Source organism: Microbacterium sp. MMO-113 (genome assembly GCF_037148555.1).
Classification (GTDB): domain Bacteria; phylum Actinomycetota; class Actinomycetes; order Actinomycetales; family Microbacteriaceae; genus Microbacterium.
Genome location: NZ_JBBCTD010000001.1, coordinates 55,621 through 111,936, shown reverse-complemented (window position 1 = coordinate 111,936; position 56,316 = coordinate 55,621). Strand labels below are relative to the sequence as shown.

General features: G+C 71.3%; 50 protein-coding genes and 1 riboswitch (2 of these 51 cut by a window edge). Of the genes, 23 read left to right on the top strand and 27 right to left on the bottom strand.

Features of this window, described 5'->3' with window-relative positions; genetic code table 11:
- Window positions 1-826 carry the 5' portion of a bifunctional methylenetetrahydrofolate dehydrogenase/methenyltetrahydrofolate cyclohydrolase gene (locus tag WFJ36_RS00525; protein WP_336642426.1) on the bottom strand. 53 nt of this gene lie to the left of the window's left edge, so the window shows 826 of its 879 coding nt (coding positions 1-826); its start codon is at window positions 824-826; the stop codon falls past the left edge of the window.
- Window positions 823-2,097 carry a serine hydroxymethyltransferase gene (gene glyA / locus WFJ36_RS00520; RefSeq protein WP_062635962.1) on the bottom strand — a complete coding sequence of 425 codons (1,275 nt, stop codon included), beginning with the start codon at window positions 2,095-2,097 and terminating at the stop codon, window positions 823-825. The genes WFJ36_RS00525 and glyA overlap by 4 nt, the downstream gene beginning before the upstream one ends.
- A gap of 38 nt (window positions 2,098-2,135) precedes the next feature.
- Window positions 2,136-2,220, bottom strand: a riboswitch (ZMP/ZTP riboswitch).
- Between the two features lie 117 nt (window positions 2,221-2,337).
- On the opposite strand from glyA, the gene WFJ36_RS00515 reads away from it, so the two are divergent.
- The 6 genes from WFJ36_RS00515 (at window position 2,338) to WFJ36_RS00490 (ending at window position 9,682) form a co-directional block, all read left to right on the top strand.
- Window positions 2,338-3,849 carry a family 20 glycosylhydrolase gene (locus WFJ36_RS00515; protein WP_083391596.1) on the top strand — a complete coding sequence of 504 codons (1,512 nt, stop codon included), beginning with the start codon at window positions 2,338-2,340 and terminating at the stop codon, window positions 3,847-3,849.
- Window positions 3,846-5,018, top strand: coding sequence for an N-acetylglucosamine-6-phosphate deacetylase (locus WFJ36_RS00510; protein ID WP_071327429.1), 1,173 nt, complete (start codon window positions 3,846-3,848; stop codon window positions 5,016-5,018). The genes WFJ36_RS00515 and WFJ36_RS00510 overlap by 4 nt, the downstream gene beginning before the upstream one ends.
- Before the next feature lie 507 nt (window positions 5,019-5,525).
- Window positions 5,526-7,526, top strand: a complete 2,001-nt coding sequence (locus WFJ36_RS00505) for a sigma-70 family RNA polymerase sigma factor (RefSeq protein WP_336642425.1) — start codon at window positions 5,526-5,528, stop codon at window positions 7,524-7,526.
- Window positions 7,527-7,535: 9 nt separating this feature from the next.
- The gene (locus WFJ36_RS00500; RefSeq protein WP_071327431.1) at window positions 7,536-7,907 is read left to right on the top strand and encodes a YrdB family protein; all 372 of its coding nucleotides are present in this window, start codon (window positions 7,536-7,538) and stop codon (window positions 7,905-7,907) included.
- Window positions 7,908-7,917: 10 nt separating this feature from the next.
- Window positions 7,918-9,282 carry an FAD-binding oxidoreductase gene (locus WFJ36_RS00495; RefSeq protein ID WP_336642424.1) on the top strand — a complete coding sequence of 455 codons (1,365 nt, stop codon included), beginning with the start codon at window positions 7,918-7,920 and terminating at the stop codon, window positions 9,280-9,282.
- Window positions 9,275-9,682 (top strand): NUDIX hydrolase, encoded by a 408-nt coding sequence (locus WFJ36_RS00490; RefSeq protein ID WP_071327432.1) that lies wholly within the window; start codon window positions 9,275-9,277, stop codon window positions 9,680-9,682. Before WFJ36_RS00495 ends, WFJ36_RS00490 begins: the two co-directional genes overlap by 8 nt.
- A gap of 9 nt (window positions 9,683-9,691) precedes the next feature.
- Here the strand turns inward: WFJ36_RS00490 and nagB are convergent, their stop codons facing one another.
- From nagB to WFJ36_RS00465, 5 genes are all read right to left on the bottom strand, one after another.
- Window positions 9,692-10,471: a glucosamine-6-phosphate deaminase gene (nagB, locus tag WFJ36_RS00485; RefSeq protein WP_336642423.1), complete on the bottom strand. Its 780-nt coding sequence runs from the start codon at window positions 10,469-10,471 to the stop codon at window positions 9,692-9,694.
- Window positions 10,464-11,429, bottom strand: a complete 966-nt coding sequence (locus WFJ36_RS00480; protein WP_292787015.1) for an ROK family protein — start codon at window positions 11,427-11,429, stop codon at window positions 10,464-10,466. Before WFJ36_RS00480 ends, nagB begins: the two co-directional genes overlap by 8 nt.
- Window positions 11,430-11,460: 31 nt before the next feature.
- A complete protein-coding gene (locus WFJ36_RS00475; RefSeq protein WP_060922844.1) occupies window positions 11,461-12,648 on the bottom strand; it encodes an ROK family transcriptional regulator in 1,188 nt (395 codons plus the stop codon).
- Between the two features lie 79 nt (window positions 12,649-12,727).
- The gene (locus tag WFJ36_RS00470) at window positions 12,728-15,997 is read right to left on the bottom strand and encodes a family 20 glycosylhydrolase (protein WP_336642422.1); all 3,270 of its coding nucleotides are present in this window, start codon (window positions 15,995-15,997) and stop codon (window positions 12,728-12,730) included.
- The gene (locus WFJ36_RS00465; protein WP_336642421.1) at window positions 15,988-17,205 is read right to left on the bottom strand and encodes an alanine racemase; all 1,218 of its coding nucleotides are present in this window, start codon (window positions 17,203-17,205) and stop codon (window positions 15,988-15,990) included. The genes WFJ36_RS00470 and WFJ36_RS00465 overlap by 10 nt, the downstream gene beginning before the upstream one ends.
- A 25-nt stretch (window positions 17,206-17,230) precedes the next feature.
- Between WFJ36_RS00465 and WFJ36_RS00460 the strand changes: the two genes are divergently transcribed.
- Complete coding sequence (locus WFJ36_RS00460; RefSeq protein ID WP_025103791.1) at window positions 17,231-17,635, top strand: RidA family protein; 405 nt, start codon at window positions 17,231-17,233, stop codon at window positions 17,633-17,635.
- Window positions 17,636-17,750: 115 nt separating this feature from the next.
- Window positions 17,751-19,238, top strand: a complete 1,488-nt coding sequence (locus WFJ36_RS00455; protein WP_336642420.1) for a L,D-transpeptidase family protein — start codon at window positions 17,751-17,753, stop codon at window positions 19,236-19,238.
- Between the two features lie 88 nt (window positions 19,239-19,326).
- Here the strand turns inward: WFJ36_RS00455 and WFJ36_RS00450 are convergent, their stop codons facing one another.
- On the bottom strand, window positions 19,327-21,546 hold the full coding sequence (locus tag WFJ36_RS00450) for an NADP-dependent isocitrate dehydrogenase (protein WP_292787033.1): 2,220 nt from the start codon (window positions 21,544-21,546) through the stop codon (window positions 19,327-19,329).
- Window positions 21,547-21,711: 165 nt separating this feature from the next.
- Here WFJ36_RS00450 and WFJ36_RS00445 point away from each other — a divergent pair, with 165 nt between their 5' ends.
- Complete coding sequence (locus WFJ36_RS00445; protein WP_071327437.1) at window positions 21,712-22,170, top strand: GNAT family N-acetyltransferase; 459 nt, start codon at window positions 21,712-21,714, stop codon at window positions 22,168-22,170.
- A gap of 85 nt (window positions 22,171-22,255) precedes the next feature.
- On the opposite strand, the gene WFJ36_RS00440 is transcribed toward WFJ36_RS00445, so the two are convergent.
- From WFJ36_RS00440 to WFJ36_RS00405, 8 genes are all read right to left on the bottom strand, one after another.
- Window positions 22,256-23,077 carry a hypothetical protein gene (locus WFJ36_RS00440; RefSeq protein ID WP_336642419.1) on the bottom strand — a complete coding sequence of 274 codons (822 nt, stop codon included), beginning with the start codon at window positions 23,075-23,077 and terminating at the stop codon, window positions 22,256-22,258.
- A gap of 91 nt (window positions 23,078-23,168) precedes the next feature.
- Window positions 23,169-24,980 (bottom strand): ABC transporter ATP-binding protein, encoded by a 1,812-nt coding sequence (locus tag WFJ36_RS00435; RefSeq protein WP_336642418.1) that lies wholly within the window; start codon window positions 24,978-24,980, stop codon window positions 23,169-23,171.
- Window positions 24,977-26,923, bottom strand: coding sequence for an ABC transporter ATP-binding protein (locus WFJ36_RS00430; protein WP_071327440.1), 1,947 nt, complete (start codon window positions 26,921-26,923; stop codon window positions 24,977-24,979). Before WFJ36_RS00430 ends, WFJ36_RS00435 begins: the two co-directional genes overlap by 4 nt.
- Before the next feature lie 307 nt (window positions 26,924-27,230).
- Window positions 27,231-27,728 (bottom strand): methylated-DNA--[protein]-cysteine S-methyltransferase, encoded by a 498-nt coding sequence (locus tag WFJ36_RS00425; RefSeq protein ID WP_336642417.1) that lies wholly within the window; start codon window positions 27,726-27,728, stop codon window positions 27,231-27,233.
- Window positions 27,725-29,242, bottom strand: a complete 1,518-nt coding sequence (locus tag WFJ36_RS00420; protein ID WP_336642416.1) for a DNA-3-methyladenine glycosylase 2 family protein — start codon at window positions 29,240-29,242, stop codon at window positions 27,725-27,727. The genes WFJ36_RS00425 and WFJ36_RS00420 overlap by 4 nt, the downstream gene beginning before the upstream one ends.
- Window positions 29,243-29,377: 135 nt before the next feature.
- Entirely contained in the window at window positions 29,378-30,985 is a 1,608-nt protein-coding gene (purH, locus tag WFJ36_RS00415) for a bifunctional phosphoribosylaminoimidazolecarboxamide formyltransferase/IMP cyclohydrolase (protein ID WP_060923212.1), read from the bottom strand.
- A gap of 31 nt (window positions 30,986-31,016) precedes the next feature.
- Window positions 31,017-31,604, bottom strand: coding sequence for a phosphoribosylglycinamide formyltransferase (gene purN, locus WFJ36_RS00410; protein WP_071327443.1), 588 nt, complete (start codon window positions 31,602-31,604; stop codon window positions 31,017-31,019).
- A gap of 61 nt (window positions 31,605-31,665) precedes the next feature.
- Window positions 31,666-32,952: a cell division protein PerM gene (locus WFJ36_RS00405; protein WP_256209332.1), complete on the bottom strand. Its 1,287-nt coding sequence runs from the start codon at window positions 32,950-32,952 to the stop codon at window positions 31,666-31,668.
- A 91-nt stretch (window positions 32,953-33,043) separates the two neighbouring features.
- On the opposite strand from WFJ36_RS00405, the gene WFJ36_RS00400 reads away from it, so the two are divergent.
- A complete protein-coding gene (locus WFJ36_RS00400) occupies window positions 33,044-34,519 on the top strand; it encodes an NCS2 family permease (RefSeq protein WP_336642415.1) in 1,476 nt (491 codons plus the stop codon).
- Between the two features lie 254 nt (window positions 34,520-34,773).
- Here WFJ36_RS00400 and sucD read toward each other — a convergent pair whose 3' ends face one another.
- Complete coding sequence (gene sucD, locus WFJ36_RS00395) at window positions 34,774-35,676, bottom strand: succinate--CoA ligase subunit alpha (RefSeq protein WP_025103778.1); 903 nt, start codon at window positions 35,674-35,676, stop codon at window positions 34,774-34,776.
- 27 nt (window positions 35,677-35,703) lie between these two features.
- Window positions 35,704-36,870 (bottom strand): ADP-forming succinate--CoA ligase subunit beta, encoded by a 1,167-nt coding sequence (gene sucC, locus WFJ36_RS00390; protein WP_071327445.1) that lies wholly within the window; start codon window positions 36,868-36,870, stop codon window positions 35,704-35,706.
- Window positions 36,871-37,040: 170 nt separating this feature from the next.
- On the opposite strand from sucC, the gene WFJ36_RS00385 reads away from it, so the two are divergent.
- The 8 genes from WFJ36_RS00385 (at window position 37,041) to WFJ36_RS00350 (ending at window position 42,226) form a co-directional block, all read left to right on the top strand.
- The gene (locus tag WFJ36_RS00385; RefSeq protein WP_062635924.1) at window positions 37,041-37,454 is read left to right on the top strand and encodes a YbaB/EbfC family nucleoid-associated protein; all 414 of its coding nucleotides are present in this window, start codon (window positions 37,041-37,043) and stop codon (window positions 37,452-37,454) included.
- The gene (locus WFJ36_RS00380; RefSeq protein ID WP_336642414.1) at window positions 37,454-37,783 is read left to right on the top strand and encodes a type VII secretion target; all 330 of its coding nucleotides are present in this window, start codon (window positions 37,454-37,456) and stop codon (window positions 37,781-37,783) included. The genes WFJ36_RS00385 and WFJ36_RS00380 overlap by 1 nt, the downstream gene beginning before the upstream one ends.
- Window positions 37,780-39,243, top strand: a complete 1,464-nt coding sequence (locus WFJ36_RS00375; protein WP_336642413.1) for a TNT domain-containing protein — start codon at window positions 37,780-37,782, stop codon at window positions 39,241-39,243. Before WFJ36_RS00380 ends, WFJ36_RS00375 begins: the two co-directional genes overlap by 4 nt.
- The gene (locus WFJ36_RS00370; RefSeq protein ID WP_071327448.1) at window positions 39,240-39,524 is read left to right on the top strand and encodes a hypothetical protein; all 285 of its coding nucleotides are present in this window, start codon (window positions 39,240-39,242) and stop codon (window positions 39,522-39,524) included. The genes WFJ36_RS00375 and WFJ36_RS00370 overlap by 4 nt, the downstream gene beginning before the upstream one ends.
- Window positions 39,521-39,964, top strand: coding sequence for a glycohydrolase toxin TNT-related protein (locus tag WFJ36_RS00365; protein WP_071327449.1), 444 nt, complete (start codon window positions 39,521-39,523; stop codon window positions 39,962-39,964). The genes WFJ36_RS00370 and WFJ36_RS00365 overlap by 4 nt, the downstream gene beginning before the upstream one ends.
- The gene (locus WFJ36_RS00360) at window positions 39,961-40,248 is read left to right on the top strand and encodes a hypothetical protein (RefSeq protein ID WP_071327450.1); all 288 of its coding nucleotides are present in this window, start codon (window positions 39,961-39,963) and stop codon (window positions 40,246-40,248) included. Before WFJ36_RS00365 ends, WFJ36_RS00360 begins: the two co-directional genes overlap by 4 nt.
- Before the next feature lie 9 nt (window positions 40,249-40,257).
- The gene (locus WFJ36_RS00355; protein ID WP_071327451.1) at window positions 40,258-40,923 is read left to right on the top strand and encodes a TetR/AcrR family transcriptional regulator; all 666 of its coding nucleotides are present in this window, start codon (window positions 40,258-40,260) and stop codon (window positions 40,921-40,923) included.
- Between the two features lie 67 nt (window positions 40,924-40,990).
- Complete coding sequence (locus WFJ36_RS00350) at window positions 40,991-42,226, top strand: acyl-CoA dehydrogenase family protein (protein ID WP_292787069.1); 1,236 nt, start codon at window positions 40,991-40,993, stop codon at window positions 42,224-42,226.
- A gap of 79 nt (window positions 42,227-42,305) precedes the next feature.
- Here WFJ36_RS00350 and WFJ36_RS00345 read toward each other — a convergent pair whose 3' ends face one another.
- Window positions 42,306-42,788, bottom strand: coding sequence for a hypothetical protein (locus tag WFJ36_RS00345; RefSeq protein ID WP_025103767.1), 483 nt, complete (start codon window positions 42,786-42,788; stop codon window positions 42,306-42,308).
- A gap of 65 nt (window positions 42,789-42,853) precedes the next feature.
- Here WFJ36_RS00345 and WFJ36_RS00340 point away from each other — a divergent pair, with 65 nt between their 5' ends.
- Both WFJ36_RS00340 and WFJ36_RS00335 read left to right on the top strand, forming a co-directional pair.
- Window positions 42,854-44,305: a phytoene desaturase family protein gene (locus WFJ36_RS00340; protein WP_336642412.1), complete on the top strand. Its 1,452-nt coding sequence runs from the start codon at window positions 42,854-42,856 to the stop codon at window positions 44,303-44,305.
- Between the two features lie 43 nt (window positions 44,306-44,348).
- Window positions 44,349-45,392: an ATP-dependent DNA ligase gene (locus WFJ36_RS00335; RefSeq protein WP_336642411.1), complete on the top strand. Its 1,044-nt coding sequence runs from the start codon at window positions 44,349-44,351 to the stop codon at window positions 45,390-45,392.
- A gap of 6 nt (window positions 45,393-45,398) precedes the next feature.
- On the opposite strand, the gene ligD is transcribed toward WFJ36_RS00335, so the two are convergent.
- From ligD to WFJ36_RS00305, 6 genes are all read right to left on the bottom strand, one after another.
- A complete protein-coding gene (gene ligD / locus WFJ36_RS00330) occupies window positions 45,399-46,469 on the bottom strand; it encodes a non-homologous end-joining DNA ligase (RefSeq protein WP_336642410.1) in 1,071 nt (356 codons plus the stop codon).
- 63 nt (window positions 46,470-46,532) lie between these two features.
- Window positions 46,533-47,672 (bottom strand): SseB family protein, encoded by a 1,140-nt coding sequence (locus WFJ36_RS00325; protein ID WP_071327455.1) that lies wholly within the window; start codon window positions 47,670-47,672, stop codon window positions 46,533-46,535.
- A gap of 44 nt (window positions 47,673-47,716) precedes the next feature.
- Window positions 47,717-50,170 (bottom strand): ATP-dependent helicase, encoded by a 2,454-nt coding sequence (locus WFJ36_RS00320; protein WP_292787085.1) that lies wholly within the window; start codon window positions 50,168-50,170, stop codon window positions 47,717-47,719.
- 44 nt (window positions 50,171-50,214) lie between these two features.
- Window positions 50,215-50,826, bottom strand: a complete 612-nt coding sequence (locus tag WFJ36_RS00315; protein ID WP_292787088.1) for a LysE family translocator — start codon at window positions 50,824-50,826, stop codon at window positions 50,215-50,217.
- 79 nt (window positions 50,827-50,905) lie between these two features.
- Complete coding sequence (locus WFJ36_RS00310; RefSeq protein ID WP_071327458.1) at window positions 50,906-51,922, bottom strand: ABC transporter permease; 1,017 nt, start codon at window positions 51,920-51,922, stop codon at window positions 50,906-50,908.
- A complete protein-coding gene (locus WFJ36_RS00305) occupies window positions 51,919-52,908 on the bottom strand; it encodes an ABC transporter ATP-binding protein (RefSeq protein WP_071327459.1) in 990 nt (329 codons plus the stop codon). The genes WFJ36_RS00310 and WFJ36_RS00305 overlap by 4 nt, the downstream gene beginning before the upstream one ends.
- Window positions 52,909-52,997: 89 nt before the next feature.
- Here WFJ36_RS00305 and WFJ36_RS00300 point away from each other — a divergent pair, with 89 nt between their 5' ends.
- Window positions 52,998-53,396 (top strand): YccF domain-containing protein, encoded by a 399-nt coding sequence (locus tag WFJ36_RS00300; protein ID WP_060922036.1) that lies wholly within the window; start codon window positions 52,998-53,000, stop codon window positions 53,394-53,396.
- A gap of 10 nt (window positions 53,397-53,406) precedes the next feature.
- Here WFJ36_RS00300 and WFJ36_RS00295 read toward each other — a convergent pair whose 3' ends face one another.
- Window positions 53,407-54,393, bottom strand: coding sequence for a glycerophosphodiester phosphodiesterase family protein (locus WFJ36_RS00295; protein ID WP_336642409.1), 987 nt, complete (start codon window positions 54,391-54,393; stop codon window positions 53,407-53,409).
- Window positions 54,394-54,485: 92 nt separating this feature from the next.
- On the opposite strand from WFJ36_RS00295, the gene WFJ36_RS00290 reads away from it, so the two are divergent.
- Complete coding sequence (locus WFJ36_RS00290; RefSeq protein WP_071327462.1) at window positions 54,486-55,406, top strand: Bax inhibitor-1/YccA family protein; 921 nt, start codon at window positions 54,486-54,488, stop codon at window positions 55,404-55,406.
- A 161-nt stretch (window positions 55,407-55,567) separates the two neighbouring features.
- Entirely contained in the window at window positions 55,568-55,840 is a 273-nt protein-coding gene (locus WFJ36_RS00285) for a GlsB/YeaQ/YmgE family stress response membrane protein (RefSeq protein ID WP_025103755.1), read from the top strand.
- A gap of 96 nt (window positions 55,841-55,936) precedes the next feature.
- Here the strand turns inward: WFJ36_RS00285 and WFJ36_RS00280 are convergent, their stop codons facing one another.
- On the bottom strand, window positions 55,937-56,316 hold the final stretch of the coding sequence (locus WFJ36_RS00280; protein WP_336642408.1) for an RNA polymerase sigma factor. 916 nt of this gene lie beyond the right edge of the window; 380 of the gene's 1,296 nt are visible here — the last part of the coding sequence; its start codon lies beyond the right edge, outside the window; the stop codon is at window positions 55,937-55,939.

Below are 56,316 nucleotides of genomic sequence, written 5' to 3'. Positions count from 1 at the left end.
TCATCGGCCCCACCCCTCCCGGATTCGGCGACAGGTACCCGGCGACCTCGGCGACCTCGGGAGCGACGTCGCCGAAGACGAGGTTCTTCCCGGTCTCCGGATCGGTCTCGCGGGTGACCCCCACGTCCAGCACCGCGGCTCCGGGCTTGACGTCCTCGGCGCGGATGAGGTGCTTCACGCCGGCCGCCGCCACGATCACGTCGGCCTCGCGGAGGTAACGCGGCATGTCGACCGTGCCGGTGTGCGTCAGCGTGACCGTGGCGTTGAGGTCGCGACGGGTCAGCAGCAGCCCGATCGAACGCCCGATCGTGACACCGCGACCGACGACCACGACGTGCTTGCCCTGGAGGTCGTAGCCGCCTCGCAGCAGCAGCTCGATGACCCCGCGCGGGGTGCACGGCAGCGGCGTGTGGATCGGCGCGTTGACGTTGAGGACGAGGCGCCCGAGGTTGGTCGGGTGCAGCCCGTCCGCGTCCTTCGCCGGATCGATCCGCTCCAGGATCGCGTCGGTGTCGAGGTGCTTCGGCAGCGGCAGCTGCACGATGTACCCGTGGCAGGCGGGATCGGCGTTGAGCTCGTCGATCAGCGCCTCGACGTCGGCCTGGGTGGCGTCAGCCGGCAGCTCGCGCTGGATCGAGTTCATCCCGATCGCCTCGGACTGCCGGTGCTTCATGCCCACGTAGAGCTGCGAGGCGGGGTCGGCTCCCACCAGCACCGTGGCGATGCCGGGGGTGACGCCCTTCTCCTTCAGCGCAGCGACCCGCTCCGTCAGCTCGGCGCGGATCTCGGCCGCCGCCGCCTTGCCGTCGAGGACGACCGCGGTCACTGCTGCAGGTCCGGGTAGAGCGGGAAGGCCGCGGCGAGCGCGTCCACGCGGGCGCGGAGCGCCTCGATGTCGGCACCGGGGAGCAGCGCGAGGGCGATGATGTCGGCCACCTCCGTGAACTCGGCGTCGCCGAAGCCGCGGGTCGCGAGCGCGGGCGTGCCGATGCGCAGGCCCGAGGTCACCATCGGCGGACGCGGGTCGTTCGGCACGGCGTTGCGGTTCACGGTGATGTGGATGTCGTGGAGGAGGTCCTCCGCCTGCTTGCCGTCGATCTCGGCGTCGCGGAGGTCGACGAGCACGAGGTGCACGTCCGTGCCGCCCGAGCGCACGGCGATGCCCGCGTCCTTCACGTCCTGCTGCGACAGGCGCTCGGCGATGAGCTTCGCCCCGCGCAGCACGCGCTCCTGGCGCTCCTTGAACTCCGGCGTGCCGGCGAGCTTGAAGGCGGTCGCCTTCGCCGCGATCACGTGCATGAGCGGACCGCCCTGCTGACCGGGGAAGACCGCGGTGTTGATCTTCTTGGCGAGGTCGGCGTCGTTGGTGAGGATGAAGCCCGAGCGCGGGCCGCCGATGGTCTTGTGCACGGTCGAGGACACGACGTGCGCGTGCGGCACCGGGTTGGGGTGCAGGCCGGCGGCGACGAGGCCGGCGAAGTGCGCCATGTCGACCCAGAGGATCGCGCCCACCTCGTCGGCGATGGCACGGAACGCGGCGAAGTCCATCGTCCGGGGGTAGGCGGACCACCCGGCGATGATGACGGTGGGCTTGTGCTCGATGGCGAGGCGGCGGACCTCGTCCATGTCGATCGTCGAGGTCTCGGCGTCGACCCCGTAGGCCACGATGTCGTACAGGCGGCCGGAGAAGTTAATCTTCATGCCGTGCGTGAGGTGGCCGCCCTGGTCGAGCGAGAGGCCGAGCAGGGTGTCGCCGGGGCGGGCGATCGCGTGCAGGACCGCGGCGTTCGCGGACGCACCGGAGTGCGGCTGGACGTTCGCGAACTCGGCGCCGAACAGGCTCTTGGCGCGGGAGATGGCGAGCTCCTCCGCGACGTCGACCTCCTCGCAGCCGCCGTAGTAGCGGCGGCCGGGGTAGCCCTCGGCGTACTTGTTGGTGAGCACCGAGCCCTGCGACTGCAGGACCGAGACGGGGACGAAGTTCTCCGAGGCGATCATCTCGAGGAAGGTCTGCTGACGCTTCAGCTCGCGATCGAGGACCTCGGCGATCTCCGGGTCGACCTCGGACAGCGGGGCGTTGAAGTAACGGTCGGTCATGACGTGCTCCTTTTGACGACGGATTCGAAAAGGGTGTTCCTATCGGCCCAGGCGCGCGGTCGAATTCCGTGGTCAGTCGCTCCCCGGTGGTTGTCCACCCAGACGCCAGTCGCGACGTCTACGAGCATAGCCGATGCGCGACGCCGCGCACGCGGTCGTTTCGAGCGTCATACCCGCCGTCTGCAGAATCGTTTCGATCCCCCTGTTCCCTTGCGGCGTTTCGACGGCTAGGTTTTGTTCATGGTCCTACCTCTTGATCTGCCCCTCGTCCCCGCTCCGGTGTCCGCGAAGGCCAGGGAGGGACGTCTGCCGCTCGCCGCGACGACGCGCGTGCTCGGCTCCTCCCCCGCCGCCGGACAGCTGATCGACGCCGTCGAACGCCGCACCGGTCTCCGCCTCACCGCGGTGGACTCCGGCCCCGCCGAGATCGAGCTGTTCGTCGACGCGGCCTCGTCCGCGCCGGAGGGCTACACGCTCGAGGTCGGCGACCGCGCCATCCTCATCGGCGCCGACGAGGCGGGGCTCTTCTACGGGGTCCAGACGCTGCTGCAGCTGCTCCGGGAGGACGACGCCGGCTGGGCGCTGCTCCGCGCCGACATCGCGGACGCCCCGCGCTTCGCCCGCCGGGGCGTGATGCTCGACGTGGCGCGGCACTTCTTCGGCGTCGACGACGTGAAGCGGTTCATCGACAGCACCAGCGCACTGAAGTTCAACCACCTGCACCTGCACCTCACCGACGACCAGGGCTGGCGCGTGCACATCGACTCCTGGCCGCTGCTCACCGAGCGGGCCGCCGCCACCGCGGCCGACGGCGCCCCCGGCGGCTTCTACACCAAGGACGACTATCGCGAGATCGTGGCGTACGCGGCCGCGCGCCACATGATCGTGATCCCCGAGATCGACCTTCCCGGCCACACCCACGCGATCGGCGTGGCCTACCCGGAGCTGGTCGAGGCCCCGGTCCTGAACGACGCGCTGATCGCCCAGTCCGAGCAGCTCGGCCAGCCGCTCCCCGTGGCCGGTGAGCCCTACCTGGGCTGGGGAGTCGGGCACTCCAGTGTGCGCATCCACGAGGAGGAGACGTATCGGTTCGTCCGCGACGTGGTCCGCGAGCTCGCCGAGATGACCCCGGGGCCCTACATCCACATCGGCGGCGACGAGTCCCTCGGCACACCGCAGGCCGACTTCGACCTCTTCGCGGAGCGCGCGACGGCGATCGTCGTCGAGGAGGGCAAGACCCCGGTCGCGTGGCACGAGATGGGGTCGGCGGCCGGCATCGCCCGCGGCACGATCGGCCAGTACTGGGGCATGACGACGCCGACGGGCACGCACGCCGAGGAGGCCGTGCACTTCGTCGAGCGCGGCGGAGCCCTGATCATGTCGGCGGCGGACGCGACCTATCTCGACATGAAGTACACCGCCGAGTTCCCGCTCGGCCTCACCTGGGCCGCGATCATCGACGTCCGTCGCGCGTACGAGTGGGAGCCGACCGCCGTGCTCGCCGTGCCGGACGAGGCGATCCTCGGCATCGAGGCGCCCTTGTGGTCCGAGACCACCCGCACGCTCGACGAGGTGGAGCAGCTCGTGTTCCCCCGAGCCGCCGCGCAGGCCGAGATCGCGTGGTCGCCGCGCGAAGGCGTGGGCCGCACGTGGGAGTCCTTCCGCGCCCGGGTCGGCACCCTCGCGCCGCTGTGGAAGGCTGAGGGGGTCGATTTCCACCCCGTCCCCGAGATCCCCTGGAGCGCCCGTTGAAGACCCTCTCCTCCGCGACCGGTTCCCTGGTCATCCACTCCGTCCGCCTCGTCGACCGCGGGGAGATCGTCGAGGACGGCTGGGTGCGCATCGAGGACGGTGTCGTCGTCGCGCGCGGCACGGGGACGGATTGGGAGCCGGCGACGGAGGTCGTGGACGGCGCGGCCGTGGCGGGCCCGGGCGCGCTGCTCACGCCGGGCTTCGTCGACATCCACGGTCACGGCGGAGCGGGCGCGGCGTACGACGACGGCGTGGACGCCATTCGTACCGGACGGGATCTGCACCGCGAGCACGGCACCACCAGGGCCGTGATCTCGCTCGTCACCGGCACGATGGACGACCTCACCCGCAGCGTCGCCCTGATCGCCGCCCTGACCAGAACCGATGCGGACGTGCTCGGCTCGCACCTGGAGGGGCCGTTCCTCGACCCGGGGCACCACGGCGCGCATGAGCCCTCGCTGCTGCGGCACCCCCTCCCGGCCGATGTCGCCCGTCTCCTGGAGGCCGGAGAAGGCACCGTCCGTCAGGTCACCATCGCCCCGGAACTCCCGGGCGGGATCGACGCTGTCCGTCAGATCGTCGCGTCGGGCGCTGCGGCAGCGGTGGGGCACACCGACGCCGACGCCGCCATGGCCGTCGCCGCCTTCGAGGCCGGCGCCTCGCTGCTGACCCACGCGTTCAACGCGATGCCGGGGATCCACCACCGCGCACCCGGACCGGTGCTGGCTGCAGCCGCCGACCATCGGGTGATCCTGGAGGCCATCGCCGACGACGTGCACCTCGACCCGCACGTCGTCAAGCTCGTGTTCGACGCGGCGCCGCACCGCGTGGCGCTCATCACCGACGCCATGGCCGCGGCCGGGAGCGCCGACGGCACGTACGACCTCGGTGCGGTGAAGGTCACCGTCGAGAACGGCGTGGCCCGCGCGGACGACACCGGCTCGATCGCCGGTTCCACCCTGACCCAGGACGTCGCGCTGCAGCGAGCGGTGGCGGCGGGCGTCCCCCTTGCGGAGGCCGTGCGGGCGCTCACGGAGACCCCGGCCCGCGCGATCGGACGCGAGGCGCACCTCGGCGCGCTGCGGTCCGGCCTGCTCGGCGATGCCGTGCTCCTGGACGCGGAGCTGCGCGTCGCGCGGGTCTGGACAGGACCGGCGCTGCCCGCCTAGGACGACAGCGCTCCGCGCGACGCGCAGCGCTGCGGTCTCCGGTCGATCGGACGAGACGGCGTCACCGGACTCCCCAGATCGGTGACGTGCGTCTCGCAGGTGTGGGAGTGGTGGGCCGCCGTTCTCCCCAGATCGGCGGCCCATTCCCTCCCGCTCGAGCGGGCGGGGCCGGGAGCTCCTCCCCCGAGGATCCCGACCCGCCCACTGGTGCAGTACCCCCCGCACCAGTGCCGGAACTCCGCCCCCCGGTGGAGTCCATTTCGGCTGTCTCTACGGGATGAGACGAAGGGGCGCCCGGTTCATTACGCGGTTCTCGGAAAAAAGTTCAGAAAACTTTTCGGGCGGCCCGCGCCGGGCGCCGCGGAGCCCTCCCGAGCATCTCCTCCGAGTCCGTGCCGGGGCTGGCCACCATGCCGATTTCGCGAGACAATGGAGAGACCGCGTAATGAAAGACGCCTTCTCGCGTCTCTCTTCCTGGGGACGGCTGTGTGCCCCGGGACCAGATGGATGACCGTGCACCGAGAGAACACCACACCAGACGAGACCATCGGCGATGCCGATCTGATCCTCCGCGTCCGCTCCGGCGACAAGGGGGCGTTCGGGGAACTCTGGAGGCGGCACTACCCCTCCGGCATGACCGTCGCGCGATCGGTGACATCCTCGATCGATCCGGACGACCTGGTGCAGGAGTCCTATACCCGCATCTACCAGGCGATCCTCAAGGGCGGCGGCCCCAACGGCTCGTTCCGCGCCTACCTCTTCACCAGCATCCGCAACACCGCCGCCGCGTGGGGACGCGCACGCCGCGAGACCGCCATCGACGAGCTCGACACGGTCGCCGACCCGGACAGCACCGAGCACGCCACGAACGAGGCCCTCGACCGCAGCCTCACCGCGCAGGCCTTCCGCAGCCTCCCGTCGCGTTGGCAGGAGGTGCTCTGGTACACCGAGATCGAGCAGATGAAGCCCCAGGAGGTGGCTCCGCTCCTCGGCATGAAGGCCGGCGCGGTGTCGCAGCTCGCCTTCCGCGCCCGCGAAGGGCTCCGAGAGGCGTGGATCCAGGCGCACCTGCGCAGCGCGAGCCCCGGCTCGGAGTGCCAGTGGACGATCGAGCATCTCGGTGCCTACTCGCGCGGCAACCTCGCCACCCGCGACCACCGTCGCCTCGAGTTGCACCTCGACGAGTGCGCCCGCTGCATGATCGTCGCGGCCGAGGCCAAGGACGTCTCCACGCGCCTCGCCCTCGTCCTGCTCCCGCTCGTCCTCGGCGCCACCGGCGCCTCGGGGTACCTCGCGGCTCTCCAGGGCGGTGCGCCGGTCCTGGCAGTGGCGGGGATGTCGTCCACCATTCCGGGTGCGGTCTTCGTCGGAGACGGCGGCATCGGCCAGGCCGCGGCAGCCACCTCCGGCTCCGGCGCAGCCGGATCCGGAGCCGGGTCCGCCGGCGGCGCGGGCACGGGCGCAAGCACGGGTGGCGTCTTCACCGGCATGGGCGCCGTCGTCGGTGCCGGGTCCGCCGCCCTCGTGGTCGCCGGAGTGGTCGCCGCTGCGGCGATCGTCCCCGGACTCACGGGTGCGAACCCGGCGACATCGCTGCCCAGCGCCTCCGACACCGATCCGTCGTCGATCACGACCGACATCGCGCCGGACTCGTCGCTCGACCTCGAGGAGCCCGTGGTGATCGAGACGCCGGACGTCGAGCAGCCGCCGGCTCCGCCCGCCGAGGAGGAGGCGGATCCGCCGGTCTCTTCGGAGACCGGACCCGACGCGGCTCCCGCTGCCCCGGTGACGACTCCTGTGCTTCCCGAGGCCACGCTGCCGCCCGTCGCTCCCGTGGACCCGATCGATCCGGTGGACCCCGTCGACCCGGTGGACCCCGTCGATCCGGTGGACCCGGTCGATCCGGTGGACCCCGTCGACCCGGTGGACCCCGCGATCCCCACGGACCCGCCCACCTGGAGCACCGCCGACGTCTGGTTCGGCGACGATCTGCACTGGTACTACTTCGTGCCGGTCGTCGGAGCACCGGGCACCGTCGTTCAGGCACTGCTCGACGGTCAGGAGAGCGACAGCACTGTCCTCGGCGAGGATGGCACCGGCTTCGTTCAGCTGCGCGCATCCCTCGACCAGTTCCTGTTGGCCAGCCTCGTGCCGGTGACCTTCCGCTACGTGCTGCCCTCCGGCGAGGCCGGCCCATCGGCAACCACCTCGCTCTACTCGCTCGAACCCCAGGGAGCAGGCGCGGACGAGCGTGCCGCGGCCATCGATCCCGTGGAGCAGCCGGCGGTCGTCGTCGAGGATGCCGACCCGGCACCCGAAGCGCCTGTCGCCGCTGCCGAGACACCGGTCGATGAGGTCGCGGCACCCGTCGAGGCCGCTCCGGTACCCGCAGAGGCCACGCCGACGGAGCCCGCACCGGCCCCCGAAGCTGCACCGGTCGCGCCCGCACCGGCCGCGGACCCTGCTGCGACAGAAGCCCCGGCGGAGGACGCTCCGGTCGCGGAATAGACTGGACGTATGACCCCGGATTCCTCCCCTGTCGCCGGCGTCGACCGTCCGGCCCTCACGGCCCTCGACATCGTGCGCGTGATCGTCCTCATCGCGGCGATCGCCTCGCTCGCCCTGTGGGGGTTCGCGAGCTGGGATCTGCCGTGGAACATCGTGATCGGCGTCGGCGCCCCCGTTGTCGCCCTGCTGCTGTGGGCGCTGTTCCTCTCTCCGCGCCCCGTGCTCCGCGTGCACCCTTTCCTCCGCGCGGTCGTCGAGCTCTTCATCTACGTCGGCGTGACCATCGCGTGGTGGTCCATGGGCCAGGCCCTCATCGGCACGGCCTTCGCGCTGGTGGCCGTCGTCGCCGGGGTCCTCAGCGGGCGCCGCGCCCTGGCATGAGCGCACGGTCGTGAGCGTCGTCTCGCTGCTCCGCGACGCCCTCGGGGCGCGCGTGGACGTCAGCGAGCAGACGCGGCGCGTGACCAGAGCCGACCGCTCCGGTCACGCCGCGGTGGGCCTTCCCCTGGCCGTCGTCCACGCGGAGAGCGTGGACGACGTGCAGCAGACCATGCGGATCGCGACCGCGACGCGCACGCCCGTCGTCGTGCGCGGTGCCGGAACCGGACTCGCCGGAGCCGCCAATGCCGGAGACGGGGAGATCGTCCTCTCCCTCCGCCGCATGGACGCCATCCTCGAGGTCCGACCGGACGATCTCCTCGCCGTGGTCGAACCGGGCATCCTCAACGCCGACCTCAACGCGCATCTGGCGACCCAGGGACTCTGGTGGCCGCCCGATCCCGCCAGTCGTGACATCTCCACCGTCGGCGGCAACATCGCGACCGGAGCGGGCGGACTGCTCTGCGCGAAGTACGGCGTCGTCCGCGATGCGGTGCTCGGTGTCGATCTCGTGCTGGCCGACGGCCGACTGCTCCACCTCGGGCACCGCAGCGTGAAGGGCGTCACCGGGCTCGACCTCACCGCCCTCGTCGTGGGGTCGGAGGGAACGCTCGGCGTCGTCGTCGGGGCCACGCTCAAGCTGCGCCGCCTGGTGCCGGGCGAGACCTGCACGGTTACGGCGACCTTCCCGGGCGTGCGCGCGGCGGCCGCAGGATCCGCGGCGGTGACCGCCGCGGGGATCCAGCCCGCGATCATGGAGCTCATGGATGCCGCGAGCCTCGCCGCCGTCCACGCCCTGCTCGCCCTCCCTGCGCCGACGCCGGGCGCCGCCCAGCTCACGATCCAGACCGACGGTCCCGCCGCGCGTGCGGAGGCGGAGGCCATCGCCGGCATCCTCAGCGACCACGAGGGCGTTCCCGTGGTCTCGCACGACCCCGTCGAGGGCGATCGTCTGCTCGCGATCCGCCGTTCCATGCACGCAGCGATGGCGTCACTCGGGACCACGCTCATCGAGGACGTCTCAGTACCGCGGAGCGCGATGCCGGCCATGTTCGACGAGATCGCCCGGATCGAGCGCGAGTACGACATGGTCATCCCGACCGTGGCCCATGCCGGCGACGGCAACCTGCATCCGAACTTCATCTTCGAGGGGCCGGAGACCCCGCCGCTGGTGTGGGCGGCGGCCGACGAGCTCTTCCACGCCGCGATCCGGCTGGGCGGCACCCTCACCGGCGAGCACGGCATTGGCGTCCTCAAACGGCGCTGGCTGGCCGACGAGCTCGGCGACGATCAGTGGCGCCTCCAGCGCGACATCGCCGCGGTCTTCGACCCGCTCGGCATCCTCAACCCCGGAAAGGTCTTCTCTCCCGATGCCTGACATCCACGTGAGCGCAGCCGTGATCGTCGATGCGGAAGGGCGGGTCCTCGTCGTCCGCAAGCACGGCACGACCCGCTTCATGCAGCCCGGAGGCAAGCCGGAGCCCGGCGAGTCCCCCGTCGAGACCCTCATCCGCGAGCTGCAGGAGGAGCTCGGCCTCGAACTCACGGAGTCCGACCTGCGCCCTCTGGGTCGCTTCGAGTCGGCAGCCGCCAATGAACCGGGTCACCGCGTCGTGGCCGACGCGTTCTCGGCCTCGATCGATCCCGACGGGGTCCGCGTGCAGGCCGAGCTCGCCGAACTGCGCTGGATCACCCCGGAGGACGCCGCGGCGCTCCCGCTGGCCCCGCTCAGCGTCGAGCACCTGCTGCCGCTCGCGTGGCCGACCGGAGCGCGCTAGCGCCTCGGATCAGATGCCCTGCCAGGACGGCTTGTTCGCGAACGTGTAGCGATAGTAGTCGGCAAGCTGCAGCTTCGAGGCGGCGGCCTCGTCGACGACGACGGTCGCGTGCGGGTGCAGCTGGATGGCCGACCCGGGCAGCAGCGCGGTGAGCGGCCCCTCGACCGCACCGGCCACGGCCTCGGCCTTGCCTTCGCCGAACGCCAGCAGCACGAGGTGGCGCGCCTCCAGGATGGTCCCCAGGCCCTGCGTGATGCAGTGCATCGGCACATCGTCGATCGAGTCGAAGAAGCGGGCGTTGTCCTCGCGGGTCTGCTCCGTCAGCGTCTTCACCCGCGTGCGGGAGGCGAAGGAGGATCCGGGCTCGTTGAACCCGATGTGCCCGTCGGTGCCGATGCCGAGGATCTGCAGGTCGACCCCGCCGGCCGCGGCGATGGCCGCGTCGTAGTCCTCACCGGCGTGCTGGATGGTGGCCTCCGCGCCGTTCGGCACGTGGATGCGCTTCGGGTCGAGGCCGAGCGGCTCGACCACCTCGCGCGTGATCACCGAGCGGTAGCTCTCCGGGTGGGAGGGGTCGATCCCGACGTACTCGTCGAGCGCGAAGCCCCGCACCTGCGAGACGTCGCGCCCCACCAGGCGGCTGCGGAGTGCCTGGTAGACGGGCAACGGCGTCGATCCGGTCGCGAGCCCCAGGACGGCGTCCTGACGACGGTCGATGAGCTCGACGATCTCGGTGGCGACCAGGGCACCGGCGGCCTCGGCATTCTCGACGATGACGACCTCAGCCATGCGGAACGATCTCCTTCTCAGAAATGGATGCGCCCACCAGAGCGGCGCCGAAGGCGGCGGCGGGGGAACCCGCGGGGAGCAGTTCGATTCTCTCATCCAGCCGCAGGGACTTCAGGAACGGTGACGCCTGGGCGCCCGCGTGCAGGGCGGCACGGATGCCGTCCGCGAGTCGACCGCCAAGCGCGGTGAGACCGCCGCCGATGACCACGGTCTCGACGTCGGCCGACAGCACGAGCACGCGCACGGCCGCCGCAGCCCCGAAGAAGAGGTCCGCCTGCAGGGCAAGGGCGTGCGGATCGCCGGCGTCGGCCGCCTCCACGATGTCCTTGACGGGCAGCGCGCCAGGGCGCCCCCAGGCCTTGGCCAGCGCCCCGCCGCCGCAGAAGGTCTCCACGCAGCCGCGCTGTCCGCAGCCGCACAATCTCCCGCGGGGGTCGACGGAGAGGTGCCCGACCTCGCCCGCGGTCCCCCGCGCCCCACGCCAGATGCGGCCGTCGACGACGATGCCGGCCGCGACGCCGGTGCCGAGGTTCAGGTAGGCCATCGAGCCGGCGACGTCGCTCAGGACGGCGGCGCCGAGCGCGGCCGCCTTCACGTCGTTCTCCACTCGGAAGGGGACGCCCAGCGCCTGCTCGGCGCGCGCCGCGAGGTCGAGCGACTCCACGCCGAGGTTCACGGCGTGCAGCACACGTCCGCTCTCCGCGTCCACGAGGCCGGGGATGCCGATGCCGGCGGATCCGACGGCGGACAGCGGCAGCCCGCTCTCCTCAGCGAGGGCGGCGACGGTCGAGACGATGCTGTCGACGACGGCGTCCTCCCCCCACCCGGTCGGGCGACGCAGGCGGGCGAGGATCGTTCCGGCCGGGTCCACGGCGACGGCGTCGATCTTGGTGCCGCCGACGTCCAGGCCCACGCGAAGGGGCCGACCGGCGCGGTCGGCCGAGGCGGGGACGATCATCGGATGCCGTTCCCGGTCATGGTCGCGGAGGTCACGACACCCCCAGCTGCCCGGAGAGCACCATCACTGCGGCGCCCCGGAGCACGATGTCGTCCTGACGGGTGAGCCGCACCATGACGTCCTCGAACACACCCTCGAGCGTCCGCGCGTGGAGCGTCTCGACGGCCGCGTCGATGAGCGTGCCGTCCAGCAGTTCGGCGGGCCCGGAGAGCACGACCTCGGACAGGTCGAGGGCGGCGACGATCGGGGCGATCGCGATCGCCATGCGGGTCCCGGAGTCGCGGAGGATCTCCTCGCGCGCGGCCGGGTCGGCGTCGAGCGCCTCCTGCATGCGACTCACGCTCAGCCAGGCCTCCAGGCAGCCGATCTTGCCGCACGCGCAGCGCGGGCCGCCGTCCGTGCCGACGACGACGTGACCGATCTCCCCCGCGGCGAAACGGCTGCCGAGGAGCGGCTGGCTGCCGGTGATCAGCCCGGCCCCCACGCCGCGGCCGATCTTGATCAGCATGAAGTCGGCTTCCGCCTCGCCGAACGTGTACTCGGCGAGGACCGCGGCATTCGCGTCGTTCCGCGCCAGCACGGGCAGGTCGAGGTCGGCGCTGAGCTTCGCCTCCAGCGGGAAGTCGGTCCAGCCGAGGTTGGGCGAGCTGAGGACGAGGCCGTCCGGACGCACGACACCCGGGGTGCCGATGCCGACGCCGAGCACCGGCTGCGTGGCGATCTCGACGAGGGTCTGCGCGAGGCCGCGGAGGGCATCGTACGCCGCGTCGCCGTCCGGCGTCTCCGGACGCGGCACCTGCCGCCGCTCCAGGACGTCGCCGTCGAGACTGAGCACGGCCCCCTCGAACGCGGTCGGTCCTGACAGGTCGAGCCCGATGATCTGATGCCCCACCCGGTCGATGTCGATGAGGATCGGCGGCTTTCCGGGGCCGACCGCCTCGCGGACGCCGATCTCGACGACGATGCCGTCGGCGATGAACTCCGCGACGAGGTCGGAGATCGTGACCCGCGTGAGGCCCGTCTCGCGGGAGAGGTCAGCGCGGCTCATCGCCCCCGAGTGGTAGAGCGTCTGCAGCACGAGTGCGCGGTTGTGGCCGCGGGCGTGCTCGGGGAGCACCTTGGTGCGCGAACGGAGATGCCGCGCAGGGCCGAAGGCGTGCGCGTTCGCGGCGACGAAGTCTGTCGTCGCCGCGGGGCGCTGATCATCCGAAACGGACATGTTTGTTAGTAGACCTTACGAACAGGAATTGTGCAACTGTCCCGCGCGATTCCGCGGGCAGGGTTACCGAAACGTGACATCATGCCGACCGCGGATCCTCGTCTGCGGCCCGGCGGAGCAGGCGCTCGACGAGGCCGGCGACGATCCCCTCCCTGGTCTCCACCGTCATCGGCTTGCCGGGAATCCCCGGTCGCCGCTGCTCGGGCGACGGACCGTCCAGCGGACGATACCGCACCCCCGCGGCGGCGAGGCGCCGCAGGTGCGTGGGCAGCCGCCGCGCGAAGTCGGCGAACGGGGCGGGCTCTCCCCCCTCCCAGAGCCGCTCCGCGATCGCGGCGAGACGGGGGAACATCGCGAAGTCGACCCGGTCCCTGCTCGGCAGGTGCTCCGTCCACACGTTCGCCTGCCCGCCGACCGCCCCGTCGACGACGCGGAAGGTGTACGCGCGCTCGATGGTCAGCGGCGGACCGACGCGGATGGGCTCCTCGGTCGATTCGGACTGCGGGTAGTCGAGGTAGACCTCGAGATCCGGACACCCCACGACCGGGATCCCCCGGCGCAGCGCCTCGCGCATCGCGACCGGTCCGCGCCAGGCGAGGATGCGGACGCCCTCGGGAACGTCACCCTCCAGCACCTCGTCCCAGGCCAGCGCCGTGCGCCCGCGGCGGCGGACGTGGTCGACGAAGTGCGCCGTGAACCAGGGCTGCACGTCGTGCGCCGTGGCCAGCCCCAGCTCCCGCATGCGCGCGGCGGCGGCCGGGCTCTCCGCCCACTCGGTCACCGGCACCTCGTCACCGCCGATCCCGATCCATGCGGACGGGAACACGTCGCACAGCGCGTCGACGGCGGCACGACCGAAGGCCAGCGCCTCTTCGGTCGGCGCGAGGGTGCGGGCGTTCACGCCGAAACGCTCCCACGGCCCGGTGGGAGGCGTCCCCACGTCGAGGTTGCCCAGCTCCGGGTAGGCGGCGAGCGCGGCCTGGATGTGTCCCGGCAGCTCGACCTCGGGCACGAGCGTCACGAAGCGCTCCTCCGCATACCTCACGAGGTCGCGCAGTTCGGCGGACGTGTAGAAGCCCTCGTGCACGCCGGGCTCGACCGTGGCCTCCGGTCCGTGACCGCGTTGCGTGGCCTCGCGCCGCGCGCCGACCTCGGTCAGACGCGGGTAGCCGGGCACCTCGAAGCGCCATCCCTGATCGTCCGTCAGGTGCAGGTGCAGGATGCTGAGGTGGTGATCGGCGAGCAGGTCGATGAGGCGACGCACGTCCTCCACGGGGCGGAAGTGGCGCGCCACGTCGAGCATCACACCGCGCCAGGCGTAAGCGGGAGAGCCCTCCCAGCGCCCTGCCGGAATCGTCGCGGGGACGGCGGGGTCGTGGTCCGGGTCGCGGAGCTGGCGGAGCGTGGTCGCGCCACGGAAGACCCCCTCCGGCGTCGCCCCCGCGATCTCGACCCCGGAGGCCGTCACCGACACCCGGAAGGCCTCGGCCCCGTGGCGCCCTGCCGCGGGCGCCGCGGTACCCAGCTTCTCGTCGATCAGGAGGCGGATGGCGGGCAGGGTGTCGTCCGCTCCCCCGCCGCCGAGCCGTGCGACCGCGGCCGCCAGCTCCGGTGCGCCGAGGATCGGGGTCGAGGGCGTCCACCGGAAACCCGGCGCCAGCGAGTCGATCTCTGCGGCGACGTGCGGCACCGTCGCGCGCGGCGCCGGTGGCGGCATCCGCAGCGCGCGACCGGCGACCGCACCGGTGGGGTCGCCGTCGATGACGACCGGCACCCCGCCGACGAGTACCTCGCGCACGCCCTCCGGCGCACCGTGCGGGTCGTCGAAGGTAGCTCCGGCGGCGATCGCCTCCGGGTCGAAGAGCACCAGGTCGGCGGTGGCGCCCTCGCGGATCACGCCGCGCGGTGCGTCGCCGCGGTCGAGGCCGAGGCGGGCGGCCGGGTTGCCGGAGAGATGACGGACCGCTTCCTCGAGGCTCAGCACCCCGAGCTCCCTGACGTAGTGCCCGAGGTAGCGGGGGAACGTGCCACGGCCGCGCGGGTGCGGGCGCGCGCCGATGAGGATGCCGTCGCTGCCGCCGGAGTGCCGGGGGTGCCGCATGATGGCGCGGACGTTGTCCTCGTCGCCGATGTGCATGAGCACGCCCGTGGCGCCGGCATCGGCGAGGATCGTGTCGATCACGACGTCGACGGCGCGCTGCCCCGTCTCCGCCGCGATGTCGGCGATCGTCCGGCCGACGAGCCCGGCCAGATCGGGATGGGCGGTCCCGGAGATCTGGATCGCCGACCAATCCGCCGCCTCGCCGTGGAATCCGTCGCAGCCGATCTCCTCCAGCTCGACCCGGACCGTCTCGCGCCCCTCGGCGTCGAGGGCTGCCAGGACGCCGAGCAGGTCGCCGGTCGCCGCCAGCCGGCTGGGCAGGAGCGCGGCGAGGGTCGTCGCCCCCGGAAGGTAGGGGTAGGTGTCCAGGGTCACGTCGACGCCGTCGGCCGTCGCCGCGTCGACGAGCGCCAGCAGCTCGGCGGCGCGACCGCGGTTCGGGGCGAAGTTCATGGTCGCGTGGGTGAGATGGACCGGGCACCCGGTGCGGCGGCCGATCTCGATGGCCTCGCGATACGCGTCCAGCGCCGCCCGCCCGTAGCTGCGGGTGTGCGGCGCCCAGTAGCCGCCGCGTTCCGCCACCACCCGGCAGAGGGCTTCGAGCTCCGCGGTGTCGGCGTACATCCCCGGGGTGTAGGTCAGACCGCTCGACATGCCGAAGGCCCCGGCATCCAGGGCCTGCCCGAGGATGTCGGCCATGGCCGCGATCTCGGCGGGGGTCGCCCGGCGGTCGTCGTGCCCGACCACCATCATCCGGAGGTTGCCCTGCGGCACGAGCACCGCGGCGTTGGCCACCGCGGCAGCGTCGATCGCCCGCAGGAAGTCGTCCATCGCCCGCCACGGGACCACGGCCGGCCGCCCGTTCCAGCCCGCGATCTGGGCGGGGATGACGGCGGCGGTCGCCTCGTCCAGCGGCGCGTAGCCCAGGCCGTCCTGCCCGAGCACCTCGGTCGTGACCCCCTGCCGGATCTTGGCGTCGTGCGCGGCGCCCTGCAGCACCGCGAGGTCGCTGTGCGCATGCATGTCGATGAAGCCGGGTGCCAGGACGAGGCCGGACGCGTCGACCTCGACCGCGCCGTCCGGCAGCTCGAGCGTCGTCCCGTCGCCGTCGCGGACGACGGCGACGACCCTGGCCCCCTCCACCGCGACGTCCGCGACGAAGCGCGGCGCGCCGGTGCCGTCGACGACGGTCGCCCGACGATAGATGCGCACCAAGCCGGCGGCGGCCTTCTCGGCGCTCAGAAGCATGTCGCCACCGCGTCGATCACCCGGGGGTCCCCGGCGTCAGGGTCGTCGATCACGGCGACGACGCGCCACTTGTCGAACGCGGTGCACGGATGCGAGAGACCCAGCCGCACGACCTCGCCGACCGCGACGGTCGCCCCCTCGGCGGGTCGGAGGAAGGCGTGCTGGTCGTTCAGTGCCGTTACGGCACCGGCGACCGACTGCGGCACCGGGAGGTCGATGTCGAACGGCACGTCGCGCCGCCCGGCGTCGAGCAGGGCGAGGCCGGGCTCGGGCTGCGAGACCACCCGTGACCATGCGTGCATCGCCGAGCGCAGCGGGGCGGTGTCCGTCAGCGGACCGAACGGCGACATGCGGGAGTAGAAGCCGTCGTCGTGGATCTGGAACGCACCGGAGCGCAGCACGACCTCGGCGTCCCCTCCCGCGGCGCCGAGGACCGCGGCGGCGCGATCGGGGAAGGAGCTGCCCCCCGCGCTGAGCACGGGGCGGAGACCGCCGGGGTAGTCGAGACGGCGGTGCAGCTCGACGAGAGTGGCCAGGAAGCCGTCCACCGCGGCGACGGAGGCCGCGGAGCGATCGGGACCGAAGGGCCCCTCGTAGCCCGTCACCCCGGCCAGGCGGAGTCCAGGAGCGGCCGCGATCGCCGCGGCGATGCGCTCGCCCTCGGCCACGGTCCGCGCCCCCGTCCGTCCCTGCGCGCCGCCGAGCTCCACGAGCACGTCCAGCGGCCGCGGGGCGTCGGCGAGCGCATCGGCGAGGATCGCGACACCGGCGAGGGAATCCGCGCCGCAGAGGATTCGCAGGCCCTCGTCGGCAGCGAGCATCGCCCCGAGCTCGCGGGCCGCGGCGCCGTCCGTCACCCCATTGGCGATGAGCACCGTCGGCACGCCGGCGTCGACGGCGACGCGGGCCTGCCACGGCGTGGCGACCGAGATCCCCCAGGCTCCGGCATCGAGCAGCCGCTGCCAGAGCGCCGGCGCCATGGTGGTCTTGCCGTGCGGGGCGAGACGGACGCCCTCGCGCGCGGCCCAGCCGAACACCGTGTCCTCGTTGTGCGCGATCGCGTCGGCATGCACTGTGAGCACGGGCGTGCCGAGGTCCGACAGGTGCAGACCGGCCGCGCCGACCTCCGACAGACGCAGCCCCGCGGCGTGCGCCGGGAACCCCTTCGCCCAGGCGCCGAGGACGGGATCCGGAATTTGTAGAGGCATCTAACAAGGCTACTAGGCTGGCGGCATGACCGCGAAGACACGAGTTTCCACCGACGCCGCCCCCGCTCCCGCGCACACCTTCTCGCAGGGCGTCCGCAAGGGCCCGATCGTCCAGGTCTCCGGCCAGGGCCCCGTCGACCCGCAGACGAACGAGTATCTGTACCCGGGCGACGTCGCGGCACAGACCACCCGCACGCTCGAGAACGTCAAGGCCATCGTTGAGGCCTCCGGCGCCACGTTCGACGATGTCGTGATGCTGCGCGTCTACCTCACCAAGCGCGAGGACTTCCCGATCATGAACGAGGCTTACGGTGCCTTCGTCGAGGCCCACACGACCAGCGGCGTCCTGCCCTCGCGCACCACGGTGTTCACCGGCCTCCCCCGCGAGGAGATGCTCGTCGAGATCGACGGGCTCGCCGTCGTCGACTAATCCCGCCTGCCCCCGGCGAACGGGGAGGCACCTTACCAGGACCGTTGCCTCCCCGTTACCAGCCATCCCGTACCATGGACGACAGGACACGTCGAGACTGCGGGGGGTGTAGTTCGTGACCGATCTGATTTCCACGCCGGGCGCTGCAACGGGGGCACAGCCCGACGATGCGACCCCGACGAGCGTCCTGACGCCGGAGGCGGCGACCGATACGGCCCCGCCGCAGTCCGGCGAGCAGTCCCTGGCCTGGGCTCCCGTCGAGCCCGCCCCGAAGAAGCGCCGAATCGGCCTGTGGATCGGTCTCGGCCTCGGCGTGGTCGCGCTCGGCGCCGGCGCCGCCTCGATGATCCTCATCGCCCCCGGCACCACCGTCGCGGGCATCCCCGTGGGCTGGATGACTCCGGGCGCGGCAGCCGAGGCGATCAGCTCTCACCTCGCCCAGACCGAGGTCACCCTCACGGGCGAGGGTGACGACGCTGTACTCACGGGCGCCGACCTGGGCGCGAGCGCCGACGCCACGGCCCTCGCCGACGCCGCGTTCGCCGCCCACCCGATGTGGAACCTCGGGTCGTGGATGGGTGACCCCGTATCGGCCGACATCGTGCTCGACCAGGAGACCGCCACCGCAGCTCTCCGCGGTGCGATCCCCGACAGCTTCGTCGACCCGGTCGACGCCGGAGTCGTCTTCGACGCCGCGAAGGGCACGTACACCGTGACACCTTCCGTTCCCGGCACCGGTATCGACGTGGCCGATCTCAACGCCGCGTTCGTCGAGGCCGTCGGCGACGGCCGCACGACATTCGAGTACCCCGGTGGCCCGGCCGAGGCCCTGCCCGCGGTGTCCGACGAGGACGCGACGGCGACCGCCACCACGCTCAACACCATGCTCTCCTCCATCGGCTTCTACGTCGGGAAGGAACGGACCGTCCCGGTCTCCCCCGCGGTCGCCGCGTCCTGGCTGACGGTGGTCGACGACGCGGGTCAGCTGCGGATCGAGGCGGACCCGGCGGCGATCCAGACCACCGTCGACACGCTCGCCGCCGCCGTGGACCGCGCCCCTGTCAACGCGACCAACATCGTCGACTCCGCGGGGAACGTGCTGCGCGCCGAGAAGGAGGGCGCCACCGGACGCGCCCTCGGCGACACCGCCGGCATCGCCGACGACTTCGCGACGCAGCTCGCCGCGGGAGACGGCGTCTTCGCCCTCTCCGTGACGGAAACCCCCTTCGAGACCACGAACCTGTTCCGCCGCGCCGAGATCAACCTCAGCACGCAGCGCGCCTACCTGTTCGAGAACGACAAGGTGGTGCAGTCCTGGGCCGTGTCGACCGGTCTTCCCGGAACGCCCACGCCGACCGGCAACTTCAAGGTGTTCGCGCACACGGCGATGCAGGACATGGGCTGCTACGAGGGCGCGCCGTACTGTACCGAGGACGTGCCCTGGATCACGTGGTTCGCGCCGAACATCGGCTTCCACGGCACCTACTGGCACAACAACTTCGGCAACCGGATGAGCCACGGCTGTGTGAACCTGCCGATCGACCTCGCCAAGTACGTCTACGACTGGTCCCCCGTGGGCCTCGAGGTCTCCGTCTACAACTGACCGCGAGTCCCAGGCCGCCGGGCGAACGCGGCGGAGGGCAGACAGCAGAAGGGGGCGGATGCCGCAGCATCCGCCCCCTTCCGTCGTCTCAGCGCAGGGCGTCGACGATCTCGTTCAGCGTCGCGGACGGGCGCATGACCGCGGCCACGAGCTTCTCGTCCGGACGGTAGTAGCCGCCGATCTCCACCGGGGAGCCCTGCACCGCGTTCAGCTCGGAGACGATCGTCTCCTCGTTGGCGGCGAGCTTCTCGGCGACGGGCGCGAAGGCGGCGGCGAGCTCCGGGTCCTTCGTCTGCTTCGCCAGCTCCTGCGCCCAGTACAGGCCGAGGTAGAAGTGGCTGCCGCGGTTGTCGATCGTGCCGAGCGCACGGCCGGGCGAGCGGTCCTCCTCGAGGAACGTGCCGGTCGCGGCGTCGAGCGTCTCCGCGAGCACGCGGGCCTTCTCGTTGCCCGTGCGGTCGGCGAAGTGCTCGAGAGAGGCGGCCAGCGCGAAGAACTCGCCCAGCGAGTCCCAGCGCAGGTAGTTCTCCTCGACCAGCTGCTGCACGTGCTTCGGCGCGGAGCCGCCGGCACCCGTCTCGAACAGTCCACCGCCGGCGAGCAGCGGCACGATGGAGAGCATCTTGGCGCTCGTGCCGACCTCGAGGATCGGGAACAGGTCGGTGAGGTAGTCGCGCAGCACGTTGCCGGTCACCGAGATGGTGTCCAGGCCGTGCCGCATGCGGGCGAGCGTGTACCGCGTCGCCTCCTCCGGCGCGAGGATCGTGATCGTCAGGCCCTTGGTGTCGAGCGTGGCGAGGCCCTGGTGCACCTTCGCGATGATCTGCGCATCGTGCGAGCGGTTCGCGTCGAGCCAGAACACCGCGGGGGCACCCGTCGCGCGGGCACGGCCGACCGCGAGCTTGACCCAGTCCATGACCGGGATGTGCTTGGTCTGCGTCGCGCGCCAGATGTCGCCCTTGCCGACCTCGTGCTCGATGAGGACGGTGCCCTCGCTGTCGAGCACCTGGACGATGCCGTCGGCCGCGATCTCGAACGTCTTGTCGTGGCTGCCGTACTCCTCGGCGGCCTGCGCCATGAGGCCCACGTTCGGCACGGTGCCGATCGTGGCGGGGTCGAGCGGGCCGTTCGCGATCACATCGTCGATGACGGCCTGGTAGACGCTCGCGTAGGACGAGTCGGGGATGACCGCGATCGTGTCGGCCTCCTCGCCGTCCTTGCCCCAGAGCTTGCCGCCGTTGCGGACGAGCGCGGGCATGGACGCGTCGACGATGACATCGCTCGGCACGTGCAGGTTGGTGATCCCCTTGTCGGAGTTCACGTACGACAGGCGCGGCCCTTCGGCGATGGCCTTGTCGAACGCCGCGGCGATCTCGTCGCCACCGGCGACGTTCGCCAGCCCCGCGAGGATCGAGCCGAGGCCGTCGTTCGCGCTGAGTCCGGCCTCGGCGAGCTGCGTGCCGTACTGGTCGAAGACGTCCGTGAAGAACGCCTTCACGACGTGACCGAAGATGATCGGGTCGCTGACCTTCATCATCGTGGCCTTGAGGTGCACCGAGTAGAGCACGTCGTCGGCCTTGGCCTCCGCGAGCGTGTCGGCGAGGAACGCGTCCAGCTCCTTCGCGGAGAGGAACGTGGCGTCGATGATCTCGCGCGGGAGGACCTTGAGCCCCTCCTTGAGGACCGTGACGGTGCCGTCCTTCGCGGTGTGGCGGAAGGAGAGGACGTCGTCGTGCGCGGCGACCCAGGAGCGCTCGTTGTGCTTGAAGTCGTCGTGGCCCAGGGTCGCGACGCGGGTCTTCGAACCCTCGGCGAACGGCTTGTTGCGGTGCGGGTGCTTCTTGGCGTAGTTCTTCACCGCCAGCGGGGCCCGACGATCGCTGTTGCCCTCGCGCAGGACGGGGTTCACGGCGGAGCCCTTGATGCGGTCGTAGCGGGCGCGGATGTCCTTCTCCTCCAGCGACGAGGGCTCGTCCGGGAAGTCGGGGACGTCGTAGCCCTGCTGCTGCAGTTCCGCGATGGCGGCCTTGAGCTGCGGGATCGACGCGGAGATGTTCGGCAGCTTGATGATGTTCGCCTCGGGGAGCGTGGCGAGGCCGCCCAGCTCCGCCAGCGCGTCGCCGACCTGCTGCTCGGGGGTGAGCTTCTGCGGGAACGCGGCGAGGATGCGGCCGGCCAGAGAGATGTCCCGCGTCTCGAATTCGATACCCGCCTGGCCGGTGTAGGCCTGGATGATCGGCAGGAAGGAGGCGGTGGCCAGTGCCGGTGCCTCGTCGGTGTAGGTGTAGATGATGGCGTCGTCGGTCACCGGGACGTTCTCCGTTCACGAGGGCTATTTGTCTCGATACCAAGATACCTGAGCGTCCCGGACCCCGAAGCGGCGGTCCCGCCGAAGAGACTCCCTCGGACGAACGGTCCGTGAAAAGTCCGCCCGAGTGATGAATGCGGTGAGCGGAGGGGCTAGCCTGGGGGCATGTCCGAACTGCGCATGGTCGAACTCTCCGCCGCGACGATCGTCGCCGTGAACAACCTGTCGCTCAAGCCCGGACAGGAGCAGTTCCTCGCCCCCGTCTCGTACGGCATCGCGGCCACCGTCATCAACCCGCAGACCTCCTGGCAGCGGGTGATCCTGGACCGCAACGAGGTCGTGGGCTTCGTCAGCGCCAACTTCGACGACGAGGCGCCGGAGGAGCACTTCCGCTCCGTGCTGTGGCGCATCAACGTCGACGCGGACGACCAGGGTCGCGGCATCGGCCGCTTCGCCGTCGAGAACCTCATCGACGAGGCGCGCAACCGCGGCGTCGACCACGTCAACGTCATCTACGAAGCCGGCGAGGACGGCCCGGAGGCCTTCTTCCGCCGCGTCGGGTTCACACCCGTCGGGGAGACGGCCTACGGCGAGGTCATCGCCCAGATCCGCGTCCCCTCCTGAGACCGGCGGCGGGGTCTCGAATCCCCTCCCCCATCGAGACTCCGTCGCCCTCGGACCCTGCCGGGCGGCGTCCTCTCGATCCTCCTCAGCGCTGACCGCTGCCGTCCGGAGGCGTGCCCTTGCCCCGACGGCTGTTCCACGCGGCGAGCGCGGACGCGGCGGCACCCGCCGCCCGGTCGATCGCCTCGGCGGAGCGGTGCAGCATGTCCTGCGCGGCGTCCTGCCAGGCCGGTGTGGCCGGCGCCTCCCCCGTCTGGACCTTCGCGGCGTGCTCGGCGGCCTCGAACGCCCGCTCCAGCTCCGCGACGGCGTCGCGGTAGGCCGCGTACTCGGCGGCCGTCACGCGGCCCGTCGTCTGCCGACGCGCCTCGACCGCGGCGCCGGCGGCCCGGAGGTAGGCGGCGGTCTCCGGGCGCTTCACGTCGGTCATCTCGGGGTAGGTGATCTGCAGCGCGGGGTCGGTCTCGTACCGCATCCATCGCGCCGTCACCGCGTCGTGCTCCGCGTACAGCCGCTCCAGCGGCCGCGGTGCAGAGCCGGCGGGGATCGCGGCGCGGGCGGCGTTCACCCTGACGCGCCGGGCGCGGACGTCGGCCGCGGCCGCCCTGACGTCGCGTTCGCGCTCCTTGAGCATGCGCCGGGCGCCGGACACCTGCTCGGCACTCGCACGCTGCGCGGACCGCTCGGCGGAGACCCGCGCGAGGTCGGCTCGTGCCACCTTCAGCGCCGTCCGTCGGACCACCGCGCGCTGCTGAGCCTCGCGGAGGTCGTGCCGGGCGGCGTCGTACTCCAGACGGCGGCCGCTGCGGGTGTTGCGACGACGCACCCCGATCGCGCCCGCGGTCACCCCGGCGGCGGCGGTCGGCGCGAGCCACCACCACTCCGCGACGAGGAGGAAGGGGTCCATCCTTCGATGCTACCGACCGCAGGGCGCCCGCGCCCGGATGCAGCGGCCCCGGCATCCGCACGGATGCCGGGGCCGCTGTCGCGTCACGACGTCAGACGAGCGTCTCCTGCCAGGCTGCGTGCAGCTGGGCGAACTTCCCGGTTCCGCCGATCAGGGCGGCCGGGGTGTCGTCCTCGATGATCCGGCCGTGCTCCATCACGAGCACGCGATCCGCGATCGCCACCGTCGACAGCCGGTGCGCGATGATGATCGCCGTCCGGTCGGCCAGCAGCGTCTGCAGTGCGTCCTGGATCAGCCGCTCGGACGGGATGTCCAGCGAGGCCGTCGCCTCGTCGAGGATCAGCACCGCCGGGTCGGCGAGGAAGGCACGGGCGAACGAGATGAGCTGTCGCTGCCCAGCCGAGACCCGACCACCGCGCTTGTTCACGTCGGTGTCGTAGCCGTCCGGCAGGGCCGAGATGAACGCGTCGGCGCCCACCCCCCGCGCCGCCTCGCGGATCTCGTCCAGCGTCGCATCCGGGCGCCCGAGCGCGATGTTGTCGGCGACGGTTCCGCTGAACAGGTACGCCTCCTGCGTGACCATGACGATCGCACGGCGGAGATCCTTCGGGTGCAGCGACCGCAGATCGACGCCGTCGAGGGTCACCGTCCCCGCGGACGGGTCGTAGAACCGCGAGATGAGCTTGGCCAGCGTGGACTTGCCCGCTCCCGTCGTCCCGACCAGCGCGATCGTCTGCCCGGCGGGGATGTCGAGCGAGAAGTTCGGCAGGATCGTCGTGTCCTCGTTGTACGCGAACGTGACCTCGTCGAAGCGGATGTGCCCCCGGGACTCCCAGAGGTCCACCGGCTTCTCGGGGTCCGGCACCGTCGGCACCTCCTCCAGGACGCCCGACACCTTCTCCAGCGCCGCGGTGGCGGACTGGTAGGAGTTCAGGAACATCGCGATCTCCTGCATCGGAGCGAAGAAGTTGCGGACGTACAGCACGGCGGACAGCAGCACGCCGACCGTCAGCGCTCCTTCCGAGACCCGGATGCCGCCCCACAGCACGACGACGCCGAGCACGAGCGCCGCGACGCCCATGAGGCCCGGCTCGAACGTGCCGAACAACAGCATCGAGCGGCGGTTCACGTCGCGGTACTCGCCGGCCACGCCCTGGAAGGCCTCGTCGTTGCGCGGCTCCTTCCGGAAGGCCTTGACCGCGCGGATGCCCGTCATCGTCTCCACGAACTGGACGATCACCTTCGCGCTGATCACCCGGGACTCGCGGTACACGAGCTGCGAGCGCGAGTAGAACCAGCGCATGAGGAAGAACAGCGGCACGCCGCCGATCGCGAGGATCAGACCGGACTGCCAGTCCCACACGCACAGCGCGATGAAGGTGAAGACACCGAAGAGCACGCCGGAGACGAGCTCGTTCAGGCCGCCGTCGAGGAGCTCCTTGATGGAGTCCAGGTCGCTCGTCTGGCGCGAGATGATCCGCCCCGAGGTGTACGACTCGTGGAACTCCAGGCTCAGACGCTGGGTGTGCAGGAAGATGCGCTTGCGCAGGTCCAGCAGGACGGCCTGGGTCAGCTTCGCCGCGATGATGACGTACCAGGCGATGAGCACGGCGGCGAGAGCACCCGCGAGCAGGTAGATCCCGCCGACGACGAACGTCGGCATCCAGTCGGCGTCGTCGAGCACCGCGGGGAGCGCCCGATCGAGGCCGATGCTGATGAGGATCGGTCCGGCCACCTGCAGCGCCGTCGAGATCACGAGCACCGTCGCGGCGAGCACGATCTGCGGCCTGAGCGGACGCACGAGCGAGCCGAGCAGCCGCAGCGAGCGGCGGCGGATCGCCCTGCTCTCCTCCGTGGTGAGGCGGGAGCGGTCCTCGTCCTGGGTTCCGGTGAGGGAGCTCATCGCTGCACCTCCTCTCCTGCGAATCGGGGGGCGCCTCCCGGCGCCTCGTCATCGGCCTCCTCGCGGATGCCGTCCTGCACGGTCTCGTGGATCTCGGCCTGCTCGTCGCGGATGATCGGGATGGCTCCGGTGCGGGCGGCCTCCTCCGCCTCCAGGCTGGAGATGACGTGACGGTAGTGCCGACTCGTCTTCAGCAGCTCGGCGTGCGTGCCGACGGCGGTGATCCGGCCGTCCTCCAGCAGCGCCACACGGTCGGCGAGGGCCACGGTGGACGGACGGTGCGCGACGATCATCGCGGTGGTGTCGGCGAGCACGTGCCGCAGCGCCTCCTCGACGAGCGCCTCGGTGTCGACGTCCAGCGCCGACAGCGGGTCGTCGAGGACGAGCACCCGGGGGTTGGCTGCCACGGCGCGGGCCAGGGCGAGCCGCTGGCGCTGTCCGCCGGACAGGCTCAGTCCCTCCTCGCCGATCACCGTCTCGACGCCCTCGGGGAGCGTGTCCACGAAGGCGGCCTGCGCCACGTCGAGCGCCTCGCGCAGGACGCGCTCGGCCTCGGGGCTGTGCACGTCGAGGTCGGCGCGGCCGAGCAGGACGTTTTCGCGGACCGAGGCCGAGAAGAGCGTCGCGTCCTCGAACGCCATCGCGATGTGCTCCCGGAGCTCGGCGAGCGTCAGGTCCCGCACATCGACGCCGTCGAGCGTGACCCGCCCTCCCGTCACGTCGTACAGCCGCGTCGGCAGGGTCGTCAGCGTCGTCTTGCCGCTGCCGGTGAGACCCACGAGCGCCATGGTCTCGCCCGGACGCAGCACGAGGTCGATCCCGTCGAGCAGGTCCCGCTCGTCGGGCGCCGCATCCTGGTAGCGGAAGTGCGCGTTCTCGAACGCGAGCTCGCCACGCGGGTTCTCGATGTGCACCGGGTTCTCCGGATCGGTGATGGTGTTCGTCTCCGAGAAGATGTCGAAGACGCGGTCCGTCGCCGTGCGCGCGTCGAGCATGAACGAGAAGAGGAAGCCGATCGACTCGATGGGCCAGCGCAGCACGACCGCCATCGCGAAGAAGGCGAACAGCTCCGCGGACGTGATCGCGTCCTGCGAGATGAGCCAGATGCCCGACATCAGGCTGAGGCCGAACGCGATCTGCGGCATGAGGTCGAGCCAGAACCAGATCGAGGCGATGGCCCCGGCCTTGCTCATCTCGGTCTCGCGCAGCGTCTCGGCCTGCCGGCTGAAGCGGCGGAGGGCGTGCGTGCCGCGGCCGAACGCCTTGAGCACGCGGATGCCGTGCACGCTCTCCTCGACGCTTGTGGCGAGGTCGCCCGCCTGGTCCTGGCTGCGCCGGGTGAGCGCGCCGTAGCGCTTCTCGAAGAGGTACCCGCGGATCCACAGCGGGACCGCCGTCACGAGGAAGATCGTGCCCAGCAGCCAGTGCCAGCGGAACAGCAGCACCGAGCCGATGAGGATCGTCAGCACGTTCACGACGAGGAGCACGAGGCCGAAGGCGAGCCACCGGCGGATCAGGCCGATGTCCTGCATCATGCGGCTGAGCAGCTGCCCGGACTGCCACCGGTCGTGGAACGCGACCGGCAGGGTCTGCAGGCGCGAGTAGAGCTCGGTGCGCATGCGGTACTCCACCTGCGTGGCGGGGAAGAGCACGAACTGCCGACGGAGCCACACCATGAGGGCCTCGCCGAGGCCGAGGGCGAACACGGCGAGCGCTCCCCAGATGATCGCGTCGAGCGCGCCGGACTGCACCGGCCCGCCGATGATCTGCTCGAGCACGATGGGGATCATCAGCGCGATGAGCGCCGCCGCGAGCGCACTGGCGGCACCGCCGACGAGACGCCAGATGACCGGCTTCACAAACGGCTTGAGCCGCCACAGCGCGGCGGGCGTGGAGAGGGTGGACGAGGGGGAGGGATTCTGCGCGGAAGACGAGGAAGACATGTCTCTCAGAGGAGTCGAAGGGGAGAAGAGCGGGGGAACGGATGCGAGAGCGAGCTCACGGAGCCCGGCATCCGGTGCAGAAGAGGGGCGGAGGCTCTAGGAGAGCGGGCGCGCCGGGGTCGAGCCGAGGGTGGCGATCCGCGCGGTGGCGATCGTGGTCATGGTGTCCTCCTCAAGGGCTCGGCGAGGTCGTCCGGTTGGCGCGACAGCCCATCAGCCTATTCCTGTGAACGAGCTGAGCGCAAGGGGAATTCCCGGGACGGCGAAGAGCCCGCCCCGTGCGGGGCGGGCTCCTCGGGTCGAGCGGTCAGCGGGCGGCGCGTTCGCGCGCCAGAAGACTCTCCTTCACGGGCAGCCCCCAGGCGAAGCCGCCGAGGGAGCCGTCCGTTCGGAGCACCCGATGGCAGGGCACGAACAGGGCCGGGGCGTTACGGGCGCAGATCGACGCCGCCGCCCGCACCGCCTGGGGATTGCCGAGTCGGGCCGCGAAGCCCGTGTAGGTCAGGGGCTCCCCCGGCGCGATGGTGCGCAGCGCCGCCCAGCCGGCGAGCTGGAGGGCGGTGCCCGTCTGCGCGACCGCGACCGCGTCGATCGCCGCGACGTCGCCCGCGTAGTACGCGCGGACAGCGCCCGCCGCATCCGTCTCGGCCTCGCGCACGGCGTCGGGGCGGACCCGGGCGGGCAGCCGGCCGAGGATGGCCTCCACGTCGTCCGTCCAGCCGGACACGAGCACCCGCTGGCGCTCGTCGGTGAGGATCGTGAAGGGACCGTCGGCGGTGTCGAGGGTCTGGATGAGAGCGGTCATGGGGTCTCCTCGGTGTCGGATGGGATGCCGTAGGTTGGCCGGGCGGCGGATCTGCGCCGCGGTCCGGCAGGACGGATCGGTGCGGCACGCCACAGGTGCGCGCTGAGATAGCTCCGCCACGGTGCGGTGCGCTCCGCCCAGGCGGTGAGGGACTTCGGTTCGGCGGGCAGCCCAGACGCGGCAGCACCGGCGCGGAGGGCCACGTCGCCGGGGAGCAGCACGTCCGGATCGCCGAGCACCCGCATCCGCACGTAGTCGGCGGTCCAAGGTCCGATGCCGAGCATCGCGAGGAGGGCGGCGCGCTGCGTGGGGCCGTCATCGCCCACGGTGAGAGTCAGACTCCCGTCCGCCAGAGCGGCGGCGGCTCCCGTGACGGCGCGGATCCGGGCGGCGGGCCCCCGCAGCACCTCGGCGCCGTGGGCCGCGATGGCTGACATCGTCGGGAACAGAAGGCCGTCGGGGGTCCGCTCCCCCAGCGCGTCGGTGAGGGCGGTCAGCGCCGTGCGGGCGGCGACGACCGTGATCTGCTGCCCGATCATCGCGCGGATGAGCATCTCGTGCGGATCGGCTGCCCCGGGCACGCGGATGCCGGGGGTCCGCGCCACGAGGGGGGCGAGGGGCGGGTGCGCGGCCAGGGCCTCGTCGATCGCGAGGGGGTCGGCGTCGAGGTCGAAGATGCGACGCGCGGTGGCGACCAGCGGCGCGAGGTCGCCGAGCTGCGCGACCCGGGCCCGCAGGTGCAGCCGCTCCGTCTCCTCCTGACGCACCTCGAACCACGCGGGGCCGCCCGGCATCCGGAGGCGGCGGGAGAACGAGGTCGCCGTGGCCTCCTCGACCCCCGTCACGGCTCGCGCGGCCATCCACGCGAAGACTCCGGCCGCATCCAGGGGGCCCCGGTACGGCAGGACGAGGTCGATCGTTCCGGGTACGGCCGCGGAGGGCGTGCGGCGGCGGGCACGCAGCTCGCCCGGCGTGAGACCGAAGACCTCGCGGATCGTGTCGTTGCCCTGGCGGATGCTGTGGAACCCGGCGGCGAAGGCGACGTCCGCGATGGGCATGTCGGTTCCCACGAGGAGCATGCGGGCGGTGTGGGCGCGGTGCGCTCGCGCGAGTGCGAGCGGTCCGGCGCCGAGCTCGGTCGTCAGCAGTCGCGTGAGATGACGGCTCGAGTAACCGAGCCGCGACGCGAGTCCTGGCACGCCCTCGCGCTCGACCACGCCGGACGCGATCAGCCGCATGGCCCGGGCCGCGGTGTCTCCGCGGACGTCCCACGCGGGCGACCCGGGGGCGGCCTCCGGCAGGCAGCGCTTGCATGCGCGATACCCCGCCTCATGCGCCGCGGCACTCGTCGGATAGAACGTGACGTTCTGCGGCTTGGGGGTGCGCGCGGGGCAGCTCGGACGGCAGTAGATCCCGGTCGAGCGCACGGCGGTGACGAACTGCCCGTCGAAGCGGGTGTCCCGAGCGCTGATCGCCCGGTAGCGCTCGTCGAAGGAGTAGCTCACGTCCTCCACTCTGTCACCCCCGCACGGCTACGGCTGGCGGAAATCGGACATCGCGGTTCCCTCCTCGAGACCCCGCCTGCGCGCCGAGGCCCCGGCGTGCAGACGTGCGCACGCCGGGGCCTCGGCAGAAGACCGGGGTCTCGGTCAGTGGAAGAAGTGACGCTCCCCCGTGAAGAACATCGTGACGCCGGCCTTGCGCGCGGCATCGACGACCTCCTCGTCCCTCACGGAGCCACCGGGCTGCACGATCGCCGTGACACCCGCGTCGATGAGCACCTGCGCGCCGTCCGCGAACGGGAAGAACGCGTCGGACGAGGCGACGGATCCGGCGGCACGATCTCCCGCACGCTCCACCGCGAGGCGGCACGAGTCGACGCGGTTGACCTGGCCCATGCCGACGCCGACCGTCGCGTTGTCCTTCGCCAGCACGATCGCGTTCGACTTCACGGCCCGGCAGGCCTTCCACGCGAAGATCAGGTTCTCCATCTCCTCGTCGCTCGGACGCTCCCCCGACACGAGCTCCCAGTTCTTGGCGACGGAGACGATGTCGTCGGGGAAGCGGTCCGCGTCCTGGAGCAGGAGACCGCCGGACACGAGGCGCACGTCCATGCGCTCCTGCTGCCAGTCCTCGGGGAGCTGCAGCAGACGAAGGTTCTTCTTCGCCTTGAAGACCTCGAGGGCCGCGGGCTCGAACGACGGCGCGACGATGACCTCGGTGAAGATGTCCTTCAGGTTCTCGGCCATCTTGAGCGTCACGGTGCCGTTCGCGGCGATCACGCCGCCGTACGCCGACACGGGGTCGCACTCGTGGGCGCGGAGGTGCGCGCTGGCGATCGGGTCGAGGGCGTTCGGGGCCGTCGTGGCGATCCCGCAGGGGTTCGCGTGCTTGATGATGGCGACGGCGGGCTTGACCATGTCGTAGGCGGCGCGCAGGGCAGCGTCTGCGTCGACGTAGTTGTTGTACGACATCTCCTTGCCCTGCAGCTGCGTGGCCTGGGCGATGCCGTGTCCACCCGCGCGGGTGTAGATGGCGCCGCGCTGGTGGGAGTTCTCGCCGTAGCGGAGCGTGGCGAGCCGCTCGGCCTGGATCGTCAGGTGCGCCGGGAGGTCGCCCGGGTCGTTGAGCGTGCCCTCGGCGAACCACTGCGCGACGGCCGTGTCGTAGGCCGCGGTGTGCGCGAAGGCCCGCGCCGCGAGCTCCCGCCGCTGGGCGAGCGAGGTGCCGCCCTGCGCCACAGCCGCGACGATCGCCGGGTAGGACTGCGGCGACACGACGATCGCGACGTTGGCGTGGTTCTTCGCCGCCGCGCGCACCATGGCGGGGCCGCCGATGTCGATCTGCTCGACGACGTCGTCACCCTCGGCGCCGGAGGCCACGGTCTCCACGAACGGGTAGAGGTTGACGACGACGAGCTCGAACGGCGCGATGTCGAGGTCGGCGAGCTGCCGCTCGTGGTCCTCCAGGCGCAGGTCGGCGAGCAGCCCGCCGTGCACCTTCGGATGCAGGGTCTTGACGCGGCCGTCGAGCATCTCGGCGACACCCGTGACCGCGGCCACATCCGTCACCTCGAACCCGGCGTCGCGGATGGTGGACGCCGTCGAACCGGTCGAGACGATCTCGACGCCCGCCTCGGCGAGCGCAGCGGCGAGCACGAGCAGGTCGGTCTTGTCGCTGACCGAGACGAGAGCGCGCCGGATCGGCACGGTGTCGCGATCGCGGTAGAGCGTGGGGTCGTGGCGGGGGCCGGCCATGATGGGCTCCTTCGTGCGGGGGCGTCGGGGGTCAGGGGGCGGAGGTCAGGGAGAGGTCGCCGGTCGCGATGCGCCGGACGACGTCGATGAGGAGCCGGCGCTCGACCGGCTTGATGCGCTCGTGCAGCGTGTGCTCGGTGTCGTCGGCCCGGATCGGCACGCGCTCCTGCGCGAGGACGGGGCCGGTGTCGACCCCGTCGTCCACGACGATCACACTGGCGCCGGTCTCCCGGACACCCGCGGCGAGGGCGTCGCGGACGCCGTGCGCTCCGGGGAACTCCGGGAGGTACGCGGGGTGGGTGTTGATGATCCGCGGTGCGTAGGCGGCGACGAGGGAGGACGGCAGCAGGCGCATGAGGCCGCTGAGCACCACGAGGTCCGGCGTCCAGACGGCGAGCTGACGACCGAGCTCCTCTCCCCACGCCTCGCGGCTCTCGTGCTCGTGCCATGGCACGGTGAAGCTGGGGATGCCGAACTCCTCGGCGTGGGCCAGACCGTCGGCTTCGCGATCCGCCCCCACGACGACGACCCGGGCCGGGAAATCGGGGTGACGAGCGGCCTCGAGGAGGGCGCGAAGGTTCGAGCCGGCGCCCGAGATGAGTACGGCGACCGTGAGCACGCGCCCAGTCTACCGGCGAGCCGATGACGCTCCGACCGGCGTCGCCGGGCGCCCGGAACGCCTAGCGGCGGTCGTCCTCAGCATGCTCCTCGGAGCCCCGTTCGGACATCTCCGCGATCCAGCGGTCGGTGCGCTCCTCCGCGAGCTCGTCGCGGTTGCGGGGCGACAGCAGGAGGATCGCCGCGCCGACGAGCACCTCCGCCCCCAGAGACACGGCGAACGGCAGGACCGCCGGACCGACGACCTCGAGTCGGCCCGGGCCCATCGAGCCGTTCGCGAAGGCGGCGGCGAGCGCGGCGACCCCGCCCGAGACCGCGGCGATCCCAACCGCGATCACCACACGCTGCAGGAGGCCGAGCGGCGTCCCCTCCCACACGAGCCGCGAGCGCACGGCCCACCCGGCGAATGCCCCGGCGGCCACCGGGATCAGGATGACGATGAGCATCCAGATCGAGGAGTTCTCCGGCAACAGGCCGAACGCCGGGATGCCGGGCACGACGCCGAGCTGGGTGCCGGCGGGCGACACAGCGGTCCCGGCACCGACCGCGAACCCGGGGCCGGCCAGCCACGCGGCCGCCCACACCACGAAGGTCGGCAGGTACGCGAGCTGCCCGAGGGTCAGCACGGTCGCCCCGAGGGCGTCGACCCGCGCCGCCTGGAACAGCGCGACGACCTCTCCGCCGCGCGTGAGGACCGACAGGGCGACGGCCAGGGCGGCGGCGCCGGTCACGCCCACGAGGGCGAACGCGGCGCCCCGCACGATCGCGGCGGGCACCGGCGCCCAGTCCTCCCGGGCGTCCAGGATGTCGTGGATGCGGTCGAGCAGCCCGCCGTCGCCGTCCTCCCACGCCACCCGCACCGCGCCGCACACCGCGCCCACGAGGTACACGACCGGGGGCAGCAGGATGGCGAGAGCCAGCGGGACCTGCGCGGCCCCGAGCGCCGATGTGAGAGCGACGACCGTCGAGATCACGGCGAAGACGACGGTCCCCGAGAGCGATCCCCCCACCCAGGCCCCGGACCGAGCGGCCCGGCCCCCGGAGCGAGCGGCGAGGAGCAGGGTGAGCAGCAGGAACGCCAACGGTGTGACCGAGACGACGAAGCGCGCTGCCTCCGCGGGGATCGCCAGAGTCACGAGCAGGGCGTCGGGGATCACGACCTCCAGCGGCACGCCGTGACCGAACTGCCACAGCGTTCCGGTGAGCGGCCACAGCGCTCCCCAGTCGGCGGTCACGCCGAAAGCGAGCGTCCACAGGAGCGTCAGCGGCGCCAGCAGCACGGCCAGACCGACGGCAGCGGTGATGGCGGCGTCGAGGGCGGCGAGGAGCGCGACGAGGAGGCGTTGCATAGCGCCTTCGAGACTACGACGAGTTCCTCTTCGGCCCCCGTGGGCGCGCGCGAGGCGGGCGACACGGTAGCGTTTCTCCGGAGGTTTCCCGATGACTACTGCCCCACCCGCCCCGGCGTCCACCGGACCCACCGGTACTCTGGACCGCTTCTTCGAGATCAGCAAGCGCGGATCGACGATCGGCACCGAGATCCGTGGAGGCCTCGTGACGTTCGTCACGATGGCCTACATCGTGATCCTGAACCCGATCATCCTGTCCGGAAAGCCGGACGTCGCCGGCGACATGCTCGACTTCAACGCCGTCGGTGCCGCGACGGCCCTGACTGCCGGCGTCATGACGATCCTCTTCGGTGTCGTCACCCGCCTGCCGTTCGGCTTCGCCGCCGGTCTCGGCATCAACGCCTTCGTCGCGTTCTCCGTCGTCGGCCAGGTCACCTGGCCGGAGGCGATGGCGCTCGTGATGATCAACGGCGTCGTGATCGTGCTGCTCGCCGCCACCGGGCTGCGGAAGGCGATCTTCGATGCCGTGCCGTTCCAGCTCAAGATCGCGATCACGGTCGGTATCGGCCTCTTCATCGCCTTCATCGGCTTCGTGAACTCCGGCTTCGTCACCGCGACCGGTGCCTCGTCGCCGCCCGTCGGCCTCGGCGTCAACGGCTCCGTCGCGACCGTGCCGAGCCTGCTGTTCGTGATCACCCTGCTCCTCACCGGCATCCTCGTCGCGCTCCGCATCAAGGGCGGCATGCTCATCGGCCTCATCGGCGGCACCGTGCTCGCGGTCATCGTCGAGGCGATCTGGCACATCGGTGCCCGCGGCGTCGACGACGAGGGCAATGTCGTCAACCCCGGCGGCTGGGGCCTCACCGTCCCGGCACTGAACGGCTCCCCCGTCAGCGTTCCCGACCTGAGCCTCATCGGCGCCGTCGACTTCTCGTTCGACCTCGGCAAGGTCAGCCTCGTCGCGCTCGTGATGATCGTCTTCACGCTCCTCTTCACGAACTTCTTCGACGCCATGGGGACCATGACGGGCCTGGCGAAGGAGGCGAACCTCGCCGACGACAACGGCGACTTCCCGCGCATCAAGTCGGCACTGGTGGTCGAGGGCGTCGGAGCGATCGCCGGTGGTGCGACCTCCTCGTCCTCCAGCACGGTCTTCATCGAGTCCGGCGCCGGCATCGGAGAGGGTGCCAGGACGGGACTCGCGAACGTCGTGACGGGCATCGTGTTCCTCATCGCGATGTTCCTCACCCCCCTGACCTCGATCGTGCCGACCGAGATCGCCGCCGCAGCGCTCATCATCGTGGGCGCCATGATGATGGCCCAGATCCGGCACATCGACTTCGGCGACTTCCGGGTGCTCCTGCCGGTGTTCCTCACGGTCTCGGTCATGCCGCTGACGTACTCGATCGCCAACGGCATCGGGGCGGGCTTCGTGAGCTGGGTGCTCATCCACGCCTTCTCCGGCAAGGCCAAGACCATCAGCCCGCTGCTGTGGGTGGTCGGCGCCGGCTTCCTCATCTTCTTCGCCCGAGGTCCCATCGAGGCCCTCTTCGGCGTCGGGATCTAGCCCCGTTTCGAATCGCGCACATGGCCCCATTCCGACACGGAATGGGGCCATTTGCGCGACTTGAGGGGGTGGGACCTTCATCGTCAGGAGGAGGGAGCCGAGGCGGACGGCTCATCCGAATCGCGCGATTGGTCCCATTCGGCCTCGGAATGGCGCCAATTGCGCGACTTGAGGGAGGTGGGCCGGCAGGAACCGGGGGTATGACGAAGGCCCCGGGGTGGAGCCCGGGGCCTTCAGGTCAAGCGTAGCTCAGATCAGAGCGACTCGATGATCTCGCGCATGAGAGCGGCGGTCTCGGACGGCGTCTTGCCGACCTTGACGCCGGCGGCCTCGAGGGCCTCCTTCTTCGCCTGCGCGGTACCGGCGGAACCGGAGACGATCGCACCCGCGTGACCCATGGTCTTGCCCTCGGGAGCCGTGAAGCCCGCGACGTAGCCGACGACGGGCTTGGTGACGTTCGCCTTGATGTACTCGGCCGCACGCTCCTCGGCGTCGCCGCCGATCTCGCCGATCATGACGATGGCCTTGGTCTCCGGGTCGGCCTCGAACGCGGCGAGCGCGTCGATGTGCGTGGTGCCGATGACCGGGTCGCCGCCGATGCCGATGGCGGTCGAGAAGCCGAGGTCGCGCAGCTCGAACATCATCTGGTACGTCAGGGTGCCCGACTTGGACACGAGGCCGATCGGGCCCTTGCCGGTGATGTTCGCGGGCGTGATGCCGACGAGCGCCTCACCCGGCGTGATGATGCCGGGGCAGTTCGGGCCGATGATGCGGGTCTTGTTGCCCTTGCTCTGCGCGTACGCCCAGGCCTCGGCCGAGTCACCGACGGGAACGCCCTCGGTGATGACGACGAGCAGCGGGATCTCGGCGTCGATGGCCTCGATCATCGCGTCCTTCGTGAAGGCGCCCGGGACGAAGGCGATCGACACGTCGGCGCCGGTCTCCTTCATGGCCTCGGCGACCGAGCCGAAGACGGGGAGCTCGACGGCGTTGCCGTCCTTGTCGGTGTGCGAGACCGTGGTGCCGGCCTTGCGGGCGTTGACGCCGCCGACGACCTGGGTGCCGGCCTTGAGCATCAGCGCGGTGTGCTTGGTGCCCTCGCCGCCGGTGATGCCCTGGACGATGACCTTGGAGTCCTTGTTGAGGTAGATAGACATAGCTCTGGTTCCTTGTGTCTCAGGCGATCAAGCGTTGGCGAGCTCGGCGGCCTTGTCGGCGCCCTCGTCCATGGTGGCGGCCAGGGTGACAAGCGGGTGCGCGTAGTCGGCGAGGATCGCGCGACCCTCGTCGACGCGGTTGCCGTCGAGGCGGACGACGAGCGGCTTCGAGGCCGTGTCGCCCAGCGTCTCCAGGGCGCCCTTGATGCCGTTGGCGACGGCGTCGCACGCCGTGATGCCGCCGAACACGTTGACGAACACGCTCTTGACCTGCGGGTCGCCGAGGATGACGTCGAGACCGGCGGCCATGACCTCGGCCGAGGCTCCACCGCCGATGTCGAGGAAGTTCGCGGGCTTGACGCCGTTGTGGTTCTCACCGGCGTAGGCGACGACGTCGAGCGTCGACATGACCAGGCCCGCGCCGTTACCGATGATGCCGACCTCGCCGTCGAGCTTGACGTAGTTGAGGCCGGACGCCTTGGCCTTGGCCTCGAGCGGGTCGGCGGCGTCCTTGTCCTCGAGCGCCTCGTGCTCGGGGTGACGGATCTCGGAGGCGTTGTCGTCGAGGGTGACCTTGCCGTCGAGCGCGATGATGTCGCCGTCTTCGGTGCGGACGAGCGGGTTGACCTCGACGAGCGTCGCGTCCTCACCCTTGTAGACGTCGTACAGCTTCACGAACACGTCGGAGACCTTCTCGACGAGGTCCTCCGGGAAGTTCGCGGCGCGGGCGATCTCGACCGCCTTGTCCTTGTCGATGCCGGTCAGCGGGTTGACCTCGACGCGGGCGAGCGCCTCGGGCTTCTCGACGGCGAGCTGCTCGATCTCCATGCCGCCCTCGACGGAGCAGAGGGAGAGGTAGGAGCGGTTGGCGCGGTCGAGCAGCACGGAGAAGTAGAACTCCTCGGCGATGCGGGCACCCTGCGCGACCATGACGCGCTTGACGACGTGGCCCTTGATGTCGAGCCCGAGGATGGCCTTCGCGGCCTCGTACGCCTCGTCGGGGGTCTTGGCGACCTTGACACCGCCGGCCTTGCCGCGGCCTCCGGTCTTGACCTGGGCCTTGACGACCACGACACCGCCGATCTTCTCGGCAGCCGCCTTCACCTCCTCGGGGGTGTCCGCGACGATGCCGGCGAGGACCGGCACTCCGTACTTCTCGAAAACGTCTCGTGCCTGGTACTCGTACAGATCCACTGTGCTTCCTTCACTGGGCTGCGGTCTGGTCTGGTGATTCTCTCGATGTCGAGACATCGACCAGTCCCCCAGCCTACTACCGCAGGCTGAACGCTCCGACGCCCCGACGCCCTCCCCGACGCGCCGACGCCTCCGGTACGATTCTTGAGCGTCGAGGCAGGGGAGACGAGATGACGGACACCTTCGACTGGTCTGATCCGGTGGCGACACGCGCGCGCATCGAGCAGCAGGTGAAGGACGCGGAGCGCCGCGCAGCGCAGGCCGCGCAGGTGCGCGACGACATCGCGGGCGTGCGGGAGCAGGCGGCCTCTCCGGGCCGCGACGTCACCGTGACGGTGGACGCCTCCGGGCGCCTCGCCGACGTCGCGCTCACGGACGCCGCTCTGCAGCGCTCCCCCGCCGCCCTCGGCGCCCTCATCGTCACCCTCGCCGCCACCGCGCAGAAGGCGGCGGGCGCGCGGGCGGTCGAGATCGCGGCGGAGGCCTTCGGCGCGGAGGACGCGGCGGTCGCACATCTGCGTGAGGAGATCGCCGAGCTCCCCGACCCGAGTCAGGACGGCCGACCGCAGATCGAGTACCGCTGATGGCCGAGCTGATCGCCGTCGACACCGAGACCGTCCGCCAGCACGCCCAGCGCGTCGCGCGGATCGCCGCGGACGTCCGGCTCGCCGAGAACGCCGCCGGCTCGATGAACGTGGGCGGCGGCGCCTTCGGCGTGATGTGCGCCTTCCTCGTCCCCCCGGCGCAGATCGTCTCGTCGATCGCCGCCGGGGCGATCACCGCCGCCGCGACGATGCTGGAGAAGTCCGAGGAGCAGCTCCGCGGCCTGGCGGATGACTTCGACGAGGGAGAGCAGCGTCAGCTCGATTCGATCCGCGGGCTGCTGTCGTCTGTGGAGGGCGCTCGCCGATGACCCCGCCGAACCCGCTGGTGGCGGGACCGATCGACCCGACGACGCCGTTCAGCGGAGCCGGTCTGCTCGAGGACGGCTACGACCTTGTGAACGCGATCGAGAGCGGGGACTGGGTCTCCGGAGGACTGGCGTCCTTCTCCGCCCTCGCGAACACCGTGGCCACGGCCATGGATCCGCTCGGCTCGCTGATCGCCGCCGGATTGGGGTGGCTGATGGACCACCTCGAGCCGCTCAAGGGCTGGCTCAACGACCTGACCGGCGATGCGGGCGAAGTCGCCGGTTTCGCGGCGACCTGGGGCAACATCGCGCAGCAGCTGCAGCAGGCGGGCGAGACCCTCGACGCCCGCCTCTCCGACGTCAGCTCGATGTCGGGCGAGGCGATCGCGGCCTACCTCCGGCTGCAGTCCGACGTCGCCGCCCACATCTCCGCGGCCGCTGCCTGGGCCGGCGGGATGAAGACCGGCATGGAGACCGCGTCCATGCTCGTGCAGATCGTGCACGAGCTGGTGCGCGACACCCTGTCGCAGCTGGTCGGCTCCCTCATCTCCTATGCGAGCACGCTCGTCGTGTCGCTGGGCACCGCCACCCCGTACGTCATCGCGCAGGCCACGAGCCGCGTCTCGGCCATGACCGCCCGGATCTCCGGCACCGTGCTCAAGCTCGTGGACGCCGTGACGGCCCTCACGAAGCACCTCGACGAGCTCAAGTCGCTGTTCCAGCGCCTCGGCGAGCTCTTCTCGCGCGGCCCGGGCGGTGGGCACGGGCCGTCCGGCCCCGGTGCTCCACACGGCCCTGACGGCAGCTCCCCCGGGGGCTCGTCCCCCGACGGCTCTTCGCCCGGCAGCTCCGGCCCCGCGAGCCCCAGCGTGCGCGACCAGAGCACACTCACGGACGAGCAGATCCAGACCTACCTCGACCGCAACTACCCGGAGTACGCCGACGACTTCGCGGACAACGGCACGCTCCCGCCCGACGTCCAGATCCCCAAGGGACCGGACGTGCTCCAGCCCGACGGGAGCATCGACTGGAGCCAGGTTCCCGGCGACGGGTACGTGCTCGATGCGAGCGGCGAGCCGATCCGGCAGCCGCACACTCCACAGGTGGGAGACGTCCTCGACCGCTACGGTCCTCCGGAGGGCCGCTACACGTCCCCGGTGCCTGAGAACGGCCCGTATACCTACGATCAGCGGTCCCTCCCGTATGTGGAGAACCCGGCCCACTACCACCGCTATGAAGTGGTCGGCGACATGTCCGATCTTCGAAGCGTCTACGACCGCGCTCCGCAACACGTCAAGGACGAACTCCTGGCGGGCGGATTCAAGCCCGAGTATCTGGGTTCGCAGGGCTACCGAGGAGACATCGCGCCCGGGTTCGGCTCGACGGGCGGCGGGGTGCAGGTCCAGCTTCCCCTCACGGCCGCACAGTTGATCACACTCGGCGTACTGAAGGAGATTCCATGACCGAGCTCACCTCCGACGACGTGCAGCGCATCATCGCCGATGAGAAGCTCACCGCCACCGCGAACTGGTTCGGCCCCACCGGTCGACCACAGTCATCGGCGTGGATCGACCGCGACGGCGACGCGTGGATCGTGTGGGAGACGGACGAGCGCGGCGGCAGATTCCACGATCCCGTCCGCTTCGACTCGGAGTCGGAGGCGTTCGACTTCTTCCTGCGGATCGCGCGCCGCTACCGGGCGTCGGACGCGCACGCCGTCCGACGGATCGAGGGCCGGGAATGACGGAGCTCTGGATCGGACCCGACGGCGTCGCCATCGATCGCGAGCCGCTCCCCCGCGGCGCGGAGGTGTGGGACATGTACGGGCCGCTCAACACGCGCTACGTCTACCTCGTGGAGAACGGACGGCCGGCCGCCTACCCGGAGCGCTCCCTGCCCTGGGTCGAGAACCCCGCGGCGTACCACCAGTTCCTCGTGGTCGGCGACTGCGTCCACCTCCGCGCGGCGTACGAGCGCTCGGAGGACGCCGTCCTCCGACGGGACCTGGACGACCTGGTGGACATCGGCTACTACCGCTGGGACGCCCCGATCTTCCGCGGCACGGTGGCCCCGGCCTTCGGCGACCCCGGCGGCGCGACCCAGCTCGTGCTGCCCCTCCCCCTCACGTTCTACCTGCGTCTCGGTCTGGTCCGGGAGCTGGCCGTCCCCGGAGCATCCGCATGAACCGCGACACCGTCCTCGCCGACCTCCGCGCGCGTGGCTCCGTCGGCTTCTGCTTCTTCGACGACCCCCGGGGCAAGACGAACGCCGTCGTGGTGTCGTACGGCAGGGAGGGCTACCAGACCTGGATCCAGGACGAGCGCGCGCAGCCGATCGAGGGGTCGCTGCGGGTGTTCGCCGCAGAGCAGGAGGCGCTGGCCGACTTCGCCCATCGTGTGCAGCTCTGGAACCGCGTCAGCGGGGTGCTCTCGCCGGGGCCGTCGGGCGCCGGTGCCGCAGCGGTCTAGGCTTTCGCCATGCACGAATCCGCAGAGCTGCGCACCGGGGGCGTCGTCGCCGCCGCGCTCGAACTCTTCAGCGCCCAGGGGTTCGACCAGACGTCCGTGGAGCAGATCGCCAAGGCCGCCGGCGTCTCCCGGTCGACCTTCTTCCGGCAGTTCGGCGGCAAGGAGGACGTGGTCTTCGCCGATCACGAAGTCCTCCTGGAGCAGCTCCGGGAGTTCCTCGACGAGGGGCACGACGATCCGTGGGGCGCGGTCTGCGCCGCATCGGAGTCGGTGTTCACGCACTTCGCGAACGACCCGGAGCTCGCGCGACGGCGCTATCAGATCGTGCGGGAGGTGCCGGTGCTCCGCGAACGCGAGATCATCACCGTGTTCCGCTACGAGCGGCTGTTCGACGAATACCTGCGCAGCGCCCTCCCGGGAGTGGATCCGCTGGACGCGGTGGGCTTCGCTGCGCTCGTGACGGCGGTGCACAACCACGTGCTGCGGCAGCTCCTGCGCGGACGGAAGAAGGTGCCGCTGGCCACCCTCCAGACCGCGCTCGCGGATGCGCGTCGGCGGTACGGCGTGGGCGAGGCCGCCGACGCGGGCGCTCCGGACGACGTGGTCGTGGCGGTCTTCCCCCGGTCGATGCCGATCGCCGAGGTGACGAGGAGGCTCCGCTCCGAGCTCGACTGAGTCGACCGAGGCGGTCCTGGTACCGAGTATCGAGGAGTACGATACCTGGTGTCACGAAGGAGCACCCATGAGCACCGAAGCCTCTCCCTTCCCCGGCGAGCGCGTCTCGTCCTACGACGTCACCGGGCGACAGGACAGCGACTACTACGCGGTCTTCGCCGACATCCCCGCCGCCGACCGGAAGGCCTGGGACCGCGCGAAGGCGTATGTCGACGAGGTCGCTCCGCAGATGGCCGAGGCGTGGGACCGTGCCGAGTACCCGCTCGACGCCGCCCGCCGCATGGGCGAGATGGACCTCGTCGTCGACGGCGTCGACCACCCCGCATTGACCCGGCTCTCCCCGCTCGCCGCAGGCCTGGTCAACATGGAGATCTCGCGCGGCGACGGCTCCCTCGGCACGATCCTCGCGGTGCAGGGCGGGCTCGCGCTGCGGACGCTCGCGCTGTTCGGCTCGCCCGCCCAGCAGGACCGCTGGCTCACGGCACTCGCCGACGGCTCGGTGCTCGGGTCCTTCGCCCTGACCGAGCCCGACCACGGCTCCGACTCCGTCTCGCTGGAGACCGTGGCCCGCCGCGACGGGGACTCCTGGGTGCTCCGCGGTGCCAAGAAGTGGATCGGCAACGGCGCCTCGGGCGGCATCACGTTCGTCTGGGCACGGGTCGAGGACGAGTCCGCCGCCGAGCACGGGGCGGTGCGGTGCTTCCTCGTCGAGCAGGACACCCCCGGATACACCGGCACCGTGATCCGCGGGAAGGCCTCCCTCCGCGCGATCCATCAGGCCCACATCCGCCTGGACGACGTGCGGGTGCCGCTGGACGCGGTGCTGCCGGGGACGAAGAGCTTCAAGGACGCCTCGACCGTGCTGTACGCCACCCGGTCCGGGGTCGCCTGGTCGGCGCTGGGTCACGCGACGGCCTGCTACGAGGCGGCGCTGGCCTACGCGAAGCAGCGCGTGCAGTTCGGCAAGCCGCTCGCGAAGTTCCAGATGGTGCAGGAGCGGCTCACGCACATGCTGGAGGATCTGACGGCGATGCAGCTCTACTGCCGCCGGATGGCCGATCTGGAGCAGGCGGGGTCGCTGCGGCCGACGCAGGCCTCGCTCGCGAAGTTCCACAACACCCGGGCGGCTCGGCGGATCGCCGCGACGGCGCGGGATCTCCTCGGCGGCAACGGCATCCTCCTGGAGAACGGCGTCATGCAGCACCTGGCCGACATCGAGGCCATCCACACCTACGAGGGCACCGAATCCGTGCAGGCCCTGCTGCTCGGACGCGACATCACCGGGATGAGCGCCTTCGCCTAGCCCTTCGAATCGCTCACTGTGCGGCATTCGGCGGCCGGATGCAGCACAGTGCGCGACTCGAAGCAGAGGAGGCGGCAGTTCAGTCGCAGCCGCAGCCGCCGGCGGGGGTCTTCACCATGAAGCACACGTCGCACACGCCGTAGTCGCGCTCGACGGGCTTCGGGGCCGCGGGCGTGCGCGGGGCGGCGGGGGTGCGCGGCGTCGTGGAGCGCTTGGCCTTGACCGGGGCCTGCGGGGCGAACTCGCTCGGGTGCGTCACGTAGAAGTAGGGCGCGCGTCCCTCGCTGGGCTGCAGGCGGAGGCGGGTGGACCCGACGGTCACGACCTCGTCCTCCGTGAAGCCGTTGGTGTACGTGCGGCCGATGTGCAGCGCCGCCCCCTCGCGGCGGATCGCCTCGATGTACCGACCACGGTCGATCAGCGAGGTCACCCCCGCGGCCTCGACGATCTCGGTGATGAACGCATGGTTCACCGGATCGATGCGGTGGGCGCGGAGCGCCTCGGGAAGCGAGCGGTACGGACGGGAGGTGCCGGCGGGGGTCGGGCCCTGGACTTCATTCATCCCTTCCAGGATCGCACGGCGCAACCCCCTCCGCCGACCGCGGGCGTGCGTGCGAGACTGGCCGCATGGCACTCGCGACGATCATCGGATCCGGACCGAACGGCCTCGCCGCCGCCGTCTCCCTGGCCCGCGCCGGCTATCGGGTGCGCGTGGTCGAAGCCGCGGACACGGTCGGAGGCGGTCTGCGCACCCAGGAGGCCACCCTCCCGGGCTTCCGCCATGACGTCTGCTCGGCCGTCCACCCTGCGGCCGTGGCGTCGCCGTTCTTCCAGGCGTTCGGGCTCGACGAGCGGATCGAGTGGATCCGCCCCGAGATCTCGTTCGCCCATCCGCTGGACGGGGGCCGTGCCGCCATCGCCTGGCGCGACATCGAGCGCACCGCGGCCGAGCTCGGCATCGACGGCGACGCGTGGCGGCGCCGGCTCCGTCCCCTCAGCACCCACATCGACGGCGTCACGGACTTCACCGGGAACCAGCTCCTCCGCCTCCCGCAGGACCCGGTCACCGCGGTGCGCTACGCCATCCGCATGCTCGATCAGGGCACTCCCCTCGCACGGGCCGCCTTCCGCACGGAGGAAGCCGCCGCACTCATGGCCGGAGTCGTCGCGCACGCGAACTCCCCGCAACCCACGCTCGCCGGCGCCGCCGCCGGACTGCTGCTCGCCGGACTCGCCCATGCCGGCGGCTGGCCCTACCCCCGCGGCGGCTCGCAGGCCATCGCCGACGCCCTCGTCGCCGATCTCGAAGACCACGGCGGCGCGATCGAGACCGGGGTCCGCATCACCGACCTCGCCGCACTGGACTGGGGCGACCCCGCCCGCGGCGACGTGCTCCTGCTCAACACCTCCCCCCGGCTCGCCCTCACCCACCCGGACGTCCCGGCGTCGTACGCCCGTGCGCTCCGCGGCTACCGCTACGGCGCCGCGGCGGCCAAGGTCGACTTCGCGCTCGACGGCCCGGTCCCGTGGACCAACGAGCTCGTACGGAGCGCACCGACCGTGCACGTGGCCGGGACGAGGGACGAGGTGTGGAACAGCGAGAACGCGGTCGCGGTCGGCCACGTGTCCGAGCGCCCCTACGTCCTGGCCGTCCAGCCGTCGGTCTTCGACCCCACCAGGGCCCCGGACGGCAAGGCCGTGCTCTGGGCGTACATCCACGTGCCGAACGGCTCCGACCTCGACCCGACCGAGCTCATCACCGCGCAGGTCGAGCGGTTCGCGCCGGGCTTCCGCGACCGGATCCTCGCCCACCACGCGGTGCCGGCGTCCTCCCGTGAGGCGATCAACCCGGCCGAGATCGGCGGCGACATCTCCGGCGGCGTCTTCGACATACGTCAGGCTGTGCGCCGTCCCGTCCTCTCCCCCGCCCCGTGGCGGACGCCGATGCGCGGCGTGTACCTCGCGTCGTCCTCCACTCCGCCCGGGCCCGCGGTCAACGGCATGGCCGGATGGCACGCGGCGCACACCGTGCTCCGCGACGCCGGCACGCCCGCCGAGCTGGACGACCTGTTCGGCTGACCCGGCCCTTTCCCCCGCTCGCCGCCCGGTCCAGGATGGGTGCATGCGCTACGAGATCCCGGCCCCCATGCTCGCGAAGGCCGTCGCGGCCGTCCCTGACCCCGACAAGACCCCGGGCGGGCTCCTCTACGAGCCGAAGTGGGACGGGTTCCGGGGGCTCATCGCCTGGGACGGCGAGACGGTCGAGATCGGGTCCCGCGGGGCGAAGCCCCTCACGCGCTACTTCCCGGAGCTCGTCGATGCGATCCCTGAGCTGCTGTCCGTGCCCTGCCTCCTCGACGGCGAGATCGTCGTGGCCACGGGTCCGCACGGCGCGCAGCGTCTGGACTGGGAGGCCCTCAGCCAGCGCATCCACCCTGCCGCCTCCCGGGTCGCCAAGCTCGCCGTCGAGACCCCGGCCCTGTTCATCGCCTTCGACCTGCTCGCCTCCGGGGAGGACGACCTGCGGGACCAGTCGTTCGAGACGCGGCGGGCCCGGCTGGAGACGCTCATGGAGTCCGTGGAGCACCCGCTGCACCTGACCAGGACCACCCGCGACCGGGACGCCGCCGTCCGCTGGCTCCAGGAGTTCGAGGGCGCGGGGCTCGACGGCGTCGTGGCCAAGCCGCTGGCGCAGCCGTACGCACCGGGGAAGCGCACCCTGTTCAAGATCAAGCACGCGCGGACCGCCGACGTCGTCGCCCTCGGCTACCGCATCCACAAGTCCGGCACCGGGGTCGGGTCGCTGCTCGTCGGGCTCTACGACGCCGAGGGGACCCTGCGTCAGGTCGGCGGGGTCGCGGCATGGAGCGACGCGAAGCGGAAGCAGCTCGTGGAGGAGCTCGCACCGTTGGTCGAGCGTGACGAGGACGGCGCGGCGGTGACCGGCGAGGGCGAGCGCTCGCGGTTCAGCGGGTCGAAGGATGTCTCGTTCGTGCGGCTTCGTCCCGAGCGGGTGCTGGAGGTGCGGTACGACCAGCTCGAGGGCGCCCGCTTCCGTCACACCGTGCAGTTCGAGCGGTGGCGGCCGGACCGCGACGCCCGCTCCTGCACGTACGACCAGCTCGACACCGTCGAGGGCTACGACCTCGCCGACGTCCTGAGCTGAGCCCGCTCAGTCGTCGACGGGGTTGCCGTCGGCGTCCCAGTTCGCGGCGTTCTTCTTGCTCGGCTGCACGCGCGGCGGCTCGCCCGGCATCTTCGGGAACTCCGGCGGGAAGGGCAGCTCTCCGAGCCCGTCGGCCGTGTCGCGCTCCCACCACTCCAGCAGCGTGTCGATGCGTCCGGGCTTCGCCTGCATGTCGGCCCACGGATCGCCGACGTCCGCCAGCCGCTGCGGGATGCTGCGCACGGTGAAGGCGCGCGGGTCGAGGTCGTCGAGCTCCTCCCAGTGCACGGGCGTCGCGACGGTCGCACCGGGGAGGGCGCGCGGACTGTAGGCACCGGCCATCGTGCGGTCGCGGTTGGCCTGATTGAAGTCGACGAAGAGGCGCTCGCCGCGCTCCTCCTTCCACCAGTTCGTCGTGACCCGTTCCGGCATCCGGCGCTCGAGCTCGCGGCCGGCGGCGATCACGGCATGCCGCACGTCGAGGAACTCGTGGGTCGGCTCGATCGGGGCGAAGACGTGCAGGCCCCGGTTGCCGCTCGTCTTCGCGAACGCCTCGAGGCCGGCCTCCCGCAGCACCTCCCGCAGGGCGTGGGCCGCGGGGACGGCCTCGGCGAAGCCGGTGCCCGGCTGCGGGTCGAGGTCGATCCGCAGCTCGACGGGGTTGTCGGAATCGGTCGCCAGCGACGCCCAGGGATGGAAGACGATGGTGTTCATCTGCACCGCCCACACGATCGCGCTGGTGCGGTTCAGGACGATCTGAGGATGGCGGCGGCCGCTGTTATACGTGACCGTGACGGCGTCGACGAAGTCCGGAGTGCCCTTGGGCGGGTTCTTCGAGAAGAATCCCTCCGGACGCGGTCCTCCGGCGGCCCCCACGCCGTCCCGGAAGCGCTCCAGGGACACCGGCCGGTTGCCGTTCGCCGAGAGGAATGGCACCGACACGAGCTGCACATACTCGGCGAGCTCGGCCTTGGTGATGCCGAGGTCGGGCCAGACGACGCGGTTCGGGCTGGAGAGCGCGACCTCACGCTCTCCGTCGGTGTCGGCGACGGTCAGGGTCACGCGTTCAGAGGCCATGCTCCGACCCTAGGGGGCGGTCACGACCCGCGGAACCCCTGGCGACTCCGGGTGTGCGCGCCGTCAGTCCTCGATCCGCACCGCGCGCACGAGCACCGGCGCGAGGGCGTCGCGCTCCACGACCATGGAGGGCCCCGCGGAATCGATGATGACGCCGGCCATCTCGGAGTGGCTCGACAGCACCTTCGCGAGCTGGTCCGGCTCGAACGGCAGTGGGCGGTCGCCCCGGCCGAGCGCGATGACCTCCAGCGGGTGCGAGAAGAGCTGGAGGAAGCGGCGGCCGTCGGCGGTCTGCGCCTCGGCGATGCCGACCTGCCCGGTGCCGGATCCGTCGTTCACGGCCACCCACATGCGCGTCGTGGCGAGAGCCTCGCCCACCTTGGCGGGCGAGTCCTGCTCCCGCGGTGCCGCGAGCAGGGACTTCACGGTCATGTCGACGTCGGCCTGCTCGAGCGTCTTCTGCAGGAGCTCGGTGGGGAACACCACACGATGCGGCGCGGACGCGTTGTCGATGATGAGGCCCGCGAAGTCACCGGACACGACCTGCTGCATGACCGAGGTCGTCGGCTGGGCGACAGCGGAGGTCGCGGACGGATCAGCTTCGAGCTGCACGGAATCCCGGACGGCGGCCGCCGAGCTGAACGCCAGCATGAACTGGCGCTCCCCGTCGCGGACCACGGCGACGGCCAGCGGCTTGCCCTCGCTGATCTGCGCGCGGGCATCGCCGTTCACGCGGATGTAGAGGTGCCCTTGGAGAGCCTGGCGGAGCACCCCGAGGAGCTGCTCGTTGGAGGCGCCCGCCTCGACCTGCGCCAGGGACTCGCGCAGGAGGACGTTGTCCTTCATGCCCGCCACGGTCTCGGTCTGCTCCGGCGGGAGCGCGGGAGCGAGCGGGAGCTTCCGCTCGGCCGCCGGTGCCGCAGGCTCCGCGGTGGGGCTGGGCGGCGTCGGCGCGGCAGCGGGCGCTGCGGCTGCCGCCGCGGCCTCCGGATCCGGAAGCGCGACCTCGGGCCCGGCTTCGGCGCCGACACCGCGGAACGCCTGAACCGAGATGCCGACGGTGGGCGATGCCTCGGCCGTCGACGCCTCCGACTCCTCGGTCGCCGTGCTCGCGTCCTCCTCGCTCTCGGTGGCCGGAGCGGCGGAGGGGGCGGGAGCGACGGCGTCGTCGCCGGACTTCTTGCGGCGGGAGAAGAGGGCCATGGGAGCCAGCCTAACCGTGTCTCCCCGCCCTCTCCGCCGCGACGTCAGAGCTTCTGGATCGGGGCGACCTTGATGAGCAGCTTCTTCTGCCCTGCCGTGTCGAACCGGACATGGGCGATGCGCTTGGCGCCTTCGCCAGTGACGGCGTCGACCCTTCCCTCGCCGAAGTCGTCGTGCCGGATGCGGTCACCGGCGGCGAGCTCGAGGTCGCCGTTGTCGCGCATCTTGGCGGTGACGCGGTTGGGGATCTTGTCCATCGCCGTCGAGAGCGGCTTGAGGGAGTCGCGGGGCAGGGCCTTCACGCCGAAGCGGTCGCCCGACCCACCGGAGCGACGGGCGTTCAGCGCACGCGACTGCATACCTCCGCGGGAGTTCACGTCGCCCGGGGACTGCCGCCAGTCGATGAGGGAGGCCGGGATCTCCTGCAGGAATCGGCTGGGCATGGCGACGGTCACCTCGCCGAACTGCGCGCGGGTCATCGCCAGGGACAGGTGCAGGCGCTTGCGGGCGCGGGTGATGCCCACGTAGAACAGGCGCCGCTCCTCCTGCGGGCCGCCGGGCTCTCCCGCCGAGATGCGGTGCGGGATGAGGTCTTCCTCGACGCCGGTGACGAAGACCGCGTCGTACTCCAGTCCCTTGGCGGTGTGCATCGTCATGAGCGAGACCGACCCGGACTCGTCATCGAGGTCGTCCGCGTCGGAGACCAGCGCGACCTCGGTGAGGAAGTCGGTGATGGTGCCCTCGGGGTTGTTCCGCGCGAAGTCGCGGGTCACGGCCACGAACTCGTCGAGGTTCTCCACGCGGGCCTCGTCCTGCGGATCGCGGCTGGCGCGCAGCGCGTCGAGGTAGCCGCTCTTGGAGAGCAGCAGGCTGAGCCCGTCCGCCACGGAGGTGGGCGGCGGCACCTCCCCCGTCGGCGGCAGCATGATCGCGGTCGCCTCGGCGAGCACGGCGTCGAGCTGGGCGATGGCTGCCTGGATCTTCGGGCCGACGCCGAGCTGGCCGGGCAGCGACAGGGCATCGCGGAAGGAGATGCCGTGCTCCTCGGCGAAGCGGGCGATGGCGGTCTCGGTGACGTCGCCGATGCCGCGCCGGGGCTTGTTGAGGATGCGGCGGACCGCCATCTCGTCGGCGGGGTTCGCAACCGCGACGAGGTAGGCCAGCGCGTCCTTGATCTCGGCGCGCTCGTAGAACTTGGTGCCGCCCATGATCTTGTACGGCACGGCCGAGCGGATGAAGATCTCCTCCAGCGCACGGGACTGCGAGTTCGTGCGGTAGAAGACGGCCATCTCCGAGTACGGCATGCCCTTGCGGTGCAGCGCTTCGATCTCGTCGGCGACGAACTGGGCCTCGTCGTGCTGCGAGTAGCCGGTGAAGCCGATGATCCTGTCGCCCTCGCCGCGGTCGCTCCAGAGCTTCTTGTCCTTGCGGTCGAAGTTGTTGCCGATGACCGCGTTCGCCGCGGAGAGGATGTTCTGCGTCGAGCGGTAGTTCTGTTCGAGGAGCACGACCTTCGCTCCCGGGAAGTCGCGCTCGAACTCGCTGATGTTGCGGATGTCCGCACCGCGGAACGCGTAGATCGACTGATCCGAGTCGCCGACCACCGTCAGCGACGCCCCGGCCTCGCCGGCTCCCGGCGCCGGCTCGGGGTCAGGCTCGAAGATCATCATGCCGTTGGCGGCATACGGCTCCGGTGTCGAGCCGACGCCGGACACCGGCCGGGTGAGCTCGTGGATGAGCGCGTACTGGGCGTGGTTGGTGTCCTGGTACTCGTCGACGAGGATGTGGCGGAAGCGGCGGCGGTAGGTGTCGGCGACCTGGGGGAAGGCCCGGAACAGGTAGACCGTCTGTCCGATGAGGTCGTCGAAGTCGAAGGCGTTGGCCTTCTGGAGCTGCCGCTGGTAGTCGGCGAAGACCTCGACGAAGACGCGCTCAGCCGGGTCGCTCATGTTGGCCTGGCGCGCATAGGCCTCGGCATCGGAGAGCTCGTTCTTGAGCTTGGAGATGCGCCCCTGGACAGCCGCCGGGGTGAGCCCGTAGGCATCGGCCTCGTGCTCCTTGACCAGCCGCTTGAGGAGGGCGCGGGAGTCTCCGGAGTCGTAGATGGTGAAGTTCTTCGTGAACCCGAACTGCTGCGCCTCGCGGCGGAGGATGCGCACGCACGCGGAGTGGAACGTGGAGATCCACATGCCGCGCGCGGCGTCGCCGATCAGCCCCTCGACGCGCTCGCGCATCTCGCCGGCGGCCTTGTTGGTGAAGGTGATGGCGAGGATCTGGCTCGGCCACGCCTCGCGGCTGCGCAGGAGCGAGGCGATGCGGCGCGTGAGCACGCTCGTCTTGCCCGAGCCGGCACCGGCGACGATGAGCAGGGCGGGGCCGCGATACGTGACGGCCTCGAGCTGCTGGGGGTTGAGGCCGGCGAGGAGGTCGTCCTGCGCGGGGGCGCCGGAGGACTGCGGGCCGACGGATCCGGGGACGATGAGAGGGGCTTCGGTCATGACCTCTCGAGTCTAGGCGGCGGCACCGACATCGAGGTCCCGGCCTAACGGGTCTCGAGCGCCAGACGCCCCGCCAGCAGCACATAGGTCGCCGCGAAGGAGCGCCGCAGCCACGCCATCACCTTCGGCCGGGTGAGGACGCGGGTGCGCATGGTCGCCGCGAAGACCCCGTACGCGGCGAACACGACGAAGGTGACCGCCATGAAGACCAGGCTCAGCATGATCATCTGCGCCGTGGCTCCGGTGCCTCCGGCGGCGACGAACTGCGGCAGGAAGGCGAAGAAGAAGATGGTCAGCTTCGGATTCAGGAGGTTGAGGAGGACGGCAGTGCGGATGATCCGCCACGACGACACGGGCACGGCGTCCTCCTCCGCCGACATCAGCGCAGTGTCCCGCAGCGTCCGCCACGCGAGGTACAGCAGGTAGGCGACACCGAACCACTTGATGACCTCGAAGGCGACGGCGGAGGCGTGCAGGATCGCGGCTAGACCGGTGATCGCGGCGATCATGTGCGGGACGACCCCCAGCGTGCAGCCGAGGGCGGCGACGACGCCGGCCCTCGCCCCCTGGGAGATCCCGATCGCCACCGAGTACACCGCCCCGGTTCCCGGGGTGGCGACGACCACCAGGGTCGTGAGGAGGAATGCGATGCTCATGCGGCCCTTCCGTCGCGGCGGTCGGTCCGCGTGTCCTGTCTACCGGCTCGACGCGCGACGCGCATCCCCCTTCTTCCGCTCAGGCGATGCGGGTGCCCGGCGGCAGCCGTCGCGCGGGCGTCCGAGTGCGGGCCCACGCTCCCGCGAACAGCGCCCCGGCGAGCACCACCTGCACGCCGAGCCCGACGAACCAGCTCGGCACGGTCTCGTCGATCACCTGCTCGGCCGTCTGCGAACCGCTCTCCGGATCGCAGTCGTCCCAGCGCTGCTCCAGCGGCGAGAGCTGCGCGCTGCGGACGCCCCACTTGATCTGCCCGTACAGATCGACCGGATAGCCGTCCGTGCTGAACTCGGTGGGGGTGGCATCAGCCAGCACGACGAACGGGTTGGCGGCGAGCGCCCACCACACGAGGTCGAACCGCGGCGCCTCGTACGTGTACTCCTCCCAGCTCTCGCAGTCCACGTTGCCGTTGCTGTCGTAGGGGCGGCTGTAGCTCGTCGCCTCGCTGCGCACGGCCAGGCCGCCGAGCGCGAAGACGATGATCGTGCCGATGACGAGCGCGGAGACCACGAGGTAGGTGGACGCGACGGAGAACAGCGGCCGGGCGATGAGGCCGCTCAGGCCGACGCCGATCGCGGCGACGATGATGATCTCGACGGCGAGGATGAGCAGCGCCACGAACAGCACGATCGGATCGGTCCCGCCCGCCAGCAGCGACGCCGCGAGGAAGGGAACCGCCACCAGGAGGAACGCGCCGCCCGTCGCGATCGCCGCGAGCAGCTTGCCCAGCATGATGTCGCCGGTCGACGCCGCGGTGACCTGGATCGGCGCGAGCGTGGCCGCCTCCCGGTCGCCGTTGATGGCGTTGCCGCTGAGCGTGGGAGAGACGAGCACGACGAGCAGCAGGACCACGTTGACGACGATGGACGACACGCCCGCCCCCACGTCCTCCCCCCAGGAGTACACGGCGAATGACAGGCCGGTGACGCCGAGGAGCACCAGTGCGAAGATGCCGAGGAGCACGTACCAGCCGACGCTCCGCAGCCGCTGGGTCAGTTCCAGGCGCGCGATGACGCCGATGTTCGCGAGACTCATGCTCCCGCCTCCGTTCCGTGGGGTGCCGCAGGCGGCGGGGGCGGCGGGGTCGTCCCCGCGGGCGGGTGCGGGTGCCGGAGCGCGAGGAACGTATGCTCCAGATCGCTCTGCGCGGGCGCGAACTCCGCGACCGGCAGCCCCGCCTCCACGAGGAGGCGCAGTGACTGGGCGGCGTCATCCTCCCCGGGAAAGCCGACGAGGACGGCGCCCCGGTCCACGGCGAGGGACTCGGGAGCCCGTCCGAGGGCCGAGGCGACCTGCCAGGTGTCCGCGTTCAGACGCTCCGCGGTCGCGCCGGCCAGCCGCACCCGCCACGCGCGGACCGTGCTCTGCGCCGGAGCGGCGTCCACGACGGCCCCGCCGACGAGGAAGACGGCGTCGTCGACGACCTCTTCCAGCTCGGACAGCACGTGGCTGGAGATGAGGACCGTGCGCCCTTCGGCCGCGAAGCGGCGCAGCAGGACCCGCAGCTGCACGCGGGCCTCGGGATCGAGGCCGGACGCCGGCTCGTCGAGAAGCAGCACCTGCGGGTCGTGGACGAGAGCGCGGGCGAGGCCGAGCTTCTGCTTCTGCCCACGGGAGAGCACCTTCGCGGCGGAATCCGCGAGCTCCCCCAGACCGACGAGACCGAGAAGGTGCTGCGCCCGCCGCTCCGCGTCCGCGCGGTCGATCCCGTAGAGCCGGGCCGTGGTCACGATCGTCTCGCGGGCGGTGAGGGAGGGCCAGGCGCCGAGGGCATCCGGCATCCACCCCAGCACGCGACGGGCGGCGAGCGGGTCGGCTTCGGGGTCGATGCCGCCGATGCGGATCGAGCCGCTGTCGGGGGCGAGCAACGAGGCGAGCATCAGGAGCAGCGTCGTCTTGCCCGCGCCGTTCGGGCCCACCAGACCCGTCACCCTTCCCGCTTCTGCGCGCAGCGTGGCCCCTCGCACGGCCTGCACGTCCCCGAATGCCCTGCTGACGTCGTCCACCACTATTCCGGTCATGCGGTCAGTCTGGCATCGCGGGGCGCGAGCGCCGGGGACCTCCGGGCTGATGCCCAGCCGCGCCGCGCCGCGGGTGACACAATCGCTGTATGCGCACGATCCTCAACATCATCTGGGTCATCCTCGCGGGCTGGGCGCTCTTCCTCGGCTACGTGCTGGCCGGCCTGCTGCTGTGCATCCCGATCATCACGATCCCCTGGGCGATCGCCTCGTTCCGCATCGCCGCCTACGCCATCTGGCCGTTCGGCCGCGAGGTCGTCAGCAAGCCGACGGCCGGCGTCGGGTCGTTCCTCGGGAACGTGCTCTGGGTCATCCTCGCGGGGTGGTGGCTCGCGCTCGGCCACATCGTGTCGGGACTCGCGCTGTGCATCACCATCATCGGCATCCCCATGGGCATCGCCGACTTCAAGATGGTCCCGGTGTCGCTCATGCCGCTCGGCAAGGAGATCGTCTCCACTCGTCAGGGCGCGTTCGACCGCACGCTCTGACGCCGGCGGGTCAGCCGCGGAAGAACGCGACGCCGAGATCGGGGTGATCGACGAAGACGCCGTCCACGCCCTGCCGGGCGATCACGCCCCACTCGGCCTCGTAGTGCCCGAACGCGCTCTTGCCTCCCGGTCCGCGGTAGGGCGCCGCGAGGAAGGCGTTCTCCGGGCGGCAGGTCCACGCGAAGACGGTCAGGCCGCGGGCGTGCGCATCGGCGACCAGCGTCGTGCCCGGCACCAGGAGCATCTTCTTGTCGACGCTGATCCCGTCGATCCGACCGACCAGGCGGTCCAGATTCCCGGGGGTCACGGTCTCCGGGTAGCTCAGGGCCTTCGCCCCCTCGGCGACGAGGAGGTCGTACGGCTGTCCCGCCGCCTCGATGAGGTAGACGAAGCTCGCGTCGACGCCCGCGGCGCGGAGCTGCCCGAGCACGGTCGACTCGAAGCTCTCCACGATCAGCGGCAACTCCCCCGCCGCCCATCCGGCGTCGCGCAGCTCCCGCGCGATGAGGGGCGCGAGGTCGAGTCCGATGCCCGCGAAATGCGTGGCGTGCTTCACCTCGAGCACGACGCCGATCGGCCGGCCCTGCTCCTGTGCTGCCGCCCGCACGAGGTCGAGGACGTCGCGCAGGCGCAGGATCGGCTCCGTGCCGTCGAAGGAGGCGCTGGATGCCCGGAGCTTCGGGAGCCGTTCCCGGCAGCGCAGCGTGGACAGCTCCGCCCAGGTGAAGTCCTCCGTGAACCAGCCGGTCAGTGCGGCACCGTCCACGCGCCTCGTCGTGCGGCGATCCGCGAACTCCGGGTGATCGGCGACGTCCGTGGTGCCGGAGATCTCGTTCTCGTGCCGCACGACCAGGACGCCGTCCTGGGTGGCGACCACGTCCGGCTCGACCGCGTCGACCCCCGTCGCGAGAGCGAGCTCGTAGGACGAACGGGTGTGCTCCGGTCGGTGGCCCGGGGCACCGCGGTGCCCGATGACGAGCGGGGATTTGCTGGGCACGCTCACAGCGTAAGGCACCCCGGGAGTGTCGCCTCACGGGTATCGTGGAGGAAAGCGACCTACGACCCCCCTTTTGGAGTGAGGCCCACCTGATGAGCAACTTCGCTTTCAACAATCCTGCTTTCCAGCAGCAGGACCCGCGCAACGTCGCGACCTACCCGGGTGCGCCCCAGGGCGCTCAGGGCGCGCAGGCCGCGTCGCTCCAGCACGGCGCGATGGATGCCGCCGCCAACGCGCAGCTCGAGGGCATGTACGCCGCCCCCGCTGCAGGCGCGCTCGAGACCGACCGGATGTCCGTCGAGGACACGGTGTGGAAGACCGCCGGCCTCTTCGGCATCCTCCTCGTCACCGCCGTCGTCGGCTGGGTGCTGACGCTCGGCGGCCTCGACGTGCCGCGCTACGACCCGTACAACCCCGCCGCCGTCAACGTACTGCCCTGGGCCCTCGGGGCGCTCGGCGGCTTCGTGCTGGCGATGGTCATCACCTTCACCTCGCGCAAGAAGGTCCGCCCCGCGCTGATCTTCGCCTACGCGGCCTTCGAGGGTCTCTTCATCGGCGGCATCTCGGCGTTCTTCGAGGTCCGCTGGCCCGGCATCGTCTTCCAGGCGACGCTCGCGACCGTCTCGGTCGTCGGCGTGACTCTCGCCCTCTTCGCGAGCGGCAAGATCCGCGCCTCGAAGAAGGCCACGAAGATCTTCATGATCGCGATGATCGGCTACCTGGTCTTCTCGCTCCTGAACCTCGTCCTCATGTGGACCGGCGTCAACACCAACGCGTTCGGCATGCTCAGCCAGCCGATCATGGGCATCCCGCTCGGCCTCATCATCGGTGTCCTCGTCGTGATCATGGCGGCCTACTCGCTGGTGCTCGACTTCGACCAGATCCAGCAGGGCGTCCGCAACGGCGCTCCCCGCAAGTACGGCTGGCTCGGCGGCTTCGGCATCATGGTCACCGTCGTCTGGCTGTACGTCGAGATCCTTCGGATCATCGCCATCGCCCGCGGCAACAACTGACGCGCGACCCGTCGCGACGAGAGGCCCGTCTCCCTGGGAGGCGGGCCTCTTGCCATATCCGGGAGGGAGCGCGCAAGGGGTTGGCACGCGATTCCGCGGCCGGGCACAGTAGGTGTCACGAAGCCCCGGCACCCCGGGGCTCCTGACCCAAGGAGCTGACCATGAGTTTTCTCGGCTTTCTTCTTCTCGGCCTCATCGCCGGAGCCATCGCCAAGCTGATCCTGCCCGGCAAGCAGGGCGGCGGATGGTTCATCACCCTGCTGCTCGGCGTCGTCGGCGCCCTGCTCGGCGGCTGGCTCGGCAGCCTGATCCTCAACCGTCCGCTCACCGAGTTCTGGGACCTCGGCACCTGGCTCCTCGCCATCGGCGGTTCGATCATCGTGCTGCTGATCTACGGCCTCATCGCCGGCCGCGGCCAGCGGGTCAACGACTGACGCAGACCCCCCTCGACGCGCCCCGCGTCACCCACGCCCGTCCCTCACGGCTGCGAGAGCATCCGTGAGGGGCGGGTCTTTTCGTGCCGCGGACGGTCAGCTCGCCGTTCCCCGCGCTTTGCACTCCAGGAGTCCGCGCTCACGGTCGTTGCCGGCCAGCCCCGCGGCCACGGCGAACTCGCTGCGTGCCTCGCTCTCCCGGCCGAGTCGGCGCAGCAGCTCGCCCCGCGTGGCCGGGAGCAGGTGGTAGCCGCGCAGCGCCCCGGACGCAGCCAGCTCATCGAGCATCTTCAGCGCGGAAGCGGGCCCGGTCGCCATGGCCACGGCGGCCGCGCGATTGAGCTCCACCACCGGGGACGGGGTGAGCCGGCCGAGCGCCTCGTAGAGGACGACGATGCGATCCCAGTCGGTCTCCTCCACGGACGGCGCGACGGCATGGCATTCGGCGATGGCGGCCTGCAGACTGTACGGCCCGC

Excerpts from the sequence above, each read along its gene's own strand:
- glyA (WP_062635962.1), bottom strand. The coding sequence starts at position 2,097 with ATGACCGACCGTTACTTCAACGCCCCGCTGTCCGAGGTCGACCCGGAG.
- WFJ36_RS00515 (WP_083391596.1), top strand. The coding sequence starts at position 2,338 with ATGGTCCTACCTCTTGATCTGCCCCTCGTCCCCGCTCCGGTGTCCGCG.
- WFJ36_RS00505 (WP_336642425.1), top strand. The coding sequence starts at position 5,526 with ATGACCGTGCACCGAGAGAACACCACACCAGACGAGACCATCGGCGAT.
- WFJ36_RS00500 (WP_071327431.1), top strand. The coding sequence starts at position 7,536 with ATGACCCCGGATTCCTCCCCTGTCGCCGGCGTCGACCGTCCGGCCCTC.
- WFJ36_RS00490 (WP_071327432.1), top strand. The coding sequence starts at position 9,275 with ATGCCTGACATCCACGTGAGCGCAGCCGTGATCGTCGATGCGGAAGGG.
- nagB (WP_336642423.1), bottom strand. The coding sequence starts at position 10,471 with ATGGCTGAGGTCGTCATCGTCGAGAATGCCGAGGCCGCCGGTGCCCTG.
- WFJ36_RS00480 (WP_292787015.1), bottom strand. The coding sequence starts at position 11,429 with ATGATCGTCCCCGCCTCGGCCGACCGCGCCGGTCGGCCCCTTCGCGTG.
- WFJ36_RS00475 (WP_060922844.1), bottom strand. The coding sequence starts at position 12,648 with ATGTCCGTTTCGGATGATCAGCGCCCCGCGGCGACGACAGACTTCGTC.
- WFJ36_RS00470 (WP_336642422.1), bottom strand. The coding sequence starts at position 15,997 with ATGCTTCTGAGCGCCGAGAAGGCCGCCGCCGGCTTGGTGCGCATCTAT.
- WFJ36_RS00465 (WP_336642421.1), bottom strand. The coding sequence starts at position 17,205 with ATGCCTCTACAAATTCCGGATCCCGTCCTCGGCGCCTGGGCGAAGGGG.
- WFJ36_RS00460 (WP_025103791.1), top strand. The coding sequence starts at position 17,231 with ATGACCGCGAAGACACGAGTTTCCACCGACGCCGCCCCCGCTCCCGCG.
- WFJ36_RS00445 (WP_071327437.1), top strand. The coding sequence starts at position 21,712 with ATGTCCGAACTGCGCATGGTCGAACTCTCCGCCGCGACGATCGTCGCC.
- WFJ36_RS00440 (WP_336642419.1), bottom strand. The coding sequence starts at position 23,077 with ATGGACCCCTTCCTCCTCGTCGCGGAGTGGTGGTGGCTCGCGCCGACC.
- WFJ36_RS00435 (WP_336642418.1), bottom strand. The coding sequence starts at position 24,980 with ATGAGCTCCCTCACCGGAACCCAGGACGAGGACCGCTCCCGCCTCACC.
- WFJ36_RS00430 (WP_071327440.1), bottom strand. The coding sequence starts at position 26,923 with ATGTCTTCCTCGTCTTCCGCGCAGAATCCCTCCCCCTCGTCCACCCTC.
- WFJ36_RS00425 (WP_336642417.1), bottom strand. The coding sequence starts at position 27,728 with ATGACCGCTCTCATCCAGACCCTCGACACCGCCGACGGTCCCTTCACG.
- purH (WP_060923212.1), bottom strand. The coding sequence starts at position 30,985 with ATGGCCGGCCCCCGCCACGACCCCACGCTCTACCGCGATCGCGACACC.
- WFJ36_RS00405 (WP_256209332.1), bottom strand. The coding sequence starts at position 32,952 with ATGCAACGCCTCCTCGTCGCGCTCCTCGCCGCCCTCGACGCCGCCATC.
- WFJ36_RS00400 (WP_336642415.1), top strand. The coding sequence starts at position 33,044 with ATGACTACTGCCCCACCCGCCCCGGCGTCCACCGGACCCACCGGTACT.
- sucD (WP_025103778.1), bottom strand. The coding sequence starts at position 35,676 with ATGTCTATCTACCTCAACAAGGACTCCAAGGTCATCGTCCAGGGCATC.
- WFJ36_RS00385 (WP_062635924.1), top strand. The coding sequence starts at position 37,041 with ATGACGGACACCTTCGACTGGTCTGATCCGGTGGCGACACGCGCGCGC.
- WFJ36_RS00380 (WP_336642414.1), top strand. The coding sequence starts at position 37,454 with ATGGCCGAGCTGATCGCCGTCGACACCGAGACCGTCCGCCAGCACGCC.
- WFJ36_RS00375 (WP_336642413.1), top strand. The coding sequence starts at position 37,780 with ATGACCCCGCCGAACCCGCTGGTGGCGGGACCGATCGACCCGACGACG.
- WFJ36_RS00370 (WP_071327448.1), top strand. The coding sequence starts at position 39,240 with ATGACCGAGCTCACCTCCGACGACGTGCAGCGCATCATCGCCGATGAG.
- WFJ36_RS00365 (WP_071327449.1), top strand. The coding sequence starts at position 39,521 with ATGACGGAGCTCTGGATCGGACCCGACGGCGTCGCCATCGATCGCGAG.
- WFJ36_RS00360 (WP_071327450.1), top strand. The coding sequence starts at position 39,961 with ATGAACCGCGACACCGTCCTCGCCGACCTCCGCGCGCGTGGCTCCGTC.
- WFJ36_RS00355 (WP_071327451.1), top strand. The coding sequence starts at position 40,258 with ATGCACGAATCCGCAGAGCTGCGCACCGGGGGCGTCGTCGCCGCCGCG.
- WFJ36_RS00350 (WP_292787069.1), top strand. The coding sequence starts at position 40,991 with ATGAGCACCGAAGCCTCTCCCTTCCCCGGCGAGCGCGTCTCGTCCTAC.
- WFJ36_RS00345 (WP_025103767.1), bottom strand. The coding sequence starts at position 42,788 with ATGAATGAAGTCCAGGGCCCGACCCCCGCCGGCACCTCCCGTCCGTAC.
- WFJ36_RS00340 (WP_336642412.1), top strand. The coding sequence starts at position 42,854 with ATGGCACTCGCGACGATCATCGGATCCGGACCGAACGGCCTCGCCGCC.
- WFJ36_RS00335 (WP_336642411.1), top strand. The coding sequence starts at position 44,349 with ATGCGCTACGAGATCCCGGCCCCCATGCTCGCGAAGGCCGTCGCGGCC.
- ligD (WP_336642410.1), bottom strand. The coding sequence starts at position 46,469 with ATGGCCTCTGAACGCGTGACCCTGACCGTCGCCGACACCGACGGAGAG.
- WFJ36_RS00325 (WP_071327455.1), bottom strand. The coding sequence starts at position 47,672 with ATGGCCCTCTTCTCCCGCCGCAAGAAGTCCGGCGACGACGCCGTCGCT.
- WFJ36_RS00320 (WP_292787085.1), bottom strand. The coding sequence starts at position 50,170 with ATGACCGAAGCCCCTCTCATCGTCCCCGGATCCGTCGGCCCGCAGTCC.
- WFJ36_RS00315 (WP_292787088.1), bottom strand. The coding sequence starts at position 50,826 with ATGAGCATCGCATTCCTCCTCACGACCCTGGTGGTCGTCGCCACCCCG.
- WFJ36_RS00310 (WP_071327458.1), bottom strand. The coding sequence starts at position 51,922 with ATGAGTCTCGCGAACATCGGCGTCATCGCGCGCCTGGAACTGACCCAG.
- WFJ36_RS00305 (WP_071327459.1), bottom strand. The coding sequence starts at position 52,908 with ATGACCGGAATAGTGGTGGACGACGTCAGCAGGGCATTCGGGGACGTG.
- WFJ36_RS00300 (WP_060922036.1), top strand. The coding sequence starts at position 52,998 with ATGCGCACGATCCTCAACATCATCTGGGTCATCCTCGCGGGCTGGGCG.
- WFJ36_RS00290 (WP_071327462.1), top strand. The coding sequence starts at position 54,486 with ATGAGCAACTTCGCTTTCAACAATCCTGCTTTCCAGCAGCAGGACCCG.
- WFJ36_RS00285 (WP_025103755.1), top strand. The coding sequence starts at position 55,568 with ATGAGTTTTCTCGGCTTTCTTCTTCTCGGCCTCATCGCCGGAGCCATC.